This is a genomic window from Streptomyces sp. NPDC015139, assembly GCF_043079785.1.
Lineage (GTDB): Bacteria > Actinomycetota > Actinomycetes > Streptomycetales > Streptomycetaceae > Streptomyces > Streptomyces albidocamelliae.
Window position 1 is genome coordinate 1 of record NZ_JBIBUW010000004.1, and the last position, 57,068, is coordinate 57,068.

Sequence of the window (57,068 nt, forward strand, 5' to 3'; positions counted from 1 at the left end):
GCCAGATATGGAAGCCGGGTAACCGGTGGAGTTGACTGGTACTAATAGGCCGAGGGCTTGTCCATTGATGCTCGCGTTCACTGTGTTGGTTCTGAAACCACGACCACGTCGCCGCCTTGTGCTGGCGTTTCGGTTGAGAGTTTCATAGTGTTTCGGTGGTCATAGCGTGAGGGAAACGCCCGGTTACATTCCGAACCCGGAAGCTAAGCCTCACAGCGCCGATGGTACTGCAGGGGGGACCCTGTGGGAGAGTAGGACGCCGCCGAACAAATTGTGAAAAGGTCGGACCCTGAACTTCGGTTCAGGGTCCAACCTTTTTCTGTTTCGCGTAACGTGTCGTTCACGTTGCGCACCGAGCATCCCAGTCATGGGAACTGCAGCAATGCTCAGGGCCGCCGGCGTCGGAGTCGGTGACGAGGTCGTCGTACCGGCCTTCGGGAACGTCGAGGTCGCCGAGGCCGTGACCCTGGCGGGCGCGCTGCCGGTGTTCGCCGACATAGACCCGCTGACCTACTGCCTCGACCCGCACGCGGTCGAGGCCGCCACAACCGCGCGTACGGCCGCGGTCGTTGTCGTGCACCGCTTCGGACGGCACGCGGACATCGGACAGTTGCACGCCCTCGGGCAGCGGCACGGGCTGCTGATCCTGGAGCAGGGCGAGTCCGAGGCGCCGTACGACGAGATAGCGCAGCGCAGAGAGCGGGCCGCCTACCTCGACGCCAAACTCAAGGGCGTACGGACCCCGGACGGCGGTGACGGGCACACCTACCAGCAGTACGTGGTGCGCGTGCCCGGCAACGGCCGGCCGGACCGGGACGCCTTCGCCCGGGCCGTGCGTGCCAAGGGGGTCGAGTGCCGAGTACCGGTGAAGACGCCCGTGCACCGGCTGCCGGAATTCCGCCGGTACGTGTCGCTGCCGCAGACCGAACTGGCCGCCGACGAAACCCTCGCACTGCCCGTGGACGCCTCCCTCACCAAGCGGGAGATGCAGCGCATCGTCTCCGCCTGCAACGCACTCGGGGGACTGCTCCAGCCCGCCTTCTGAACGGTCACCGAACGAATTTGGGAACCGGGGCCGGTTCGGGGTACAGTTTCTTCGTCGCCGCGAGGGAAACCTCAAAGGCCAGGCCCCTATAGCTCAGTCGGTAGAGCGTCTCCATGGTAAGGAGAAGGTCAACGGTTCGATTCCGTTTGGGGGCTCCAGCAGAAAAGCCCCGCCCTTTCGGGCGGGGCTTTTTCTTATGCCTCCTGGTGGATTCCCGGCACCCGCATCGCCAGAATCGCCATGTCGTCGGACGGTGCGTCCGACGCGAAGCGCTCCACCGCGCGCATGATGCGCGCGGCGACCGCACCGGCCGTCAGTCCCGTGCAGGTGGTGAGGACGTCGGCGAGACCGTCGTCGCCCAGCATCCGCGTGCCCTCACGGCGTTCGGTGACGCCGTCCGTGACACAGAGGAGCACGTCACCGGGGTCGAGGGTGACGTGCTGCTCGTAGAGCTCCAGATCCTCGATGACACCCAGCAGCGGCTGCGGCTCGGCCGCGGCGGCCACCGTGCCGTCCTGGCGCAGACGCAGCGGCAGGGGGTGGCCGGCGCAGACGACCTTCATCTCGGCGCTGCCGTCCTCCTGCGGGCGCAGCTCGCCGTAGAGGAGGGTCAGGAAGCGGCTGCGGTCGCCCTCGTCGAGGATCGCGGAGTTCAGGCGCTCCAGGACGGCCGGGCCGCTGAGGCCCTCGCGGGCCAGCAGGCGCAGCGCGTGCCGGGCGAGACCGGTGACCGCCGCCGCGTTGGGTCCCGTACCGCAGACGTCGCCGATGGCGAAGCCGTACGCGCCCTCGCCGATGGGGAAGACGTCGTAGAAGTCGCCGCCGACCTCGTTGCCCTCGCCGGCCGCGCGGTAGATGACCTCGACCTCGACGCCGTCGATGTGCGGGGTGCCGGGCGGGAGCAGGCTGCGCTGGAGGGCCTGGCTGATGGCCGTACGCTCCGAGTACAGGCGGGCGTTGTCCAGGGCGAGGGCGGCCCGGCGGCTCAGGTCCTCGGCGAGTTCCAGGATCTCCTGGCGGAAGTGCTCGTCGGTGGGCTTGCCGAGGGTCAGCATGCCGATGACGCGGTTGCGGGCCACCAGCGGCAGGACGACCGTCTCGCCGCCGACCGCGCCGGCCGTCGCCAGTGTCGGGCCGATGCCCGAGGCGACCTGGCGCGTGGGGCCGCCGGAGAGGCCGAGGCTGCGCATCGACGTGCGCAGGGCCGCCTGGTGGGCGACCTCGGCGGGCGCGGTCCAGACCCGCGCTCCGGGCGTGGGCACCGGGTCCGGCGGGGAGATCTTCGACAGCAACGACTTGATGCCGTCGATGAGTTCCTCGTCCTCGTGCAGGACGTAGGACAGGTACGGCTCGGAGGCCTGGTCGGCGATGGTGTACACCGCGCACCAGGTGGCAAGCGTCGGGACGGTCATCTGGGCCATGAGGGCCAGCGTCTGGTCCCGGTCCAGGGTGCCGGCCAGCAGGTCGGAGGCCTCGACGAGGAAGCTCAGGGAGCCGCGGCGCAGCCGCTCCAGCTCGCCCAGGCGGGCCGACTCGACGGCCAGGGCGATCCGGTCGGCCGCGAACTGCAGGCGCAGGGCCTCCTCGTTGGAGTACCGGCCGGGGGACTCGGCGGCGACGCCGAGGGATCCGGTGAGACGGCCCTCGACCTTGAGCGGGACCGTGACGACCGAGCGCATCCCGGTACCGGAGAGCAGCGGCACGGCGCCGGGGACCGCGTTGAGGTCGTCGTGGACGGCCGGCATGCGGGCGGAGCCGTAGCGTCCGGGGCCGGCCTCGACGGGGACGCGGGCGAAGCGCTGGCGGGCGGAGGGCAGGCCGGTCGAGGCGCGGACCTCGAGCTCCGTCTCGTCGTCCGTGGCGAGCAGCAGGAACGCGGAGTCGCCGTCGAGCATGTCGCGGGCGCGTTCCACCGTGCGCTGGAGCAGGCCGTCGAGGTCGTCGGGGGCGGGGGAGCCGATGAACACCTCGAACGGGTCGGTGCTCTGCCCGTCCGACGTCTGCGGCTGGTCGCCGACCGGGACACGCGTCGGCGACTGCAGGACGGCGCGCTCGTGATCGCGTACGAGGAGGCAGACGGTGGAGGGCTCGCCGCCGGTGTCGCGGACTCTGAGGTGGGAGGCGTACACCTGGATCACCCGGCCGTCGGCGCCGCGGATGCCGTAGCTGCCCTCCCAGCGCGAGAGCTGGAGCGCCTCGGCGACGCCGGTGCCGGTGCCGGGGGTGTGCGGCCAGGCCGCGAGTTCGGTGAGGGGCCTGCCGATGACCTCGGCGGACGGGTAGCCGAAGACTTCCTCGGCGTCCTCGTTCCAGGCGGAGATCGCGCCCTTGCGGTCGACCTGGAGAACCGCGACGCGGACCCGGCCGTCGGCCAGCGGGAGGAGGCCCACCGGCAGGGCGGGGCCCGCCGTGCGGGTGCCGACCGGGCGTTCGGGCAGATTGAGCTGGAACCAGACGTTCTTGTGGGTGGGGGTGTAGTCGACGCCCCAGCGGGTCGCGAGGGCCGCGCAGAGCTGGAGGCCGCGGCCGCCCTCGCGGTCGGGGTTGCCCATGGGGGTCGCGACGCTCTGGATCGGGACCTCGCGCTCCGGGTAGCGGTCGGAGACCTCGACGCGCACACCGTCCTCGGTGCGCAGGCACAGCACCTCCGCGTGCGTCCCCGCGTGGACGACCGCGTTGGTCACCAGCTCGCTGGTCAGGACGACCGCGTCGTCGACGATGTCGGCGAAGCCCCAGCCCTGGAGGGTGTCGCGGACGAAGGACCGGGCAACCGCGACCGATCGCCCGACGGGCTCGAAGCTGGCGGCCGCGCGCGCGGTGATCACAGAACTCCTCGACCGGTTGTCGACGTGCAGGTCTCCGGGGCCGCCCGGCTCGCGCCGCTGCTGCGGCATCAGCTCGTCCGTCGGCCGTTGCTCCGGGGGCTGTTCCCCGGGGATCAGTCCGGTGGTCATGGTCTGCGGCCGCCCCTCCGATGCCCGCTCGTGCTCGTGCCACCGCCCAGGCCGGTCGGACCGGTGCGGCTGGACAGCCGCATGCAAGGTTACTTACCTTCGCCGTCCGAGCGGATGCCGGTCGCCGGTGTTTACCCCCCAGGGTGTGCGGACGATGTGCGAAGCTGCCGAACTGTTATGGCCTGGTTCGGCCGGGGTGAAACACTGGGCAGGCTTCTGATGAAGGTCCGGTCGGCCTGCGTGCGTTTCGTGTACGGCGGGCAGCAGCCCCTGGTGTGGCCGGATCTCGTCTGGCAGAAATACGCAGCAGTAGTGGGTACGTGGAAGTCACCGGTATGCCGACGACCGGCACGCCGGGCCGAAGCGGCCGAGCACAGCAGTAACGGTCTACCCCTCCGGGAGGGACACAGTGGAGTCTGGCGCGGCGACGCGGGGCACGAAGACGCGCGCGAAAGGCGGACCGTCCCTGGGCAAAAACGGCGGTACCACCGCCGTGGACACGGCTGCCCTGAACCGGCTGCTGGCGGCACTCGTGTCGATGCGTGACGGGAACTTCCGCAAACGGCTCACGGTGTCCGGCGACGGCGTGATGTCGGAGATCGCGGCCGTGTTCAACGAGGTCGCCGACCGGAACCTGCATCTGACGGGTGAGCTGTCCCGGGTGCGGCGCGTGGTCGGTCGTGAGGGAAAGCTCACCGAACGGCTGGAGACGGGGGCCTGCGAGGGCTCCTGGGCGACCGCCATCGACAACTCCAACGCGCTGGTGGACGACCTCGTCTGGCCGGTGTCCGAGGTCGGCCGGGTGCTGACGGCGGTCGCCGACGGTGATCTGTCGCCGCGCATGGAGCTGCGGACGCAGGCGCCGGACGGCGGCACGGGACATCCGCTGCGCGGGGAGTTCCTGAAGGTCGGCAGGACCGTGAACAACCTGGTCGACCAGTTGTCGACGTTCACGGACGAGGTCACCCGCGTGGCCAGCGAGGTGGGCACCGAGGGCAAGCTCGGCGGCCAGGCGCAGGTGCGCGGCATGTCGGGTTCGTGGAAGGACCTGACCGAGTCCGTCAACACCATGGCGTACCGGCTGACCGCGCAGGTGCGGGACATCGCCCTGGTGACCACGGCGGTCGCCAAGGGTGATCTGTCACGCAAGGTGACCGTCCATGTCGCGGGCGAGATGCTGGAGCTGAAGAACACCGTCAACACGATGGTGGACCAGCTGTCCTCGTTCTCCTCCGAGGTCACACGGGTGGCCCGGGAGGTGGGCACGGAGGGCATCCTGGGCGGCCAGGCGCAGGTGCCCGGGGTGGCCGGCGTGTGGAAGGAGCTGACCGACTCCGTCAACACGATGGCCGGCAACCTCACCGCACAGGTGCGTGGGATCTCGCAGGTCACCACGGCCGTCGCCAGCGGTGACCTGTCGCAGAAGGTGACGGTCCCGGCGCGCGGCGAGGTGGCCCAGCTGGCCGAGACGATCAACCAGATGACCGAGACGCTGCGGATCTTCGCGGACGAGGTCACGCGGGTGGCGAACGAGGTCGGCGCCGAGGGGCGGCTCGGCGGGCAGGCGAACGTGCCGGGCGCGGCCGGCACCTGGAAGGACCTGACCGACTCCGTCAACACGGTGTTCCGGAACCTGACCACGCAGGTGCGGGACATCGCCGCCGTGACGACCGCGGTGGCCAGTGGTGATCTGTCGCAGAAGGTCACGGTGGACGTGGCCGGCGAGATGCTGGAGCTGAAGAACACCGTCAACGGCATGGTGGACCAGCTGTCGGCGTTCGGTGCCGAGGTGACACGGGTCGCGCGGGAGATCGGCGTCGAGGGTGAGCTGGGCGGGCAGGCGCAGGTGCCGGGCGCGGCCGGCACCTGGAAGGACCTGACCGACTCCGTCAACACCGCGTTCCGCAACCTCACCGGGCAGGTGCGCAACATCGCCCAGGTGACGACGGCGGTGGCCAACGGCGACCTCTCGCAGAAGGTCACCGTGGACGTGTCCGGTGAGATGCTCCAGCTGAAGAACACCGTGAACACGATGGTGGACCAGCTGTCGTCGTTCGCCGACCAGGTCACGCGGATGGCCCGGGACGTGGGCACGGAGGGCCGCCTCGGCGGGCAGGCCCGGGTGGACGGGGTGTCGGGCACCTGGAAGGAGCTGACGGACTCCGTCAACTTCATGGCCGGGAACCTGACCTCGCAGGTGCGGCAGATCGCCCAGGTGACGACGGCCGTGGCGCGCGGTGACCTCTCGCAGAAGATCGACGTCGACGCGCGCGGGGAGATCCTCGAGCTGAAGAACACCATCAACACGATGGTCGACCAGCTGTCCGCCTTCGCCGACCAGGTGACCCGGGTCGCGCGGGACGTGGGTACGGAGGGCCGCCTCGGCGGGCAGGCGCAGGTGCCGGGCGTCGCCGGTGTGTGGCGGGACCTGACCGACTCCGTGAACGGCATGGCCGGCAACCTCACCGCCCAGGTCCGCAACATCGCCCAGGTCGCCACCGCGGTGGCGCGCGGTGACCTGTCCCAGAAGATCACCGTGGACGCGCGCGGGGAGATCCTGGAGCTGAAGAACACCCTGAACACGATGGTCGACCAGCTGTCGTCGTTCGCCCAGGAGGTCACGCGGGTGGCCCGCGAGGTGGGCACGGAGGGCATGCTCGGCGGGCAGGCCGAGGTGCAGGGTGTCTCCGGCACCTGGAAGGACCTCACCCAGTCCGTGAACTTCATGGCGAACAACCTGACGATCCAGGTGCGCAACATCGCCGAGGTCACGACGGCGGTCGCCAAGGGCGACCTGTCGAAGAAGATCACCGTCGACGCGAAGGGCGAGATCCTCGAACTCGTCACGACGGTCAACACGATGGTCGACCAGCTGTCCAGCTTCGCCGAGCAGGTGACCCGGGTGGCCCGTGAGGTGGGCACCGAGGGCATCCTGGGCGGCCAGGCGCACGTGCCGGGTGTCACCGGCATCTGGAAGGACCTCAGCAACAACGTCAACCTCATGGCCAACAACCTGACCATGCAGGTACGGAACATCTCCCAGGTGGCCGCGGCCGTCGCCAACGGTGACCTGACGCGGCAGGTGACGATCGAGGCGCGCGGTGAGGTCGCGCAGCTCGCCGACACCATCAACATCATGGTGAAGACGCTGAGTTCCTTCGCCGACCAGGTCACCAAGGTGGCCCGTGAGGTGGGCACGGACGGCATCCTGGGCGGCCAGGCGCATGTGCCCGGAGTGGCCGGCACGTGGAAGGACCTCACCGAGTCCGTGAACCAGATGGCGTCCAACCTGACCGGTCAGGTGCGCAACATCGCCATGGTGACGACGGCGATCGCGAAGGGCGATCTGACCAAGAAGATCGACATCGACGCGCGCGGCGAGATCCTCGAGCTGAAGACGACGATCAACACGATGGTCGACCAGCTGTCCAGCTTCGCCGAGGAGGTCACGCGCGTGGCCCGCGAGGTGGGCACCGAGGGGCAGCTCGGCGGTCAGGCACGCGTGCGTGACGTCGACGGGACCTGGCGGGACCTGACCGAGTCGGTGAACGAGATGGCCGGGAACCTGACCCGGCAGGTGCGGGCCATCGCGCGCGTGGCGACCGCGGTGACCCGTGGCGACCTGAACCTGAAGATCGACGTCGACGCGTCCGGCGAGATCCAGGAACTGCAGGACTACATCAACAAGATGATCGCCAACCTGCGTGACACCACGATCGCCAACAAGGAGCAGGACTGGCTCAAGGGCAACCTGGCCCGTATCTCCGCGCTGATGCAGGGCCGCCGGGACCTGGAGGACGTGGCCTCGCTGATCATGAGCGAGCTGACGCCGGTGGTCTCGGCGCAGCACGGCGCGTTCTTCGTGGCGATGCCGCTCATGGAGGGCAAGGACGTCGCCGGCGGCGAGGACGACTACGAGCTGCGGATGCTGGGCTCCTACGGCTACTCGATGGGCTCCATGCCGACGTCGTTCCGGCCCGGTGAGGCGCTGGTGGGCACGGCGGCCGAGGAGAAGCGCGCGATCCTCGTGGAGAACGCGCCCAGCGGCTACCTGAGGATCTCCTCGGGGCTCGGCGAGGCGCCGCCCGCGCAGGTGATCGTGCTGCCGGTGCTGTTCGAGGGCAAGGTCCTCGGTGTGATCGAGCTGGCGTCGTTCACACCGTTCACGCAGATCCAGAAGGACTTCCTCAACCAGATCGCCGAGATGATCGCGACGAGCGTCAACACCATCTCGGTCAACACCAAGACCGAGCAGCTGCTGAAGCAGTCGCAGGAGCTGACCGAGCAGCTCAGGGAGCGCTCGGCCGAGCTGGAGAACCGGCAGAAGGCGCTGCAGGCCTCCAACGCCGAACTGGAGGAGAAGGCCGAGCTGCTGGCCCGGCAGAACCGCGACATCGAGGTGAAGAACACCGAGATCGAGGAGGCCCGGCAGGTCCTGGAGGAGCGTGCCGAGCAGCTCGCGGTGTCGATGCGCTACAAGAGCGAGTTCCTCGCGAACATGTCGCACGAGCTGCGCACGCCGCTCAACTCGCTGCTGATTCTGGCCAAGCTGCTCGCGGACAACGCCGAGGGCAATCTCTCCCCGAAGCAGGTGGAGTTCGCCGAGACCATCCACGGCGCCGGCTCCGACCTGCTGCAGCTGATCAACGACATCCTCGACCTGTCGAAGGTCGAGGCGGGCAAGATGGACGTCTCGCCGACGCGTATCGCGCTCGTCCAGCTCGTGGACTACGTGGAGGCCACCTTCCGGCCGCTGACCGCCGAGAAGGGCCTGGACCTGTCCGTACGGGTGTCCCCGGAACTGCCGGCGACCCTGCACACCGACGAGCAGCGGCTGCTGCAGGTGCTGCGCAACCTGCTGTCCAACGCGGTGAAGTTCACCGATTCCGGGTCGGTGGAGCTGGTGATCCGGCCCGCCGGTTCGAACGTGCCGCAGAGGATCCGGGAGCAGTTGCTGGAGGCCGGTTCGCTGACCGATCCGGACGGCGAGCTGATCGCGTTCTCGGTGACCGACACGGGTATCGGCATCGCGGCCAGCAAGATGCGGGTGATCTTCGAGGCGTTCAAGCAGGCGGACGGCACGACCAGCCGCAAGTACGGCGGCACGGGCCTCGGCCTGTCCATCTCGCGGGAGATCGCGCAGCTGCTGGGCGGCGAGATCCACGCCCAGAGCGAGCCGGGCCGCGGCTCGACGTTCACCCTGTACCTGCCGGTGCACCCGAGCGAGCTGCCGCCGCAGGGCTACCAGCAGTCCGTGGCCCCGCTGGCGGCCGGTGAGCTGGTGGCGTCCCAGGCGGAGCGGTCCTTGGAGCTGTCGGCGCCGGAGGTGGAGACGCCGGCCGAGGTGAAGTCGTACCGGGAGACGCAGAACGGCCCGGCCGCGCTGTTCCGGCGCCGGCGCCGCGGCCTGCCGTCGGGCGAGCCGCGGGCCGAGCAGTGGCTGTCGGCCGGGCCGGAGAGCACTTCGCAGCCGGCGCGAGCGGTACGGTTCGGCGGTGAGAAGGTGCTGATCGTCGACGACGACATCCGGAACGTGTTCGCGCTCACCAGCGTGCTGGAGCAGCACGGGCTGTCGGTGCTGTACGCGGAGAACGGCCGCGAGGGCATCGAGGTGCTGGAGCAGCACGACGACGTGGCCGTCGTCCTGATGGACATCATGATGCCGGAGATGGACGGCTACGCGACGACCACGGCGATCCGCAGGATGCCGCAGTTCGCCGGGCTGCCGATCATCGCGCTGACGGCGAAGGCGATGAAGGGCGACCGGGAGAAGGCGATCGAGTCGGGTGCCTCCGACTACGTGACCAAGCCGGTGGACCCGGACCACCTGCTGGCGGTCATGCAGCAGTGGATGCGCCCGCAGTGACCGGCACGGGCGCGGTGACCGCCCCTCGCGCACCGGACGTGAACGCGGCGGGAACCTTCGGTGTGCACAGGGAGTTGTCGGATGATGTGGGCGGCGAACGTGTGGGAATCCCGGATTCCGGGAACCATCCGGGCTCCTGCCGCGTTTCCGCTATGTGCACAGTGACATCACGGTGACAGGGTGTGGCGACGGGCGGGGTGCGGCTACGATGACCGGCACAAGGACGGGCGGCGAAAGGGAGTCGTCCCCTGGGGCGGCGCCCGGTGTACCGCCGGGGCGAGGAGGGCGGGCCATGGTGCAGAAGGCCAAGATCCTCCTGGTCGATGACCGGCCGGAGAATCTGCTGGCGCTGGAGGCCATCCTCTCTGCGCTCGATCAGACGCTGGTGCGGGCATCGAGCGGGGAGGAAGCGCTCAAAGCACTGCTCACGGACGATTTCGCGGTCATTCTGCTGGACGTCCAGATGCCGGGCATGGACGGGTTCGAGACCGCGGCGCACATCAAGCGGCGCGAGCGGACCCGGGACATCCCGATCATCTTTCTCACGGCGATCAACCACGGCCCGCACCACACGTTCCGCGGGTACGCGGCGGGCGCGGTCGACTACATCTCCAAGCCGTTCGACCCGTGGGTGCTGCGGGCCAAGGTCTCGGTGTTCGTCGAGCTGTACATGAAGAACTGCCAGCTGCGGGAGCAGGCGGCTCTGCTGCGGCTCCAGTTGGAGGGCGGCGGCAAGGGCGGGGTCGGCGGCAAGGAGTCCGCCGGGCTGCTCGCCGAGCTGTCCGCGCGGCTCGCGGCCGTCGAGGAGCAGGCGGAGGCGCTGTCCAAGCAACTGGACGACGACTCGGCGGACGCCGCGGCGGTGGCCACCGCGGCCCATCTGGAGCGCAAACTCACCGGGTTGCGCCGCGCCCTCGACGCGCTGGAGCCGGGAGCGGGTCCCGGTGGTGCGTCCCTGCCGGCCACGAACTGACGTACAGGCGGAGCGCAGTTGCCCATGAGCGTGTGTCAGTTCCGTGCCTCGGCAGGGGCGACACGAACGGGTGAAGCTGTGGGCACACGTGTCCGCTGTCGTCTCCCCCGGTAACCTCACACCCATGGCCTCACGTCCCTCCGCAGCCAAGAAGCCGCCCGCGAAGAAGGCGGCCGCTCCCGCGAAGGCTCCGGCGCGGAAGGCCGCCGCGAAGAAGGCACCGGCCAAGAAGGCGCCCGCCAAGCGGGCGCCGAGGAAGGCCGCGCCGCCGAAGCCGGCCCCCAGTCCCACCGGGGGCGTGTACCGGCTCGCACGCGCCGTCTGGCTCGGGCTGGCGCACGCCGTCGGCGCCGTCTTCCGCGGCATAGGGCAGGGCGCGAAGAACCTCGACCCGGCCCACCGCAAGGACGGCGTGGCGCTGCTGCTGTTCGGTGTCGCCCTGATCGTCGCCGCCGGCACCTGGGCCGACCTGAAGGGTCCGGTCGGAGACCTGGTGGAGATCCTGGTCACCGGCGCCTTCGGCCGGCTCGACCTGCTGGTGCCGATACTGCTCGCGGTGATCGGCGTACGGCTCGTGCGCCACCCCGAGCAACCGGAGGCCAACGGCCGGATCGTGATCGGCCTGTCCGCGCTCGTCGTCGGCGTGCTCGGCCAGGTCCACATCGCCTGCGGCTCGCCCGCGCGCAGCGCCGGTATGCAGGCCATAAGGGACGCCGGTGGCCTCGTCGGCTGGGCGGCGGCGACCCCGCTGACGTACACCATGACCGAGGTCCTCGCCGTACCCCTGCTGGTGCTGCTGACGGTCTTCGGGCTGCTCGTGGTGACCGCCACCCCGGTCAACGCCATCCCGCAGCGCCTGCGCGCGCTCGGCGTCACCCTGGGTGTCCTCCCCGACCGCGAGGACGCGGACTTCACGGAGGACGAGGAGCGCTACGACGAGCAGTGGCGCGAAGCGCTCCCCGCGCGCCCCCGCAAGCGTTCGAGCGCCCCCGGGGTGTACGACCCCGACAGCGCCGAGGCGGCGGCCCTCTCGCAGCGTCGCGGCCGGCCCCGGCGGTCCGCGGTGCCCCAGCCCGATCCGCGGCGCCAGATGGACGCCGTGGACGTCGCCGCGGCGGCTGCCGCCGCGCTCGACGGTGCCGTCCTGCACGGCATGCCGCCCTCCCCGCTCGTCGCCGACCTCACCCAGGGCGTCGGCGTCGGCGACCGCGAGGACACCACACCGGTGCCGACGCCCGCGCCCGCACGGAAGCCGGCGGACGCGTCCGAGCCGGAGACGCCGGCCGCGCCCCCACCGGTCCCCGCCGCACGGCCCCAGCAGGAGAGGCTCGCCTCCGGGCCGGTCCCCGACCTCACCAAGAAGGCCCCGGACGAACCGCGCGACCTGCCCGCGCGCGCGGAGCAGCTCCAGCTGTCCGGCGACATCACCTACGCGCTGCCGTCCCTGGACCTGCTCGCGCGGGGCGGCCCGGGCAAGGCGCGCAGCGCCGCCAACGACGCGGTCGTCGCCTCGCTCACCCAGGTCTTCACCGAGTTCAAGGTCGACGCGGCCGTCACCGGCTTCACCCGCGGCCCGACGGTCACCCGCTACGAGGTCGAGCTCGGCCCCGCGGTGAAGGTCGAGCGGATCACCGCGCTCACCAAGAACATCGCGTACGCCGTCGCCAGCCCCGACGTACGGATCATCAGCCCCATCCCCGGGAAGTCCGCGGTGGGCATCGAGATCCCGAACACCGACCGGGAGATGGTCAACCTCGGCGACGTGCTGCGTCTCGCGGAGTCCGCCGAGGACGACGACCCGATGCTGGTCGCCTTCGGCAAGGACGTCGAGGGCGGGTACGTGATGCACTCGCTCGCGAAGATGCCGCACATGCTGGTCGCCGGTGCGACGGGCTCCGGAAAGTCGTCCTGCATCAACTGTCTGATCACCTCGGTCATGATGCGGGCGACCCCGGAGGACGTCCGGATGATCCTCGTCGACCCCAAGCGGGTCGAGCTGACCGCCTACGAGGGCATCCCGCACCTGATCACGCCGATCATCACCAATCCCAAGCGGGCCGCCGAGGCGCTGCAGTGGGTCGTCCGCGAGATGGACCTGCGCTACGACGACCTCGCCGCGTACGGCTACCGGCACATCGACGACTTCAACCGTGCCGTCCGCGAGGGCAAGGCCAAGCCGCCGGAGGGCAGCGAGCGGGAGCTGCAGCCCTACCCGTACCTGCTGGTGATCGTCGACGAGCTCGCCGACCTGATGATGGTGGCCCCGCGCGACGTCGAGGACGCCATCGTGCGCATCACGCAGCTCGCGCGCGCGGCCGGCATCCACCTGGTGCTCGCCACGCAGCGACCGTCGGTCGACGTGGTCACCGGTCTGATCAAGGCCAACGTGCCCTCCCGGCTGGCCTTCGCCACCTCCTCGCTCGCCGACTCCCGGGTCATCCTCGACCAGCCCGGCGCCGAGAAACTCATCGGCAAGGGCGACGGCCTCTTCCTGCCGATGGGCGCGAACAAGCCCACCCGTATGCAGGGCGCCTTCGTGACCGAGGAAGAGGTCGCGGTCGTCGTCCAGCACTGCAAGGACCAGATGGCGCCGGTCTTCCGGGACGACGTCACCGTGGGCACCAAGCAGAAGAAGGAGATCGACGAGGACATCGGCGACGACCTCGACCTGCTCTGCCAGGCGGCCGAGCTGGTGGTCTCCACCCAGTTCGGGTCGACGTCCATGCTCCAGCGGAAGCTGCGTGTCGGCTTCGCCAAGGCCGGACGGCTCATGGACCTCATGGAGTCCCGCAACATCGTCGGTCCCAGCGAGGGGTCCAAGGCACGTGACGTTCTTGTGAAGCCTGACGAGCTGGACGGCGTGCTCGCGGTGATTCGCGGGGAGTCTGAGGGTTAGGGCGAAGGGCCGTTCGGCCGAGACGGGTCACGCCTACGGGCGGGATCCTCGTACGCCGGGTGGCCGCATCGCCGTGATGCACCTGTTAGAGATCGGCGAGCAACCGTTTCCCTTTGTCATACGTCAAGTTGAGCGAGAGGACCGGTAGGGGTCTCAACCTGGGGTACCTGCCTGTCCAGCCAGCGGAATGTCCGGCCATTCCGATGGCGTACAAAGTCGGACCGCCCGGTTGCCCCACCCTTTCGTACCCCCCCTAGACTGAGCTTCCAGCACAGGTGGCTACACGCTCGAAAGGCGCCCCCGTGTCCCTCGGCAACTCCCCTGAAGACGAGCGTCCCTTCCACGACGAGTCCCGAGAACCCCGAATCTCCGTGGGCCGTGCCCTCCAGCAGGCGCGGATCGCGGCCGGGCTCACCGTGGACGAAGTCAGCAGCGCCACTCGTGTCCGTATCGCCATCGTGCACGCCATCGAAGCGGACGACTTCGCGCCCTGCGGCGGCGACGTGTACGCCCGTGGGCACCTCCGCACGCTGGCCAGGGCCGTCCACCTCGATCCCGAGCCGTTGATCGCCCAGTTCGACGCCGAGCACGGCGGCCGTCCCGCGCCCACCCCGGCCGCACCCCTGTTCGAGGCGGAGCGGATCCGTCCCGAGCGTCGCGGACCGAACTGGACCGCGGCCATGGTCGCCGCGATCGTCGTCGTGATCGGCTTCGTCGGGTTCACCGCGTTCAAGGGCGGTGACGACGGCAGCGACGCGAAGTCGCAGGTCGCCGACGGCACCAAGCCCTCCGTCAGCAAGTCCGCCAAGCCCAGCCCCAAGAAGGAGAAGCCCGCCGCGCCGAGCGGCGAGCCCTCCGACAGCGCCATCGCCGCGGCCCCCCAGGACAAGGTGACCGTCCAGGTCAGCGCGCCGAACGGGCGGAGCTGGATCTCGGCCAAGGACCACAACGGCCGGATGCTCTTCGACGGACTGCTGAAGAAGGGCGAGTCCAAGACCTTCCAGGACAGCACCAAGATCAACCTGATCCTCGGTGACGCCGGCGCCATCCAGCTCTACGTCAACGGCAAGAAGATCGAGGACGACTTCCGGCCGGGCGCCGTGGAGCGCCTCACGTACACCAAGGGCGACCCCGAGGTCGGATAGGGCCTTGGGGGAGCCGGTGTGACGGGGTCGGCCAAGATCGGCCAACCCCGTCGACGTGGGCTGTCCGTGAGACAAAGTAGTCTTGAGCCCATGCCTGAACGCCGTACCGTCGCACTCGTCACTCTCGGCTGCGCTCGTAACGAGGTGGATTCCGAGGAGCTCGCAGGCCGTTTGGAGGCGGACGGCTGGCAGCTCGTCGAGGACGCCGCGGACGCCGACGTCGCCGTGGTCAACACCTGTGGCTTCGTGGAAGCCGCGAAGAAGGACTCCGTCGACGCCCTGCTGGAGGCCAACGACCTCAAGGACCACGGCAGAACCCAGGCCGTCGTGGCGGTGGGCTGCATGGCCGAGCGGTACGGCAAGGAACTGGCCCAGGCGCTGCCCGAGGCCGACGGCGTGCTCGGCTTCGACGACTACGCGGACATCTCCGACCGCCTGCAGACCATCCTGTCCGGCGGCATCCACGCCGCCCACACCCCGCGCGACCGCCGCAAGCTGCTGCCGATCAGCCCCGCCGAGCGGCAGGAATCGGCCGCCGCCGTCGCGCTGCCCGGCCACGGCCCCACCGACCTTCCGGAGGGCGTGGCGCCCGCCTCGGGCCCCCGCGCCCCGCTGCGCCGCCGCCTGGACGGTTCCCCGGTCGCCTCGGTGAAGCTCGCCTCCGGCTGCGACCGGCGCTGCTCCTTCTGCGCCATCCCGTCCTTCCGCGGCTCCTTCATCTCCCGCCGCCCCAGCGACGTGCTGAACGAGACCCGCTGGCTGGCCGAGCAGGGTGTGAAGGAGATCATGCTGGTCTCCGAGAACAACACCTCCTACGGCAAGGACCTGGGCGACATCCGCCTGCTGGAGTCCCTGCTGCCCAACCTGGCGGACGTCGACGGCATCGAGCGGGTGCGGGTCAGCTACCTCCAGCCGGCCGAGATGCGCCCCGGGCTGATCGACGTACTGACCTCGACTCCCAAGGTCGTGCCGTACTTCGACCTGTCCTTCCAGCACTCCGCTCCCGACGTGCTGCGCGCCATGCGCCGCTTCGGCGACACCGACCGCTTCCTGGAGCTGCTCGACACCATCCGGAGCAAGGCCCCCGAGGCCGGTGTGCGCTCCAACTTCATCGTCGGCTTCCCCGGCGAGAGCGAGTCCGACCTCGCCGAGCTGGAGCGCTTCCTGAACGGCGCCCGCCTGGACGCCATCGGTGTCTTCGGGTACTCCGACGAGGACGGCACGGAGGCCGCCACCTACGAGAACAAGCTGGACGAGGACGTCGTCGCCGAGCGCCTGGCGCACATCTCCCGGCTGGCCGAGGAACTCGTCTCGCAGCGCGCCGAGGAGCGCGTCGGCCAGACGGTGCACGTGCTGGTCGAGTCGGTGGACGACGAGGAGGGCGTGTACGGCCGTGCCGAGCACCAGGCCCCCGAGACGGACGGCCAGGTGCTGCTCACGAGCGGCGAAGGCCTGAGCGTCGGACGTATGGTCGAGGCGAAGGTGGTCGGCACGGAAGGTGTCGATCTGGTGGCCGAGCCGCTGACCGGCTCGCTCGCGTGTACCGAGGAGGCGGGCAGATGACCGGAGTCCCGGCATCCGCCGCGGGCGGCTCCTCCGGCGCGCACGGCGCGCGGGGTTCCGCCGCCGACGGCGTCGTCTCCGAGGCCTCCCCTTCTGCCCCTGGTTCCGCCGGCCCGGTCCCCGGGTCCGCCCCCGCATCCGTCACCGGCCCCGACGGCCGTGCCACGGACGCCGGGGGTGCGGGCGCCGGCGCGGAGAGCGGCGGCCGGCCCGCGCGCGGCGCGAAGATCGCGGCAGCGGCCGTCAACCAGGCGAGTGTCTGGAACGTCGCCAATCTGCTGACCATGCTCCGGCTGCTCCTGGTCCCCGGTTTCGTGGCGCTGATGCTGGCCGACGGCGGCTACGACCCGGCCTGGCGCTCGCTGGCCTGGGCGGCCTTCGCCATCGCCATGATCACCGACCTGTTCGACGGGCACCTGGCGCGCACCTACAACCTGGTCACCGACTTCGGGAAGATCGCCGACCCCATCGCCGACAAGGCGATCATGGGGGCGGCGCTCATCTGTCTCTCCGGCCTCGGCGACCTGCCGTGGTGGGTGACTGCCGTGATCCTCGGCCGGGAACTCGGCATCACGCTGCTGCGCTTCCTCGTCATCCGCTACGGCGTGATTCCCGCCAGCCGCGGAGGCAAGCTCAAGACGCTCACCCAGGGCGTGGCCGTCGGGATGTACGTCCTGGCGCTGACGGGCTGGCTGGCCACCCTCAGGTTCTGGGTGATGGCCGCGGCGGTCGTCCTCACCGTCGTCACCGGCCTCGACTACGTAAGACAAGCCATTGTCCTGCGCCGGCAGGGAATCGCCGAGCGCGCGGCGGCGTTGGAGGAGACGGAAGCGTGACCGCACAGGCCACCGAAGTGGTGCGACTACTGACAGTGAGGGGCGAGACCCTCGCCGTCGCCGAGTCGCTCACGGGTGGCCTGGTAGCGGCGGAGATCACGGGCGTGCCCGGGGCCTCCAAGGTCTTCCGGGGCTCGGTCACCGCCTACGCGACCGGGCTCAAGCACGAGCTGCTGGGCGTCGACCCCGTTCTGCTGGCGCAGCGCGGAGCCGTGGATCCGCAGGTCGCGGGCCAGATGGCGGCAGGCGTGCGCAAGGCCCTGGGGGCCGACTGGGGCATCGCGACGACCGGAGTCGCCGGCCCCGATCCGCAGGACGGACAGCCCGTGGGGACGGTCTTCGTGGCCGTCGACGGGCCCCTGACCGCCCGTCCCGGTTGCGCCGGTGGCGGAAAAGTCGAGGCCCTGCGGTTGAACGGCAGCCGTGCGGAAATTCGTATGGAGAGTGTACGGAGCGTACTCGCAGAGCTCCTGGAGCGGCTTGCGGGCGAACAGACCGGGAATGAGCGGGCACAGGATACGGAACGGAACGGGGGGTTTTGATGTTTGCAGCCCTGAGTGAACACGACATCGCTCCCCGCACGGCCGCGGCGCAAGGCGGTACGGTGGGGCGTGAAGGATGCGGCTACGCGGTCCGAGGAGGGAGCCACCGATGATTCTGCTCCGTCGCCTGCTGGGTGACGTGCTGCGTCGGCAGCGCCAACGCCAGGGCCGTACTCTGCGCGAAGTCTCCTCGTCCGCCCGAGTCTCACTCGGCTATCTCTCCGAGGTGGAGCGGGGGCAGAAGGAGGCTTCCTCCGAACTGCTCTCCGCCATCTGCGACGCGCTGGACGTACGGATGTCGGAACTCATGCGGGAAGTGAGCGACGAGCTGGCGCTCGCCGAACTGGCGCAGTCCGCCGCGGCCACCGAGTCCGTGCCCACGTCGGTCCGTCCGATGCTGGGTACCGTGTCGGTGACCGGTGTGAAACCGGAACGGGTGACCATCAAGGCGCCCTCCGAGGCGGTCGACGTCGTCGCCGCGTGAACTTCGCGTGCGCGGCTCAGCAACCCGATACGAGTGAGGCCCCGGCCGGTTTTCCCAGGTGAACCTGGAAAGCCCGCCGGGGCTTTCGCGTTGCCGGTGCCGGGTGCTGCGGTCATCGTGGAGGGACGTGAGCGCGCCCGAGCACCGGAGGAAGTGGCATGTACGTCGTGAAGAGCCCGCTGGCCGACGCGGACCTCAAGACCGTGTCCGAGGCGCTGCAGGGCGCCCTCGTCGACCTGGTGGACCTGGCGCTCGTCGCCAAGCAGATCCACTGGAACGTCGTCGGCCCGCGCTTCCGCTCCATCCACCTCCAGCTCGACGAGGTCGTCGACTCGGCGCGCGTCCATTCCGACACGGTGGCCGAGCGTGCCTCCGCGCTGGGCGTCCCGCCCGACGGCCGTGCCGCCACGGTGGCCTCCGGCAGCGGCATCGGGGCCACGCCGGCCGGCTGGATCAAGGACGTGGACGCGGTCGGGTCGATGGTGGACGCGCTCGGCGCGGTCATCACCCGGATGCGGGAACGGGTGAACGGCACCGGCGAGGCGGACCCGGTGTCGCAGGACATCTTCATCGGGATCACGGCGGACCTCGAGAAGCACCACTGGATGTTCCAGGCGGAGCACGCGTAGGCGAGCGGGCCGGGTCTCGTCGCCCGCTCGCCGAGTCGGCGCCGCGTGCCGACGGCGTGTGGTCCGGCGTTGCACCGATGAGCCCGTGATGCGCCTCCCACCCGGGGCAGGCGGCGGTCTAGCGTCCGGCTGGAGGTGGTGGCGGGCATGGTGGGGCGAGTGCGGGCGGTGCGCTGGGGGGTCGCCCTCGGGCTCGGCGCGGTCTGGTGGTGGGCCGTGCTGCGGCTCGCCCTTGGAGAGGACTCGGGCGTGCTGGAAGGAGCCGTCGTGGCCGGCGGCTGGGGGCTGAGCGTCCTTCCGGTGCACTGCGCGCCCATGGGACGAGCCTCCGGGGCGGTGTCTAAGGGACGCTGGGGTGCGGCCTGGCGGGTGGGTGACGTCACCAGGGCATCGCCACACCCCCGTTCGGGCGAAGTATCTGACCCGTCGTGAAGGCCGACGCGTCCGAGGCCAGGTACAGCACCGCGTGCGCGATGTCGTCCGGTTCGCCGACCCGGCCGAGCGGCGCCCTGCGGGCCATCACGGTCTCGGTGTGCGTCTGCGCCTCGCGGTCGTGGCGGTCGGTCATGGGAGTGCGGACCCAGCCCGGCGCGATCGCGTTGACCCGGATCCCGTGCGGGCCCATCTCGGTGGCCAGCGTCTTCGTCAGCTGTACCACGGCGGCCTTCGCCGCGCCGTAGCAGAGCAGACCGGCACCGCCCGTGTCGACCGCGCCGGACGCCATCGTGACGATGCTTCCCCCGGTGCCGCGGGCGAGCATCAGCCGGGCCGCCTCCTGGCAGGCGTACAGCACGCCCTTGAAGTTGACGTTCAGCACCCGGTCGAGGTCCTCGTCCCGGGTGTCGAGGACCGGGCTGCTGTGCATGATGCCGGCGATCGCCGCCAGCACGTCGAGGCGTCCGCAGGACCGGACGGCCTCGGCGAGCCGGGCCCGGTCGGTGACGTCGAGGACGTGCGGGTGGGCCGTGCCGCCGCGGTCCTTGATCAGCGCCGCCGTGCCGTGCAGGCCGTCCGGGTCGCGGTCGGCGCAGTGCACGGTCGCGCCCGCCTCGGCGAGCAGGACGGCGGAGGCCCGGCCGATACCGCCGGCGGCCCCGGTGACGAACGCGGTGCGCCCGCTGAGGTCGTACGCCGTGAGAGCCATGAGGGGACCGTACGAGCATTTCTGACGGATCGTCAATTGCTGTGCGGGTGGGGGATGAACGCAGGCGGGTCGAGGGGCGCCGAGCGGGAGTGCGCTTGAACGGCCGGGTGATCGCGCGGCGTTGACGGCCGCGAGCCGTCGGCTTCGAGTGTCGGGGCGCCGGGGCCGGGCGGGGTGGGCGGTCAGCCCGTGCGGCGGGGGTAGCGCTCCCGCCAGCGCTGAGGCGCTCCCGGGCCGGGTGCGGGGCCCGCCTGGCAGGTGGGGCACCAGTAGGTGGGGCGGTCCTGGGAGCCGTCGCCCTGGTCGGCCACACGGACGGGAGTGCGGCAGCGCAGGCAGGGGCGGGGTGCGCGGCCGTAGACGAACAGGTCGTACCGGTGCAGGCCCGTGGTCTGCCGGACCGGGCGTTCGCGGTTCATCTCCAGCAACCGCTGGGCGAGGGCGGGCAGCTTCTCGAGGCGGTCCGCCGGAAGCGCTCCGACCGGCAGCCACGGGGTCACCCCGAGCAGGAAACACAGCTCGCTCTTGTACACGTTGCCGATCCCGGCCAGATTGCGCTGGTCCAGCAGAGCCTCGCCGAGCTGGCGGGCCGGGTCCGCGAGGAGGTTGGCCCGGGCCCGCTCGGGGTCCCAGTCCGGACCCAGCAGATCGGGCCCGAGATGGCCGACGACCTGTTCCTCCTCGGTCGTGCGCAGCAGCTCCAGCACCGGCAGGCGGTACCCCACGGCCGTGCGGTCGGCGGTGCCCAGGATCAGCCGGATCTGGTACGCCGGTCCGCCCCGCCAGCGCTCGCCCGCGCCGAACACCTTCCACGCCCCCTCCATGCGCAGGTGGGTGTGCAGGGTCAGGCCGCCCTCGATCCGGGTGAGCAGGTGCTTCCCACGCGGGATCGTGTCGAGCACCCTGCGGCCGGTGAGATCGACCGTCGCGTACTTCGGCACCCGGAAGTCGCTGCGGGTCAGCGCCTGGCCGGCGAGGGCGTCGTGCAGCCGCTTCGCGGCCTGCCAGACCGTGTCACCTTCGGGCATGCGTCAAGGGTGCCACGGTGGGGCGGGCGGGGCGCCCGGTGCCGGTCACGCGCGCAGCCGCAGGCCGCGCGGGGTCGCCACGAACCCGGCGGCCTCCAGCAGGGTGCCCACGGGGGCGGTCAGGGCCTGGGCACCGTTGATCCGCTCGACCGTGACGGTGCCGAGGGAGCCGGCCCGGGCGGCGACGGCCAGGGCCTCGGCGGCCGTGCGCAGGCGGGGGTCGTCCGTGGCGGCGGTGTCCGGATCGGCGGGCCAGGCCAGCAGTGTCTTGCCGCCGCGCTCCATGTACAGCGTCAGCTCACCCTCCACCAGCACGACCAGTGAGCCCGCCTTGCGGCCGGCCTTGTGTCCGGCTCCGGTCGGCGCCTCCGGCCAGGGCAGGGCCGCGCCGTAGGCGTTCGCCGGGTCGGCCGCCGCGAGGACCACGGCCCGGGGGTCGGGCGCGGACGGACGGCCGTTGCCGTGACTCCGGCTCCCGGCCGAGCCGTAGCCGGTGGGGCCGCCGCCTCGGGGACCGCCGTAGCCGGGGGAGGCGAAGGGGTCGGCGAGATCCCGGGGGGACACGTACTCGTCGCGGGCGGTGGGCCGGTCCGCCGGCGGCCAGGAGAAGTCACCGTCGAGACCGGGGTGCGCGAACCCGCCGTCGGCGCCGTCGAAGGCCGCTTCGGACGGGTGACCGTGCGGGGCGCCGTCGGTGTCCGCACCGCTCGCGCCCAGGAACCCGCTCGCGGAGCCCGGACCGGTGAAGCCGTCCGGAAGGCCCGGCACGGCGAAGCCGTTCGCGGTGGCCGGGGCGGGCAGGGCCTCGCCCCTCTCGCGGGCGTTGGACACGGCCCGCAGGCGGTCCACCGCTCCGTCCATGGCGAACTGGGCCGCGCCCAGACCCTCGACCACGTAACCGCGCCGCGCCTGGCCGCTCTCCTCGAAGACGGACAGCACGCGGTACACGGCCGAGAAACCGCCCTCGACGCCCTCCGCGGCGACCGCGCCACGAGTGACCACCCCGTGCCGGTCGAGGAGGAGGCGGGTCAGCGCGTGTGCGCGCACGGTGGCGTCCGGTTCCGCGGCGGGGAGCAGGGACCAGCGGCCGGCGACGGTCGGCGGGCCGGTTCGGGAGGCGGTGCGGGCGGCGGCGGTCAGGGAGCCGTAGCGGCCGCGGGGGACGCTGCGCTTGGCTCGGTGGGCCGTCGAGCCCGCCGTGCGTCCCGAGCCCAGCAGGGAGCGCATCGGCGCCAGCGTGTCGTTGGTGAGCCGTCCCGACCAGGCCAGGTCCCACAGGGCGTCGGCCAGTTGGGGGTCGGTGGCGTCGGGATGGGTGGTGGCGCGTACCTGGTCGGCGATCTGACGGAAGAACAGACCGTAGCCGCCGGACAGGGCGTCGAGGACCGACTGGTGCAGCGCGGTCAGCTCCAGCGGGTGCGCTGGCGGGAGCAGCAGCGGAGCCGCGTCGGCCAGATAGAGGGAGACCCAGCCGTCCTTGCCGGGCAGGGAACCCGCGCCGGCCCAGATCACCTCGCCCGCGGCCGTCAGCTCGTCCAGCATCGCGGGGGTGTAGTTCGCCACACGGGAGGGCAGGACCAGCTTCTCCAGCGCGGAGGCGGGCACGGAGGCGCCCTGCAACTGCTCGATGGCGCGCACCAGTCCGTCGACACCACGCACACCGTGGCCCTTGCCGATGTGCTGCCACTGCGGCAGGAACTGCGCGAGCGCGGCCGGCGGCACCGGCTCCAGTTCGTGCCGCAGCGCCGCCAGGGAACGGCGGCGCAGACGGCGCAACACGGCCGCGTCGCACCATTCCTGGCCGATGCCCGCCGGGTGGAACTCGCCCTGGACGGCCCGGCCGCTCGCCGCGAGCCGCTGCAGAGCGCCCTCGGTGACGGCGACCCCGAGACCGAAGCGGGCGGCCGCGGTGGCCGAGGTGAACGGGCCGTGGGTGCGGGCATAGCGGGCGAGGAGGTCGCCCAGCGGGTCCTTGACCGGCTCGGTGAACGCCTCGGGGACACCGACCGGCAACGCCGTGCCGAGCGCGTCGCGCAGCCTGCCCGCGTCCTCGACCGCCGCCCAGTGGTCGGCACCGGCGATACGGACCTTGATGGCCCGGCGGGCACCGGCCAGCTCCCGCGCCCACTGCGGATCCGCGCCCCGCTCGGCCAGCTCGGCATCGGTCAGCGGGCCGAGCAGCCGCAGCACGTCGGCCACCCCTTCCACGTCCTTGACCCGGCGGTCCTCCGTCAGCCACTGGAGTTCGCGCTCCAGCTCGGTCAGCACCTCCGCGTCGAGCAGCTCGCGCAGTTCGGCCTGGCCCAGCAGCTCGGCCAGCAGCCGGGAGTCCAGCGAGAGCGCGGCGGCACGGCGCTCGGCGAGCGGGGAGTCGCCCTCGTACAGGAACTGGGCGACGTACCCGAAGAGGAGGGAACGGGCGAACGGGGACGGCTCCGGGGTGGTGACCTCGACCAGGCGGACCTTGCGGGACTCGATGTCGCCCATCAGCTCCACGAGCCCGGGGACGTCGAAGACGTCCTGGAGGCATTCGCGAATCGCTTCCAGGACGATCGGGAACGACCCGAACTCGCTCGCCACCTGAAGCAGCTGCGCCGCCCGCTGACGCTGCTGCCACAGCGGGGTGCGCTTGCCCGGATTGCGGCGCGGCAGCAGGAGCGCACGCGCCGCGCACTCACGGAACCGGGAGGCGAACAGGGCCGAGCCGCCGACCTGGTCGGTGACGATCTGGTCGACCTCGCCCTTCTCGAAGAGGACGTCCGCCGCCCCGACGGGCGCCTGCTCGCTGTCGTACTCGGTGCCCGCCTTCACCGGCTCCTGGTCGAGCAGGTCGAGGCCCATCAGATCGGCGTCGGGCAGGCGCAGCACGATGCCGTCGTCGGCGTGCATGACCTGTGCGTCCATGCCGTACCGCTCGGACAGACGGGCGCCCAGGGCGAGCGCCCAGGGGGCGTGGACCTGAGCACCGAAGGGGGAGTGGACCACCACCCGCCAGTCGCCCAGCTCGTCCCGGAAGCGCTCCACGACGATGGTCCGGTCGTCCGGGACATGCCCGCAGGCCTCGCGCTGCTCGTCCAGGTACGACAGCACGTTGTCCGCCGCCCAGGCGTCCAGGCCCGCCGTGAGCAGACGCAGCCGGGCGTCGTCCTTGGAGAGCGAGCCGACCTCGCGCAGGAACGCTCCCACCGCCCGGCCCAGCTCCAGCGGGCGGCCGAGCTGGTCGCCCTTCCAGAACGGCAGCCGGCCCGGCACGCCCGGAGCGGGGGAGACCAGGACCCGGTCGCGGGTGATGTCCTCGATCCGCCAGGAACTCGTGCCCAGCGTGAAGACGTCCCCCACCCGGGACTCGTAGACCATCTCCTCGTCGAGTTCGCCGACCCGGCCGCCGCCCTTCTTCGGGTCGGAACCGGCGAGGAAGACCCCGAACAGGCCGCGGTCGGGAATCGTGCCGCCGGAGGTGACGGCCAGCCGCTGGGCGCCCGGGCGGCCGTTGATCTCGCCGGTCACGCGGTCCCACACCACGCGCGGGCGCAGCTCCGCGAACGCGTCGGACGGATAGCGGCCCGCGAGCATGTCGAGGGTCGCCGTGAACGCCGACTCGGGCAGCGAGGCGAAGGGCGCCGCACGGCGGACCATGGCCAGCAGGTCGTCGAACTGCCAGGTGTCCAGCGCCGTCATCGCGACCAGCTGCTGCGCGAGCACGTCCAGTGGGTTCGCGGGCACCCGGAGGGACTCGATGGAACCGGTCCGCATCCGTTCGGTGACGACGGCGGACTGCACGAGGTCGCCCCGGTACTTGGGGAAGACGACACCCGTGGAGACGGCGCCGACCTGGTGCCCCGCGCGGCCGACGCGCTGCAGACCGGAAGCGACGGAGGGCGGGGACTCCACCTGGACGACGAGGTCCACGGCGCCCATGTCGATGCCCAGCTCGAGGCTGGACGTGGCGACCACGGCGGGCAGCCGGCCCGCCTTCAGGTCCTCCTCCACCAGGGCGCGCTGCTCCTTGGACACCGAGCCGTGGTGCGCCCGGGCGATCACCGGGGGCGCGCCCGCCGCGGCACCGGAGCCGCCCATCAGCTCGGCGGGGGAGTGGTGCTCGTCCAGGGTCTCGCCGGTCGCCCGCTCGTACGCGATCTCGTTCAGCCGGTTGCACAAGCGCTCCGCCAGCCGCCGGGAGTTGGCGAAGACGATCGTGGAGCGATGGGACTGCACCAGGTCGGCGATCCGCTCCTCCACGTGCGGCCAGATCGACGGCCGCTCCCCGCCCTCGGCCGCGTCCGCCGCCGGGGCGCCGCCCAGCTCGCCCATGTCCTCGACCGGGACGACCACGGAGAGGTCGAACTCCTTGCCCGACTCCGGCTGGACGATCTCCACCTTGCGGCGCGGCGACAGGAACCGGGCGATCTCGTCCACCGGGCGGACGGTCGCGGACAGGCCGATCCGGCGGGCGGGCTTCGGCAGCAGCTCGTCCAGCCGCTCCAGGGAGAGCGCGAGGTGGGCGCCGCGCTTGGTGCCCGCGACCGCGTGCACCTCGTCCAGGATCACCGTCTCCACGCCGGTCAGCGCGTCCCGCGCGGCCGAGGTCAGCATCAGGAACAGCGACTCGGGAGTGGTGATGAGGATGTCCGGCGGGCGCGTGGACAGGGCGCGCCGCTCCGCGGCCGGGGTGTCGCCGGAGCGGATGCCGACCCTGATCTCGGGCTCGGGCCGCCCCAGGCGCACGGACTCCTGGCGGATGCCGGTCAGCGGGCTGCGCAGGTTGCGCTCGACGTCGACCGCCAGGGCCTTCAGCGGAGACACGTAGAGCACCCGGCAGCGCTTCTTCGGGTCGGCCGGCGGCGGGCTGGAGGCCAGCTGGTCCAGGGCGGCGAGGAACGCGGCCAGCGTCTTGCCGGAGCCGGTCGGGGCGACCACCAGCACGTCCGAGCCCGCCCCGATGGCCTGCCACGCGCCGGCCTGGGCCGCGGTGGGCGCGGAGAACGCCCCCGTGAACCAGCCGCGGGTCGCGGGCGAGAAGCCGTCGAGGGCTCGGTGTGCGGAGCTGACCATGCCTCCCATCCTGCACCCGGTCACTGACAATCGCGCTGACCTGGGCGGATGTCGTGTGCCGAGGTGGGGGCGGAGGCCGGTCGCGGGTGGTGGGGCGGAGAATGAGTGCATGGAGGGAACAGCTGGACGGGGCGAGGACCGGCCGACCGGGGGCCGGCTCGGTTCGGACCGGTCCGCTTCGGATCGACTGGCGTCGGATCGCCCCGGTTCCGATCGGCCGGTTTCGGATCGGCTCGCTTCGGATCGCTCCGGTCCCCATCGCCCCGACTCTGGTCGGCCCGGCTCGGGGCGGTCGCTGGAACGGGCGCGGCACTGGCGGTACGAGGAGCTGCCCGGTGTCGACCTGCTCCGGGCCCGCTACGTCAGTAAGACCTTCGTCCGCCACACCCACGAGCACTTCGTGATCGCGGCCATCGCCGACGGGGTGGAGGTCTTCCACCACGGCGGCTCCGACGTGTCCGCCGGCGCCGGAGCCCTCGCGCTGGTCAACCCCGACACCCCGCACACCGGCCGGGCCGGCGTCCCGGAGGGCTGGCGGTACGGCGCCCTCTACCCCTCGCCCGAGGTCGTCTCCGCGATAGCCGCCGAGACCAGCACACTGAAGGGCAGCCCGGGTTTCGTCAGCCCCGTCCTCGACGATCCGTACACCGTCCGCCTGGTCCACCAGGTGCTGCGCGCCGCCGACGAGGGCAACGCGCTGGCCGCCGACACCCTGCTGCGGGTCGCCGTGACGCGGCTGCTGCGGCTGAACGGTGGCCCGCTGCCCCAGCGGCGGACACCGAGCGCCGGAGCCGGCATCGCCGCACGCGCGCGTGCCGTGCTGGAGGAGCGGATGGCCCAGCCGCCGACCCTGGAACAACTCGCCGCCGACTTCGGCACGAGCCCGTTCGCGCTGCTGCGGGCGTTCCGCGACGCCTACGGCATGCCCCCGCACACCTGGCTGACCGACGCGCGGGTGCGCCGCGCGCGGCTCCTGCTGGACACGGGGACGGTCCCGGCCGAGGCCGCCGTCGCCGTCGGCTTCACCGACCAGCCCCACCTCAACCGGCACTTCGCGCGGATCGTCGGCGTGCCCCCGGGCGCCTACCAGCGCGAGCGCAAGAACGTACAAGACCCGCGCTGACGTCCGCCCGTAGCGTGCGAGGCGTGGCACAGCGAACAGCAACGGCGGACATGACCGCCGACAACACGGAGAAACCGGACGCGTCCGTCGTCAGGGACGCGCTCGGCGTCGGCGTGGCCGTCGGCCTGTCGGGATTCGCCTTCGGGGTGACCTCGGCGGGAAGCGGACTCGGCCTCCTCCAGACCTGCGCGCTCAGCCTCCTGGTGTTCACCGGCGCCTCGCAGTTCGCCCTGGTCGGAGCACTCGCCGCCGGCGGGAACCCGTTCACGGCCGCCGCCGGCGCCTTCTTCCTGGGGGTGCGCAACGCGTTCTACGGGCTGCGCCTGTCGCAGGTGCTCGCCCTTCCGCGCGCGGTACGGCCGTTCGCCGCCCAGTGGGTGATCGACGAGACCACCGCGGTCACCCTCGCCCAGCCGACGCGGCGGGCCGCCCGGATCGGCTTCACCGTCACCGGGCTCAGCCTGTACGTGCTGTGGAACCTCACCACGCTGCTCGGCGCGCTGGGCGCCAAGGCCATCGGCGACACGCGCGCGTGGGGCCTGGACGCGGCGGGGCCCGCGGTGTTCCTGGCACTGCTCGCGCCGATGCTCAAGACCACCACCGAACGTGCGGTCGCGGGCCTCGCGGTCCTGCTGGGTCTCACCCTGCTGCCCGTCCTGCCGGCCGGCGTGCCCGTCCTGGTGGCGGCGCTGGCGGCGCCGGTCGCGCTGTTCGTCGAGGGGCGCCGCGGCGGGCCGGAGCGACGGGCCGCGGCGGCTGTATCCCCAGGACCCGAAGGACCCGAAGAAGTGGAGGAGAAGCGGTGAACGTCTGGATGGCGATCGGCGTGACCGTTCTCGGCTGCTACGCCGTCAAGCTCGCCGGGCTGCTCGTGCCCGCGGGCGCCATGGAACGGCCCTTCGTACGACGGCTCGCCGCCCTGCTGCCGGTGGCCCTCCTCGCCGCGCTCACGGCCCAGCAGACGTTCGCCGACGGGCACGCGCTCGTCCTGGACGCGCGGGCGGCGGGTCTCGGCGCGGCCGCCGTGGCACTGGTGCTGCGTGCGCCGTTCCTGCTGGTCGTGGCGGCGGCCGTGCTGGTGACGGCCGCCGTGCGAGCCGTCGGCGGCTGAGGCGGGGCGCGGTCGGCGCACGGGGTGGGGCCGGGCGGACCTCCTCGGCCGACGGGCGGGCTCCGGGCCCGACCGGCGCGGGGTCCGTTCAGCCCACGAAGCGGCCGTACGCCCTGAGCGTGCGCAGCGCCTCGATCGTCACCATGGGCCGTGCCTCGAGCGTGGGCGCGGCCGCCCACTGGCGCCAGCGGACGGGCCAGCCGCCGTCCTCCTCCTGCTCGGCGGCCAGGTGGTCCAGCGAGCGGGCCATCTCGCCGTCGGTGAACCACGCGCGCGCGAGCGACGCCGGGCTCTTCGCGAAGTCGTGCGGGAAGTGGTGCTCGCCCGGGGCGTAGCCGGGCGCCACCGGATACGCGCCCAGATCGTCCGGGTCCAGCGCCGCGAGCCGCTGCTCCCGCACCAGGCGGCCCAGCCGGTCGGCGGCCGCCTCCGCGCGTGGGCGGTCGGGCGCGGAGTCCAGGAAGGCCACGGCGGCCTCCACCTCGTAGGGATGGGACTTCTCCAGGGACTCGACGGCCCGCCAGCAGAAGTCGGTGGCCCGGAACAGCCAGGCGTGCCACACCTCGTTGCGGTGCAGCAGCCCGACGACGGGGCCGGTGGCCAGCAGCTCGCCGGGCGGATCGTCGACGACCGGGACGAACGGTGCCGTCGGATATCCGCGCTGGCCGGGGCGGACCGCCGGCAGCGCGCCGTCCGACGTGGAGACGGAGGTCAGATAGCGGCACACCCGCTCGACCCGCTGTCCCGCGCAGCGCCCGATGGCGTCGAGCACGCGCAGCGCGTGGGCGGTGTGCAGGGGCTGGCTCACCGGTCCGCGCAGATCGGGCTCCAGCGCGTGCCCGTAGCCGCCGTCCTCGTCGCGGTAGGCGTCCAGTGCCGCTTCCACCGCGTCCGGGGCGCCGTGCAGGAAGTGGTACGCGAAGAGACGCTGTTCCAGCACGCGCGCGGTGAGCCACACGAACTGCTCGGCGCGGAAGAGCGGGGAACGCGTCGGGGGCGCGGCGGGGGATGGGGTAGGTCCTGATTCGGCCATGCGTCAGACCGTAGGGCGGAAAGCGGTCTCGGCAAGCGGTCCCGGGCGGGGCCCACTCTCAGGGGCGGGATACTGGTGTCATGCGGTTGACGGTCTTCTGGCAGCGGATGGCGGAGCACTTCGGTCCGGGGTACGCCGACACGTTCGCGCGCGATCACGTCATGTCGGACCTGGGTGGACGCACCGTGAACCAGGCGCTCGACGCCGGCTGGGACGCCAAGGACGTATGGCGTGTGGTCTGTACGGTCATGAACGTGCCGGGGGAGAGTCGCTGACGGCCGCACGGCCGAAAGCTGACTGAAATGCCCTGGTCCGGGCCACGGCGGCCGCGACCGAACGGAACTTCTCGGTCACGAAAGGCGCAGGTGGGCGCCGGTTGTCGGTGGAGTCGGCGAGACTGGGCGCGTGGCACCCACTGACGAGGAAATCCAGCCGCCCGCCCGGCAAGCAGATCCGACCGGCGCGACGCCGCCCGACCGGCCCCCGGCCGCCGGCACCGTCGCCCCGGCCGCGCGCATGCCACGCTGGCTGCCACGCGCCATGGTGCTCGCGCTCGCGCTGATCGCGGCGTTCCAGCTGGGCAGCTGGGCCTTCCACCAGCTGACCGCACTGCTGATCAACATCCTGATCGCGTTCTTCCTGGCCCTGGCCATAGAGCCCGCGGTGAGCCGGATGGCCGCCCGCGGCATGCGCCGGGGGCTCGCCACCTTCCTGGTCTTCTTCGGGCTGGCGGTCGTCACCGCCGGGTTCGTCACCCTGCTCGGCTCCATGCTCGCCGGACAGATCATCAAGATGGTCGAGGGCTTTCCGGACTACCTGGACTCGTTGATCAACTGGATCAACCAGTCCTTCCACACCGAGCTCCGACGGGTGGACGTCCAGGAGGGCCTGCTCCACTCCGACTGGCTGCGCAAGTACGCGCAGAACAGCGCGGCGGGCGTGCTCGACGTCTCCGCGCAGGTGCTCGGCGGGCTCTTCCGGCTGCTGACGGTCGCGCTGTTCTCGTTCTACTTCGCGGCCGACGGGCCCCGGCTGCGCCGCGCCCTGTGCTCCGTCCTGCCGCCCGCACGCCAGACGGAGGTGCTGCGCGCCTGGGAGATCGCCGTCGACAAGACCGGTGGCTACCTGTACTCGCGCGGCCTCATGGCGCTCATCTCCGGGGTCGCGCACTACATCCTGCTGGAGGCGCTGGGTGTGCCGTACGCGCCCGTGCTCGGCGTGTGGGTGGGCCTGGTCTCGCAGTTCATCCCGACCATCGGGACGTACCTGGCGGGCGCGCTGCCCATGCTGATCGCGTTCACCGTCAATCCCTGGTACGCGGTGTGGGTGCTGGTCTTCGTCGTGGTCTACCAGCAGTTCGAGAACTACATGCTGCAGCCCAAGCTGACCTCCAAAACGGTCGACATCCACCCGGCGGTCGCCTTCGGCTCGGTCATCGCGGGCACCGCCCTGCTCGGTGCCGTCGGCGCGCTGATCGCCATTCCCGCGGTGGCCACCCTGCAGGCGTTCCTCGGGGCGTACGTGAAGCGGTACGACGTCACGGACGACCCCCGGGTCCTCGGTCACCGCGGCAGCAGGTCGAGCAGCCCCGGTGTATTCGTGCGCGTACGCCGGCTGTGGGCGGGCCGGCCCGGGACGGAGGAGCCGTCGTAGCGGCCGCCCCTTCCGGGGCGCGAAGCCCGGCAGGTACCCGCACGGGTGCGCGCGGCGGCGTCAGTAGGTGACCGCCGCCCACACGCCCGCCGCCGCGACGGCCGTCGCGTAGCAGCCCGTCGCGGCGGTCACGATCCGCCCGCGCGTCCGCTCGTTCCACGGCGTGCGGGACAGCAGCCGGGCCAGCAGGGGGAGGACGAGGACCGCGTGCAGGCTCACGCCGTGCAGCGGCTTGAGCGGAGCCGTCGAGTGGTAGGCGGCCTCCTGATGTCCGGTCCGGGTCAGGACGACACCGCGCGCGATCATCGCGGCGCCCGAGGCCAGCGCCACCAGCAGCAGCGCGAATCCGGAGCGCACCGCGAGCGGCATGCCCGCGGGGCCCGTGGGCCGGTGCCGGAAGGACGCGCCGGCGACGACCGTGAGCAGGACCACCAGGACACCGCCGCCCACCGCGAGCGTCATGGACACGGCCGTGTTCAGGGGCGACTCCATGTTCAGGTGCGAGGGCACCCGGCGCCAGGCCTGGAGCGTGATGCCGCCCACCTCCACCACGCAGTCGGCGGCGAGGACGAGCAGCAGGACCGCCCGCAGCCGCTCACCGATCCGCAGGTACGAGGTGACCCAGGTGATCGCGATCAGCGTCACCCCGAAGGAGAGCCCGAACGTGACGGGCTTGCGCCAGGAGACGGGACCGTCCCAGGGGCCGCCGTCGACGGCGAACACCACCAGGTGCGCCAGGCCGGCCAGGACGAGCAGCAGCCCCGTGACGTGACATACGCGGTCGGCGGTGCGCGGAACCCTCGGAATCCTCATGGGCCAAGGCTCCCGGCGGCGGTCCGCACGGTCGTCGTCCGGTCGAAGACACCCTCGGTACGCCACCGGGAGTAGCGGCGTCCGGCTGCCCGGGAAGGGGTCGGAGGCAGCCCCGGGGGGCCGCGTGGCGCGCTTGACACCAAAATCGAACATCCATTCTTATAGAAGCTCGGGCAAGGCTTCCGGTAGGGGATTTCGACCCGGTATGTCGGGAAAGGTCCCGCGGTTGTCCACAGGCTGGGCCGGCGTCGGGGCGCATTGTCAGTGGCAGGCGTTAGCGTCTTTGACGTGAAGCGATCGACTCAAGCAAACCGGGTGGAACCCATGGCAGGAACCGACCGCGAGAAGGCGCTCGACGCCGCGCTCGCACAGATTGAACGGCAATTCGGCAAGGGCGCGGTCATGCGCATGGGCGAGCGGTCGAGGGAGCCCATCGAGGTCATCCCGACCGGGTCGACCGCACTCGACGTCGCCCTCGGCGTCGGCGGCCTGCCGCGCGGCCGTGTCGTGGAGATCTACGGACCGGAGTCCTCCGGTAAGACGACCCTGACCCTGCACGCCGTGGCGAACGCCCAGAAGGCCGGCGGCCAGGTCGCCTTCGTGGACGCCGAGCACGCCCTCGACCCCGAGTACGCGCGCAAGCTCGGCGTCGACATCGACAACCTGATCCTCTCCCAGCCGGACAACGGCGAGCAGGCTCTGGAGATCGTGGACATGCTGGTCCGCTCCGGCGCCCTCGACCTCATCGTCATCGACTCCGTCGCCGCGCTCGTCCCGCGCGCGGAGATCGAGGGCGAGATGGGCGACAGCCACGTCGGTCTGCAGGCCCGTCTGATGAGCCAGGCGCTGCGGAAGATCACCAGTGCGCTCAACCAGTCCAAGACCACCGCCATCTTCATCAACCAGCTCCGCGAGAAGATCGGTGTGATGTTCGGCTCCCCGGAGACCACGACCGGTGGCCGGGCGCTGAAGTTCTACGCCTCCGTGCGCATCGACATCCGCCGCATCGAGACCCTGAAGGACGGCACGGAGGCGGTCGGCAACCGCACCCGCTGCAAGGTCGTGAAGAACAAGGTCGCCCCGCCCTTCAAGCAGGCCGAGTTCGACATCCTCTACGGCCAGGGCATCAGCCGCGAGGGCGGCCTGATCGACATGGGCGTGGAGCACGGCTTCGTCCGCAAGGCCGGCGCCTGGTACACGTACGAGGGCGACCAGCTCGGCCAGGGCAAGGAGAACGCGCGCAACTTCCTCAAGGACAACCCCGACCTGGCCAACGAGATCGAGAAGAAGATCAAGGAGAAGCTGGGCGTGGGGGTCCGGCCGGAGGAACCCGCCGCCGAGCCGGGTGCCGACGCCGCGGGGACCGCCGCCGCTGCCGCCGACGACGCCAAGACGGTGCCCGCCCCCGCTGCCGCCAAGGCCACCAAGCCCAAGGCCGCCGCAGCCAAGAGCTGACCCGTGACACGACGAACCGACTGGGCCGAGTACGAGTACGCCACCCCCGGTGCCCCACGGGGGAGGGGCACGGGGGGCCACCCGGACTCCGCCCCGACGGGGGACGACGACGGTCACCCGTACGACGGATACCGCGGCCAGGACAGCCATGAGGACGATGGCAGCGGGTACCGGGCCGGCGCGGGCGACGAGCCGCACGGGGGCGGCGCGCCCGGCCGCGGCACCGCCGGAACGCGGGGCGGCCGGGCACGCGGCCGGCGCCGACGCGGCTTCGGGGACGCGCCCGGTGAGGACGAAGGCGCCCCTTCCTCGTCGAGGGCCGAGCGGGGGGAGTCTTCAGGGGACCCGGTTGAGCGGGCACGGGCGATCTGCCTGCGCCTGCTCACCGGGACCCCGCGCACCCGCAAGCAGCTCGCGGACGCCCTGCGCAAGCGGGAGATCTCCGACGAGGTGGCCGACGAGGTGCTGTCGCGGTTCGAAGAGGTCGGGCTGATCGACGACGGCGCGTTCGCGGACGCCTGGGTGGAGTCCCGGCACCACGGACGGGGGCTCGCACGGCGCGCACTCGCCCGGGAACTGCGCACCAAGGGCGTCGACTCGGCACTCATCGACGAGGCCGTCTCCCAACTCGACTCCGAGCAGGAGGAGACGACCGCCCGGGAACTGGTCGCCCGCAAACTGAGCGCCACCCGCGGCCTCGACCGCGACAAGCGGCTCCGCCGCCTCGCCGGCATGCTCGCCCGCAAGGGCTACCCCGAGGGCATGGCCCTCCGCGTCGTCCGCCAGGCCCTGGAGGAAGAGGGCGAGGACACGGACTTCCTCGGGGACGGGGACTTCTGACGGCGCCGGGCGTCCGCCGGAGCCGGCCGGCCGACGCCCCCCAGAGCTGAACGCGCGGGCTCACCCCTTTGCGTCCGCGTCAGCCGGCATCACCGGCCCCGACGGAGGATGGTGGGGTTACCCCCCTCCCGAGACGCCGGGCCACCGCAGTGCTCTCGCACCACCGCACGAGCGAGTCTGTACGCACGCCCCGACCACGGCACGCACCGCCGAGGCCGACCGCGTACGACACAACCGATGCGCACAACAGAACAGAAGAGAGCCCGCCCGATGATGCTGCGCTATGCCCTCAAGACCGTCCGTGCCCGCAAGGCGGGATTCCTCGGCGCCTTCCTCGCCCTGATGTGCGCCGCAGCCCTCATCACCGCCTGCGGCACCCTCCTCGACACCGGGCTGCGCGGCACCATCCGCACCGAGCGCTATGCCGCGGCTCCCGTCGTCGTCTCCGGCGACCAGTACGTTCACCGGACCACCGTCAAACACAAGCACGGCAAGACCAAGATCAAACACAAGGCGAAGCCCATCGCCGAGCGGGCCTGGATCCCCGAGCGACTGCGCGGCAGACTCGCGCACACCCCGGGCGTGGCCCGGGTCGTCCCCGAACTCACCTTCCTCGCCCAGCCGTTGACCTCGGCCGGTACCGACGGCCGTACCGCGTACGGGCATGCCTGGGAGTCCGCCGCGCTCACGCCGTACCGGCTGACTACGGGCAGCGCGCCCCGGACCGCCGGTGACCTGGTCGTCGACAACGACCTCGCCGCCCGGGCTCGTCTGCGCCCCGGTGACCGTCTCACCGTGCAGTCCACGCGGGCCCCGCGCAGCTACCGGATCACCGGTATCGCCACCCCGGCCACCGCCGTACGCCACCAGACGTCCCTCTTCTTCACCACCACCGAGGCCCGTCGGCTGGCCGCACACCCGGGCCGGGTCAGCGCGTTCGGCGTGCTGCCGGAGAAGGGCGCGGACCCGGAGCACGTACGGCAGGCCGTGGAGAAGACGCTGCACGGCACCACCGCCCGGGTCAGCACCGGAGACGCCCGCGGCCCCGTCGAGTTCCTGGACGCGGCAGCCGCCCGCACCCGTCTGGTCAGCATGGGCGGCGCCATGGGCGGCACCTCACTGCTCGTGGCCGTGCTCGTGGTGGTCGGCACCTTCGCACTCACCGTCCAGCAGCGCCGGCGCGAACTCGCCCTGCTCCGCGCCATCGCCGCCACTCCCGGACAGATCCGCAGGCTCCTCGGCCGGGAGGCGCTGATCGTCGGCGCGGCGGCGGGCACCACCGGCGCCCTGCTCGGGCTGCCGCTGGGCGCCTGGCTGCACTCCCGGTTCGTCGCCCTCGGAGCCGTACCCGCCACCCTCGAACACACCGTCAGCGTCTTCCCGCCGTTCGCCGCCCTCGCCGCCACCCTGCTCGGCGCCTGGGCCGCGGCCCGGATCGCCTCCCGCAGGGTCGCCGGAATCCGCCCCGCCGAGGCCCTCGCCGAAGCCAGGGCCGAACGCACCCGCCCCGCCTGGGGCCGCATCGCCGCCGGGCTGCTGCTCCTCGCCGGCGGAGTCGTCCTCGTCGTCCTCCTCACCTCCCTGCGCACCGAACCCGCCTCGACGCCCGTGACCTTCCTCGCCGTCGTCGTCCTGTCCACCTCCGTCGCCCTCCTCGGTCCCCTCCTGGTCCGGGCCGCCGCCCTGCTGCTCGCCGGCCCGCTCCGGCTCACCGGGCACAGCGGCCGCCTCGCCACCGCCAACCTGCGTGGCAACGCCGCCCGTATGGCCTCCGTCGTCACCCCCCTCACCCTGCTCATCGGCATGACCTGCACCGTCCTGTTCGTCCAGTCCACGCTCGGCGACGCCGCCCGCACCCAGGCCCGCGAAGGCGTGCGAGCCGACTGGGTCGTCGCCGCACAGGGCCCCGGCGTCCCCGGCGAGGCCGCACAACGACTGCGCGCGCGGCACGACACCGTCACCGAGGTGGTCCGCACGACCGTCCGCATCGGCCTCGACAAGTACTCCGCACAGGGCGTCACCCCGGCCGGCCTGACCCGCACCTGGGACCCCGACGTCACCGCCGGCTCCCTCGGCCGACTCGCCCCCGACACCGTCGCCGTCAGCGAACTGGCCGCCGATCAGCACCACCTGAAGCCGGGAAGCACCCTGAAACTGACCCTCGGCGACGGCACGCCCGCCACGTTCACCGTCGCCGGCGTCTACGCCCGCGGTCTCGGCTTCGGCGATCTCACCTTCGCCCACGACCTCGTGGCCCGCCACGTCGACAACCCGCTCGCCTCCTCCGTCCTCGTCACCACGACCCGCACACAAAGAGAACTCATGACTACGCTCCGTAAGTTCCCGGGATTGGACATTCTTTCTCCGGCCGCCGCCGACGGTCTCCAGGCCGAACGGCAGCAGGCGAACGCCGAGGTCAACTACTTGGCCATGGGGCTCGTTCTCGCCTTCACCGCCATCGCCGTCGTCAACACACTCGCGATGTCCGTCGCGGAACGTGTCCGCGAGTTCGCCCTGCTGCGCCTCGCCGGAGCCACCCGTCGCCAGGTGCTGCGCATGCTGCGCACCGAGGTGCTGTCCGTCCTGTTCCTCGCCACCTCGCTCGGCAGCGGAATCGCCCTGGCGGTGCTCACCGCGTTCAGTCTCGGCATGACAGGCCGTGCCGCCCCCTCGGTCACGCCCCTGCTCTACGTCACCGTCGTCGGGATCGCCGGCCTCCTGGCCCTCGTGGCGAGCGCGGTGCCGGGCCGGGCGGCGCTGCGGGTGCGGGCGGTCACGGTGGCCACCGCGCAGGAGTAGGCCCGAGGGCGCAGAAGTGAGGAACCCCCGTGCCGTGCACGGGGGTTCCGTATGCCTCGGGCCGCCGTCAGCGGGATGCGGCCTCCACGGGCAGGCCCGCCGACCGCCACGCCTGGAAGCCGCCCACCAGGTCCGTGGCCCGGTGCAGGCCCAACTGCCGGAGGGAGTCCACGGCGAGGCTGGAGGCGTAGCCCTCGTTGCAGATCACCACGACGCGCAGATCGTGCCCGGTGGCCTCGGGCACGCGGTGGCTGCCCTGCGGATCGAGACGCCACTCCAGTTCGTTGCGTTCGACGACGAGCGCGCCGGGGATCAGCCCGTCCCGGTCACGCAGTGCCGCGTAACGGATGTCGATCAGCAGCGCCTCACCGGTGCGCGCCGCCTCGTGCGCCTCTCGCGCCTCGATGCGCTGGTATCCGGCGCGGACACGATCCAGCAATGCGTCGATGCCGACCGGCCGTTGACCGCTCGTACCCGCCGCCGCTCCGGCCGTGCCCGTCGGTCGTGCGTTCGTGGCGTCGCTCACTGCCAGTCCTCCGGGCGTTCGACCTGCTCCAGGCGCAGTACCTGGCCGGTGCGGCTGTAGCGGCGGATGCGCGGCAGCGGCGGGTAGTAGGCGTGCACCGAGACGGCGTGCCGGTCCGTGGACTCGTTGAGCACCTCGTGCACATGGTGGTGGCCGAAGGCACGGCCGTTCCCGGCGGACAGCCGGCGTTCGCGGTCGACGTCCTCGTCGAGTTCCAGGGTCTTCCAGCCGTCGGTGGGCAGCCGGGCGGCGAGCGAGTACTCCTTGAGCTCACCCGACGCGGTGACGAAGGCGCCGATCGAGTCGGCGTGGTCGTGCCACCCGGTGCCGGTGCCGGGCGGCCAGCCGATCAGCCAGGCCTCACTGCCACCGGGCCCCTCCAGCCGTACCCAGGTGCGGCCCTCGGGATCGAGCGGGAGGGAGGAGATCAGCTCGGCGTCGGCCGCCGTGCGCCGTACGAAGTCGAGGAGGTCCGCCTGGCTGGGCGCGGCGCCGACGGCAGCGGACGCGGAAGGAGAGGAGACAGACACGTACACCGTCCTGAGGAAGGTTCGCGGAACGGGCGCGCGACGGCGCCCGGAAGAAGAGGCGAATTCAGCAGGACGAACGACACACGCAGCCCGCGTAGCGGACGAGGTCCATATGGACCCTCCGCCACAGGCGCACACAGGTGTCGGTCACGATCCGGAGTACAGCACGCCGCCGTAGCCCGGTCAACTCACCGTCACCATGTGGACAGAGGGTGACAGCGCTCACGGTCAGCGCGCGCCGGAGGGGGCCTCCGCCGGTTCCTTCACCTCGCCGCCCACCGCGGCCTCGGCCGCCGCGTACAGGTCGGCCGGCCGGACCCCGCTCAGCGCGGTGACCAGGTGGCCGTCGGGGCGTACGAGCAGCACGCTGTGCGCCGGCGCACCCGGGTAGCTCTCCGCCACCAGCAGCTCCGCCGGGTGCGGCAGTGCGGTCACGGCTGCCGCGAGCCGCGGCATGACACCGGCGGAGACCCAGTGCTTGCGCTCCCACACGCCCGTCCCGGGGGCGATCAGGACGACGAGCAGCGCGCCCCGGCCGAGCCGGTCGCGCAGTTGGACGAAGGAGCCGTCCTCCGCGGTGACCCGCACGTCCGTGACCGGCGCGCCGGCCGGGGTGTCGACGGCGATGTCCGCCTCCAGGTGGCGGGGGGCGAGCGGAGAGTCGGCGTACGCCCCCGGCGCACCCAGCGGCCCGCGCCCCAAATGACCGTCGGCGAGCAGGACGTCATGTCCCCGGGCCGTCCCCGGCACGATGTGACGCAGCCCGCTTCCGCCGCGCAGTATCGGGAGCGTCTGGTCGGCTGCGCGCAGCCGGGCGGCGACCGCCGTGCGCCGCTCGGTCTGGTAGCTGTCCAGCAGGGCCTCGCGCGGGCCGCGGTGCCAGGCGACGGCCAGCTTCCAGGCCAGGTTGTCGGCGTCGCGCAGGCCCTCGTCGAGCCCCTGGGTGCCGAACGCGCCCAGCAGATGCGCCGCGTCCCCGGCGAGGAAGACCCGGCCGACCCTCCACCGGCGGGCCAGCCGGTGGTGCACGGTGTGGACCCCGGTGTCCAGCAGCTCGTACACCGGCGTGGAACCGCCGGACCAGCCCGCGAGGGTCTCGCGGACCAGGGCCACCAGGGTCTCGGGCGTCACCAGGTCCTTGCCCGGCGGCAGCAGCCAGTCGAGGCGCCACGCGCCGTCCGGGAGGGGGCGGGCGGTCACCTCCCCGGCCGAGGGCCCGGACTGCCGCCACGGCGGTGTCCGATGGAACAACGCCCGACCCTCCCAGGGAAGTTCCGCACGCAGCGTGGCGACGGCGTGTCGTTCCACCGCCGTACGGCCCGGGAAGCGGATGTCCTGGAGTTTGCGCACGGTCGAACGGGTGCCGTCGCAGCCGACCAGGTAGCTGCCGCGCCACCAGGTGCCGTGGGTGCCGCGGGTGTGCGCGCTGACGCCGGAGCGTTCCTGCTCGATGGCGTCCAGACGGCTGTCCACCGCCACCTTGACCAGCGGTTCCTCGGCGGCGGCGGCACGCAGGGCCTGGGTGAGGACGTGCTGGGCGATGTGCAGCGGGGCGGCGGGGTCGTCCTCGCCGAACTCCACCTCGGTCACCACCTGCTTGCGCCGCAGGGACCGCCATCCGGTCCAGCGCACGCCGTGCTCCCCGAACGGCACCCCGGTCAGCCGCTCCAGCAGGGCGGCCGTGTCCTCGCGCAGTACGACGGTGCGCGCCGGACGGGGTTCGTCCTTGCCGGGCCCCTCGTCCAGGACGACGGTCGGCACCTCCTGACGCGCCAGCGCGAGGGCGAGCGTGAGCCCGACGGGCCCCGCTCCGACGATGATCACCGGGTCCATGACGCGGCGCCCCCTGCCCGTGACGATGCCCTGACGGTCACAAGTGAACAGGAAGGTGGAGCGGGGTGCACGATCACAGAACGTATGCAACCCATTGGCAGAGTTTGCGTCAAGCGAACGGAGGCAGTGGCGATCACGCCACTGCCTCCGGGTGGTGCATTCGGGTCTGAACGGGTGTCAGGCCGCGGTTCCGGTCGAGGCCGTGCCCGCGATGTCCGCCACGTCCTGGGCTCCGAGCACCGCACCGCTCGACTTCTTGCGCCGCCGCAGCCGGCGCTCCAGCCAGCTCGCGAAGGAGGTCAGCGAGAAGTTGATGACCACGAAGATGACGGCGACCACCGTGAAGGAGGCGATGGTGTTGGCGCCGTAGTAGCCGCTCATCGTGTTCGCCGAGGCGAGCAGTTCCGGGAAGGTGAGGACGGCGCCGCCGAGCGCGGTGTCCTTCACGATGACCACCAGCTGGCTGACGATCGCCGGGAGCATCGCGGTGACCGCCTGCGGCAGCAGGATGAGCCGCATCACCTGGTTCTTGCGCAGGCCGATCGCCATGGCTGCCTCGGACTGCCCCTTCGGCAGGGCGAGGATGCCCGCGCGGACGATCTCGGCGAGCACCGACGCGTTGTACAGCACCAGGCCGGTGACGACGGCGTACAGCGGGCGGTCGTCGGAACTGACGTTCGTGTACTGGCTGTACAGCTCGTTCCCGAAGATCATCAGGACCAGCACCGGGATCGCGCGGAAGAACTCGACCACGACCGTGGCCGGGACCCGCACCCACACATGGTCCGAGAGCCTCGCGATGCCGAGGACGGCACCCAGCGGCAAGGCGATGATCATCGCCAGGGCGGCGGCCTTCAAGGTGTTCTGGAGGCCGGGCCAGATGTACGTCGAGTACGCCTCGGAGCTGAAGAACGGCTTCCACAGGACCCAGTCGAGCTGGGACTTCTCGTCGAGGGCCGTGTACACCCACCAGACGACGGCCGCGGCCGCGACGATGAAGGACACCGTGTAGAGGATGTTGCGCCGCTTGGCGCGGGGACCCTGGGCGTCGTACAGGACCGAACTCATCGCTTCACCGCCACCTTCTTGCCCACCCAGCCGAGGATCAGGCCCGTCGGCAGGGTCAGGCAGATGAACCCGAAGGCGATGACCGCGGAGATCAACAGCAGCTGGGCCTCGTTCTCGACCATCTTCTTCATCAGATATGCCGCTTCCACCACGCCGATCGCCGCCGCGACCGTGGTGTTCTTCGTGAGTGCGATCAGCACGTTGGTCAGCGGGCCGATGGCCGCGCGGAAGGCCTGCGGAAGTACGACCAGGAAGAGCACCTGGGTGAAGCTCAGGCCGATGGCCCGGGCCGCCTCGGCCTGGCCGACCGGCACCGTGTTGATGCCGGAGCGGATCGCCTCGCAGACGAAGGCCGACGTGTAGACGATCAGGCCCAGCGCGGCCAGTCGGAAATTGACCGTCTCGAACGCGTCAGCGCCCAGGCTGACACCCAGGGTCTGGTTCAGACCGAGCGAGGCGAACAGGATGAGCACCGTGAGCGGGATGTTCCGCACGATGTTCACGTACGCGGTGCCGAAACCACGCATCAGCGGCACCGGGCCGACCCGCATGGCGGCCAGCAAGGTACCCCAGACCAGGGAGCCCACGGCGGCCAGCAGCGTCAGCTGCACCGTCGTCCAGAAGGCTCCCAGCACGTCGTACTTGTCAAGAAAGTCGAACACGATCTCCCGCGCTTCCGCGTGTAGGAATGCCCGGGCGCGCCGCCGCCGTCAGGAACGGCGGCGCGCCGGTGGGGCGTTGCCTCAGCTCTTGATGTCGCCGATCTTCGGGGCGGGCTCGTTCTTGTAGTTGGCCGGGCCGAAGTTCTTCTTCACGGCCGCTTCCCAGGAACCGTCGGAGACCATCGACTCCAGGGCCTTGTTGATCTTGGCCTTGAGGTCGCTGCCCTTCTTGACGCCGATGCCGTAGTTCTCGTTGGTCATCTTGAAGCCGCCGAGCTTGAACTTGCCCTTGAACTGGGACTGCGCGGCGTAACCGGCGAGGATCGAGTCGTCCGTGGTCAGGGCGTCGATGGCCTTGTTCTGGAGACCGGTCAGGCAGGCGGAGTAGGTCGGGTACTCCTGCAGCTGCGCCTTGGGGGCCAGCTTGTCGTGCACGTTCTGCGCCGAGGTGGACCCGGTGACCGAGCACAGCTTCTTGTTGTTGAGGTCCTTCGGCGACTTGATGGAGTTGTCGTCCGCGCGGACCAGCACGTCCTGGTGGGCCAGCAGGTAGGGGCCGGCGAAGTCGACCTTCTGCTGACGCTCCGGGGTGATCGAGTAGGAGGCGGCGATGAACTGGACGTCACCGCGCTGGAGCATCGTCTCGCGGTCGGCGCTCTTCGACTCCTTCCACTCGATCTGGTCCGCGCCGTAACCGAGCTTCTTGGCGACGTAGGTCGCCACGTCGACGTCGAAGCCCGCGTAGCCCTGCGGGGTCTTCTGGCCGATGCCCGGCTGGTCGAACTTGATGCCGATGGTGATCTTCTTGCCGCCGCCGGAGGAGCTGTTGTCGTCCTTCTTGTCGCCGCCGCACGCGGTGGCTGCCACGGACAGGGAGAGCAGGACGGCCGAGGCGGCGGTGACCTTGCGGAGCTTCATGGTGAACATCCTTTGGGTGGTGAGGAACGAGGTCCCTGTGGCGCGGATGACGCGACCGGGGCGTGCCGTCAGTGGTGCAGGATCTTGGACAGGAAGTCCTTGGCCCGGTCGCTGCGCGGGTTGCTGAAGAACTGGTCGGGCGCAGCCTGTTCGACGATCCGGCCGTCCGCCATGAAGACGACACGATTTGCAGCCGATCGTGCGAAGCCCATCTCGTGGGTGACGACGACCATGGTCATCCCCTCACGGGCGAGCTGCTGCATGACCTCGAGGACCTCGTTGATCATCTCGGGGTCGAGGGCCGAGGTCGGCTCGTCGAAGAGCATGACCTTCGGGCCCATGGCCAGTGCGCGTGCGATGGCCACACGCTGCTGCTGGCCGCCGGACAGCTGGGCGGGGTACTTGTCGGCCTGGGTGCCCACGCCGACCCGGTCGAGCAGGGCCCGCGCCTTCTCCTCGGCCTGCTTCTTGTCCGTCTTGCGGACCTTGAGCTGGCCCAGCATCACGTTCTCGAGCACGGTCTTGTGCGCGAAAAGGTTGAAGGACTGGAAGACCATCCCGACGTCCGCCCGCAGCCGGGCCAGTTCGCGGCCCTCGTGCGGCAGCGGCTTGCCGTCGATCGTGATGGCGCCCGAATCGATCGTCTCCAGACGGTTGATGGTGCGGCACAGGGTCGACTTTCCGGACCCGGAGGGCCCGATGACCACGACGACCTCGCCGCGGGCGATCGTCAGGTCGATGTCCTGGAGCACGTGCAACGCGCCGAAGTGCTTGTTGACGCTCTTCAGGACGACCAGTTCGTCGGATGCGGCCGCGTCCTCCTTGGCCACCGATACATTGGTCATCGCTCTCGGGCTCCGTCCTCCTCGGTTTCCGAGGACAGTAGTGAGCGGCTGTGACCTGCGTCATCACATCTGAGGGAGATCTGAGCATCACGATCCGATAGCAAGCGGACACATGTCGTAGCACTTGTGACCTGTGTGCGTATCGGCCGGATAACGGAAGCGGCGGGCAACCCGAACCCTCTTGACGCCGTCCTTACCAATCGGCGTCACTGCCATGGTGCACGCGCGCGTGCGTCGAGTACACGGCGCAAGAGAACCGAGACCGTACGACCGCTGAACCGGAGGGGGACGGAGTGAGACTGCTCCTCGTCGAGGACGACAACCACGTCGCCGCGGCGCTGTCCGCCGTCCTCGCGCGGCACGGCTTCGACGTCACGCACGCGCGCAGTGGCGAGGAGGCCCTCCAGGCGCTCGTCCCCGAGGGTGCGGGTTTCGGCGTGGTCCTGCTCGACCTCGGCCTGCCCGACCAGGACGGCTACGAGGTCTGCGGCAAGATCCGCAAGCGCACCAGCACCCCGGTGATCATGGTGACCGCGCGGTCCGACGTGCGCTCCCGCATCCACGGGCTCAACCTGGGCGCCGACGACTACGTCGTGAAACCCTACGACACCGGCGAGCTGCTCGCCCGTATCCATGCCGTCAGCCGGCGCACCGTCCACGAGGACGTGGCCGCGGCGGCCGAGAACGCGCTGCTCCTCGGTTCCGTACGCATCGAACTGCCCACCCGCCAGGTGAGCGTGGACGGTTCGGTCGTCCAGCTGACCCGCAAGGAGTTCGACCTCCTCGCGCTGCTCGCCCAGCGGCCCGGAGTGGTCTTCCGGCGGGAGCAGATCATCAGCGAGGTCTGGCGCACCAGTTGGGAGGGCACCGGCCGCACCCTGGAGGTGCACGTCGCCTCCCTGCGCGCCAAGCTGCGCATGCCCGCGCTGATCGAGACCGTGCGCGGCGTCGGCTACCGGCTCGTCGCCCCGGCCGCCTAGCGAGGACGGGTGCGTACACGGCTCCTCCCGCTGCTCATCGTCCTGCTGGCGGCCGTCCTGCTCGCCCTCGGCGTCCCGCTGGCCGTCAGCTGGGCCGCCGGCCAGCAGCAGCGGGTCGTCGTGGACCGGATCGACGACACGGCACGCTTCGCCGCGCTCGCCCAGTTCGTCAGCGACGGGCCCAGCGGCTCCCGCCGCACCACCACCGACGGGCGGTGGGAGACCCTGCGCAGCGAGATGGAGAGCTACTACGGCGTCTACGGCATACGCGCGGGTGTCTTCTACCGCAACGGTTCGGCGATGGCCAACGCACCCGGGGACTGGTTCGTACCGTCCGCGGGGGAGGTGCGCGAGGCGTTCGACGAGGCGCTGCTCAGCCGCCGCAGCCACGACCCGAAGCAGGTGTGGCCCTGGCAGCGCAGCCGGCTGGTCGTCGCCTCCCCCGTGATCCGGGACGGGGACGTCGTCGCGGTGGTGGTCACCGACTCGCCCACCGGGCAGATGCGGTCGCAGATCCTGCGCGGCTGGCTGTTCATCGGAGCCGGCGAGATCGCGGCCATGCTGCTCGCCGTCGGCGCCGCGCTGCGCCTGACCGGCTGGGTACTGCGCCCCGTACGGATCCTGGACGCCACCACCCACGACATCGCCACCGGACGCCTGAAGTCCCGCGTGGCGGTGGGCGGCGGCCCGCCGGAACTCAGACGGCTGGCCCGCTCGTTCAACGAGATGGCGGACAACGTCGAGGACGTGCTGGAGCAGCAGCGCGCCTTCGTCGCCGACGCCTCGCACCAGCTGCGCAACCCGCTCTCGGCGCTGCTGCTGCGCATCGAACTGCTCGCCCTGGAGCTCCCCGAGGGCAACGAGGAGATCGCCTCGGTCCGCACCGAGGGCAAGCGCCTCGCGCAGGTCCTGGACGACCTGCTCGACCTGGCGCTGGCCGAGCACGCCGAGGCGGACCTCAGGCTGACCGACATCGGAGCCCTGGCCGAGGAGCGGGTGGCCGCCTGGTCACCGGCCGCCGCCGCCAAGGACGTCCGGCTCACCGGCGACCGCCCGCCCCTCACCGCCTGGGCCGACCCGATCGCCCTGTCCAGTGCACTGGACGCGGTGATCGACAACGCCGTGAAGTTCACACCCGAAGGAGGCACCGTCGAGGTCAGCGTCTCCGCGGACGGCGACACCTCCACGGTCGTCGTCACCGACACCGGCCCCGGACTCACCGGCGAGGAACTCGAGCGCGTGGGCGACCGCTTCTGGCGCAGCGGCCGGCACCAGAACGTCAAGGGCTCGGGCCTCGGCCTGTCGATCACGCGCGCCCTGCTCGCTGCGGGCGGCGGCTCGATCGACTACAGCCACCACGAGCCGCGCGGGCTGCGGGTGACGGTCTCGGTGCCGCGGAACGCGGACAGCGGGCAGCGGGTCTGACCGGTTCGAGGGCCTGTCGGGTTACTGGGCCTGCCCGGCTCCTGGACCTGCCCGGTTCCTGGGCCTGTCCGGTTCGAGGCCAGTCCGGTGGGGCGATGGCCGGTCGGGGAACCGGCTGCGAGGGGCCGGGGCCTGCCCGCCGGCGCGCGGTGGGCGATGCCCGGAGGCGGACACCCGCGGCGGAACGCCGGCTAGGGCTTCATCGACCGGTAGTAGCGCCGGGCGCCCTCCTGGAGGGGCAGCGGGTCGGTGTAGATCGCGGTACGCAGGTCGACCAGCTGCGCCGAGTGGACGTGGGCGCCGATGCCGTCACGGCTGTCGATCACCGTACGGGTCACCCACTCGGTCAGCCGCGGATCGACGTCCGCGCGGGTGATCAGCACGTTGGACACCGCGATCGTCGGTACCTGAAGGCCCTGCTGCACGGCGGGATAGGCGGATTCGGGGATGTTGGCGGCCCGGTAGTAGCGGGCCTCCTGGCCTTCGTCGTGCAGCCTCGCGATCAGCTCGTCGTCGATCGGCACGAAGGAGAACGCGGACTTCTTCGCGAGCGTGACCAGCCCCTTGGTGGGCAGGCCGCCCGACCAGAAGAAGGCGTCGATCTTCCCCTGCTGTAGCCGTCCCGGCCCGATGTCGATGCCGTCGGCGACCGGCGTGATGTCCTTGCGCGGGTCGATCCCCGACGCCCGCAGCACCCGGTTGGCGATCAACCGGACGCCCGAGTCGGGCAGCCCGGTCGCCACCCGCTTGTGCCGCAGGTCGGCGACGCTCTTGATGGCGGAGCCGCGGCGCACGACGAGCTGCACGTAGTCGTCGTAGAGCCTGGCGACGCCGCGCAGCCGCCCGGCGCCCTCGCCGTGGCGCAGCTCGTACGTCTCCACGGCGTCGGCCGCCGCGATGGTGAAGTCCGCCTTCCCGGTGGCCACCCGCTGGACGTTCTCCTGCGAACCGGCGCTCTTGAGGAGCTTCACCTCCAGGTCCGGCATGTCCTTGGCCATCTCGTTGCGCAGCCGCTCGCCGTACTCCTGGTAGACGCCCCGTGACGTCCCGGTGCTGAACACGATGGTCCCGCTCGGCGGCTTCTCGCCCAGGGGCAGCAGCCACCACAGCAGCAGCCCGAGGGCCACGGCACCGACGGTCGCGCTCTGCAGCGCCCGGCGCCTGCTGATACGGGGGAAAACCTTGGCCATGGCGGCGATCCTGCCAGGCGACGCGCGAGGCTGGCCAGGGCCGAGGTCACTCCGGGGCAGGAAGGCCCCGCCGGGACGGCCCGAGGGCTCTGTCAGTGGCCGCCCTTAGAGTCGGCGTATGACCACTTCGCCCGCCGGCCTCGTCCGTGAGTTCCACCGCGCCTTCGGCCTCGACACCCGCAGCACGCCCGCGGAGGTGTCCCCCGAACTGGCCGCCCACCGCGGGGAACTGCTCGCCGAGGAGGCCGCGGAGGTCGCCGAGGTCGCCGTCGAGGGCCCGCTGGACCGGCTCGCGCACGAGCTGGCGGACGTGGTCTACGTGGCGTACGGCACGGCTCTGGTCCACGGCATCGACCTCGACGAGGTGATCGCCGAGATCCACCGCGCCAACATGAGCAAGCTCGGCCCGGACGGGCAGGTCGCCCGCCGGGCCGACGGCAAGGTCCTCAAGGGGGAGCACTACCGGGCGCCGGACGTGTCGGCCGTGCTGCGCGGCCAGGGCTGGATACCGGGCTGAGCCGTCCGGTACGTCCACGCGCCGCGCACGGTGCCGGAACCGGGCTCGCGTGCCGGAGGCGACTCGGGCGCGAGAACCCGGCTCACGGTGCCGGAGTGACCGCTAGGCCCCCAGCGAGCCGCCCGCCAGTTTCCACTCGCGGTGCAGGGCGCCCAGCGGGATGCTCCGCTGGATGACCGGCGTGCCGAAGATGGACAGCTGCAGCCGCAGGGTGCCGGACAGGTCGACGCCGCCGTACGCGGCCCAGGTGCCCTCGGCCGTCGGCCGGCTGCCGTCGGAGGAGGCGGTGACCGTCCCGGCGGCTTCGCCGCGCAGATAGGGGGCGAGGTCCGCGGTGACGCCGACGGTGCCGTAGAGACCGACGGAGGCCTCGGCGCCGAGCGCTGTCTTCACGCTTCCGGCCGAGCTGAGCGACGCGCGTACCGGGGTGCTCGTCATGTCCGAGGAGCTGACCGGCGTCCATCCCCTGGCCGGGCCGAAGGTGCCGCCCGCCTTGAAGTCGCCCTTGAGGCTCTGCTCGACGTCGACGGTGACATGCCCGTCGCCGCTGATCTGCGCGTAGCAGGTGAGGTCCAGGTTGACGACGACCGGGACGGGACCCACCTGGAGGACGGGGTCGGCGTGCAGCTTGGCGAACGGGATGCGCAGCGGTGTTCCGGTGGCCGCGGCGGCCCGGCCCTTGACCGCCCAGCCGGAGGTCCAGTCACCGGACACACCCAGGTACGCCGACCCGGGTGCGGTGTCGGTCCCGGCGCCGCCGTAGGCGAAGTCGACCTGCGGTGCGACCTGGACGAAGCCGTGCATGGAGGCGGTGGCGGAGACCGGTGCGTCCTTGGCCGTGGGGATCTCGGCGCTCACGTCGAGCCGCAGGCTGCCGAGCGGCACCTTCGCGCCCTTGGGGCCGACGTGCACGTCACCGACCTTGGACCAGGACACCTTCACATCGGGCAGCAGCTTGTCGACGGTGAACGCGGACGGGTCGACCGGCACGTCGCCCTTCGCGGTGTCGTCGCCGAGCAGCGCGTTCAGCGCGGCCGGTTCCGTCTGCACCTCCGTGCCGTGATCGGTCTCGCCGATCACCTTGGTGACCTTGGCGAGCAGCCCGTGCGGCGCGCCCGGCGCGGGCGCGCTGGCGATGACGTCGCCGACGGCGGCCGTGCGGGGAGGGGCGGTCGAGCCGGCGGAGGGGGTGGGTGTCGCGCTCGGTGAACTCCCCTTCCCCTTGGCCTTGTCGGAGATGACGGCACGCCGGGTGCGGCTGTCGTACGAGCTGACCTTGAGGGTGGTCCGGTGCGCCTGCCGGCCGGCGGTGCCCGGACCGGCCGTGGCGGTCGCGGTGGCGGTGGGAGCGGCGGCGACGGTGAGCGAGTGGTCCGAGTGGTCGTCGGCGGGGGCGGTGTCGGTCTTGATCCGCTGCCCGTGCTCGGCCGCCGCCGCCGACCGCTCGGCGTGCGGTGCCGGCGAGGAGCAGGCGGAGGCGAGGAAGAGGGTGGTCACGGCGAAGGCGGGCAGCAGGACACGCCTGTGCCTCATGCGTCTGCGCAAGGTTGTTCCTGAAGGAGGTGGGGGGTGGCGAAGAGGTACTCGACATGCACCGAGGAACGGCCTACTCGCAGGTAGAACCAGTCGGTAACTCGGTGATGGGCCATGAGCATGCCATGGCCGCCCTCACCGGCCCCTCACAAACCGGCCACCTCGCAACGTGACGTGCCACACGGCGAGTTCACGTCAGTGCTGACCGGAAACCGTGACCGGGTCGCCATCCGCGGGAAGTGGCGACCCGCTCCCGTCTCCGGTGCCGGCGACCGGAAGGCCGCTCGGACAGGCGGGCCGAACTCAGCGCCCGGCAAGCCCTGTTCCGCCGAGTCGGGTCAGCAGGCCCGACAGCAGCGCGAGGTCGTCCCCGCCCCACGCCGGGCCGGCGAACAACTCCCCGGCGGTCTCCTCGGCCGTGGCCACCATCTCCCGGAGCCGTTGCCGGCCCGTCCCGGTCAGCGAGGCGTAGGCGACGCGCGCGTCCCGGGCGTCCGGTTCGCGGGTCACCAGTCCGATCCTCTCCAGCGGGGCCAGTCCCCGGGTGACCCCGGAAGCCGTCAGCCCCAGCGCCTCGGCCAGATCGACCCGGCGCATCCGGCCGCCGGGAGCCTCACCCAGCCGTAGCAGCAGCGTGAAGTCGGCCAGGCTGACCCCGTGCAGGCCGCTCAGCCGGGCATCGAACCGTCGTACGAGCGTCGCCTGCGCCCGTACCAGCCGCAGCGCCGCGTCCAGGGCGTCACTCATGGCCGCCGGTTCCTCCGTTCATTGCTGTCTCCTTGAGTGCGCAAGTTTATGAGTCGAGTGAACGGGCCGCTCGACGCTGCCGCTTGCTCAGAGGCGCCTGGGAGAGGTCCTCGGCGGTGGACCGCAGGTTCTTGAAGCCGTAGCCGCGCTCGGTCAGCCAGGTCCTCGCCGCCTCCTCGGCCCGCTCGGCCGCCTCCAGGATGTCCTCCTCTTCCTCCCCCCGTGTCGGAGAAGCGGAAGGTGAAGGCCGGCCGGGCGGCGATGTCGTAGGTGAGGTGTCCCTCGGCGGTGAACGCGGCTTTCAGGACGTCGTGTCGGGCGGCGTCGGCCAGCAGCGAGGCCCGCTGTGCCTCGGTGAGACCGTCGAAGACACCGCGCACGGTGACGCGGAAGGTGCGAGTACTCATTCGGCGACCTTAGACACCGCCGGGCCGGACCCTCCACCGGGTTTCCGGCACCGACGCGCGCACGGGGGTGCTGAAGGAAGGACGACCGGATGCGCATCCACGGGGCGGCCTACCCTTGAAGGAAGGACCAGTGGCGGCGGCTCGGCCGGGGTTCGCGGTCGTTCCGGATCCGGAGAGGACCACTGGGTCGGCGGTGCCTCCCGCGCGGAAGGCGGTGGCGTTCCATGCGGTACGTGGCGGTGAGTGCGCTGAGTCATCCGGGGCTGCTCCGCGAACGCAACGAGGACAGCCTCGTGGTCGGGCCGTGGACGCTGTGCGCCACGGTGACCGAGAGCCCGCAGACCCTCGTCTTCCCGACCGGCACACCCCTGGTCGTCGCCGTCGCCGACGGGCTCGGCGGGCATCCCGGCGGCGATGTGGCGAGCGCGCTGGTCGTGCGCCGGATCGCGATGAACGGGCCCGCCCTGAGCGACGAGGACGCCGTCCGTGACGCGCTCAGCGCCTGCAACCGTGCCGTGTACGAGGCCGCCGGCGGCGACGCGGGAGGTGAGTTCGCCGCCATGGGGACGACGGTCGCCGGCGCCGTCGTACTGCCCGACTCGCTGCTGGTGTTCAACGTCGGCGACAGCCGGGTCCTCGCGGCCTCGGGGGACGGGCTCCGTCAGGTGAGTGTCGACGACAGCCCCCCGCTCGAACCCGGAAGGCGCACCACCTCCATCGTGACCCAGTGCCTGGGCGGCACCCGCGTGTACCGGGCCGTCCGCCCCCACGTCACGATCGAGCCCCTGACGCCCGGCGCCCGCTACCTCATCTGCACCGACGGTCTGACCGATCCGCTGCCGCCGGAGGCGATCGACGAGGTGATGCGCGAGCACGACGACAGCCGGGCGGCCTTCGAGCTGTGGAAGGCCGCCATCGCGGAGGGCGGCCCCGACAACATCACCCTGGCGATCCTGCGTGTGCCGGACGAGTAGCCGGTCGCCCCGGAAGCGGGGCCGTCCCCTCCGGGAAGCGCGGGAAAAGGGGCTCCGGGGAACCGCCTACTCTTGATGCATGACCAGCAGCAGCGACCGGAGCCCGGCAGTGGACGTTCGATCATCCAAGACGTACGAGATCCGCACCTACGGGTGCCAGATGAACGTCCACGACTCCGAGCGATTGTCCGGACTGCTGGAGGAGGCCGGATACGTGCGCGCGCCCGAGGGCTCGGACGGGGACGCGGACGTCGTCGTCTTCAACACCTGCGCCGTACGGGAGAACGCCGACAACCGGCTCTACGGCAACCTCGGCCGGCTCGCGCCGAGGAAGGCCTCGCGGCCCGGTATGCAGATCGCGGTCGGCGGCTGCCTCGCGCAGAAGGACCGCGACACCATCGTGAGCCGGGCACCCTGGGTGGACGTCGTCTTCGGTACCCACAACATCGGCAAGCTGCCCGTGCTGCTGGAGCGCGCCCGCGTCCAGGAGGAGGCGCAGGTCGAGATCGCCGAGTCGCTGGAGGCGTTCCCGTCCACCCTGCCGACCCGGCGGGAGAGCGCCTACGCGGCCTGGGTCTCTATCTCCGTCGGCTGCAACAACACCTGCACCTTCTGCATCGTCCCCGCGCTGCGCGGCAAGGAGAAGGACCGCCGCCCCGGCGACATCCTCGCCGAGGTGGAGGCGCTGGTCGCCGAGGGCGTGTCCGAGATCACGCTGCTCGGTCAGAACGTCAACGCCTACGGCTCGGACATAGGCGACCGCGAGGCCTTCAGCAAGCTGCTGCGCGCGTGCGGACGGATCGAGGGGCTGGAGCGGGTCAGGTTCACCTCCCCGCATCCGCGCGACTTCACGGACGACGTCATCGCCGCCATGGCCGAGACGCCGAACGCGATGCCGCAGCTGCACATGCCGCTGCAGTCCGGCTCGGACACCGTCCTGAAGGCGATGCGCCGCTCCTACCGGCAGGAGCGGTACCTCGGGATCATCGAGAAGGTGCGGGCGGCCATCCCGCACGCCGCGATCACCACCGACATCATCGTGGGCTTCCCCGGCGAGACCGAGGAGGACTTCGAGCAGACGCTGCACGTGGTGCGCGAGGCGCGGTTCGCCCAGGCCTTCACCTTCCAGTACTCCAAGCGCCCCGGCACCCCGGCCGCCACGATGGAGGACCAGATCCCCAAGGAGGTCGTCCAGGCGCGCTACGAGCGTCTCGTCGCCCTTCAGGAGGAGATCTCCTGGGAGGAGAACAAGAGGCAGGTCGGCCGCACCCTGGAGCTGATGGTCGCCGAGGGCGAGGGCCGCAAGGACGGCGCCACCCACCGTCTCTCCGGCCGCGCCGCCGACAACCGCCTGGTCCACTTCACCAAGCCGGAGCAGGAGGTGCGCCCCGGTGACGTGGTCACCGTCGAGGTGACGTACGCCGCCCCGCACCACCTCCTCGCCGAGGGCGCCGTCCTCGACGTGCGCCGCACGCGCGCGGGGGATGCCTGGGAGAAGCGCAACGCCGCCGAGGCCGCCAAGCCGGCCGGCGTCATGCTCGGTCTGCCGAAGATCGGTGTGCCGGCGCCGCTGCCGGTCGCCACGGGCAGCGGCTGCGGCTGCGACTGACCGGACACAGCCGGGCACTGGCTGGCAGTCGGGACGCGGGGAGCGCGGAGTTCGTGCGCCTGGACCGGCCCCGGCACGCGACCTGTGCACCGAGCCGGAGTGGGACTCGGGCCGATCGGGCCCGACTCCCACTCCGGGCTGATCGGTCGCTGACGGCGTACGCTGCCGATCATGCTTGTCGCCGCCGCAGTCTGCCCCTGTCCGCCGCTGCTCGTGCCCGAGGTCGCCGCCGGCGCCGCGCCCGAACTGGACGCGGCGCGCGCCGCGTGCGCGGACGCGCTCGGCGTGCTCGCCGCCGCCCGCCCGGATCTGCTGGTGGTCCTCGGGCCCGCCGAGCAGAGCGGGCGCGGTCCGTTCCCGCAGGGCAGCCCGGGCTCCTTCCGCGGGTTCGGGGTCGACCTGGACGTCCGGCTGGGCGCCGCGCCGGAGACCGTCCCCGAGCGGGAGCTGCCGCCGTCGCTGGCCGTCGGCGCCTGGCTGCTGGAGCGGACCGGCTGGGCGGACGCCCCGATCGAGGGACTCGGCATCGGCGAACCGCTCGCGCCCGAGCGGTGCGTCGACGTGGGACGGGAGATCGGCGCCCGGGCCGGACGGGTTGCGCTGCTGGTGATGGGAGACGCCAGCGCCTGCCGCTCCGTCAAGGCACCGGGGTACCTCGACGAGCGGGCGGCGCCCTTCGACGCCGAGGTCGCGCGGGTGCTGGGCGCGGCGGACGTGGCCGGGGTCCGGGCGCTGGACGCCGAGCTGGCACAGGAGCTGAAGGCCGCCGGCCGCGCCCCCTGGCAGGTGCTGGCGGGAGCCGCCGAGGGCGCGGACCTCGGCGGGAACCTGCTGTACGAGGACGCGCCGTACGGCGTGGGATACCTGGTCGCCACCTGGTCCTAGCGGACATGCCGGACGGCCGGGAGCCGTTCGGCTCCGCGGCCGTCCGTCAGTCGTCCGCTCCGCCGCTTCACGCCGTCGGCGTGCCCGCCGGGGCGATCACCGAGTTGCCGGGGCGGTCACCGTTCCGCCGGGACGATCACTGTGCCGCAGGTTCTCACCGGTCCGTCGGGACGATCGCCCTGTCGTACCGACGGAGACCGGTGAGCGGGCCCGAACCGTCAGGATCAGGAGGTCGGCGGTGGGCCTTCCGGCCGGGTGGGGGTCACCGGGTCGGTGGGGCTCGCCGTCGTGTGCGTGCCCTCCTTGTGCGCGAGGCGGTCCATCGCATCCTTCGCCTTGTCCGTGCCCGCGTGGATCTTCTCGCTGTACTTGCCCTTGGTCCGCTCGTCGACGGCCTTCGCGGCCTTGTCGATACCGTGCTGGACCTTGCCCCCGTGCTGTCGCGCGAGATCCGACACCTTGTCCTTGGCCGGCGCGAGCTTGGCCTTCACGTTGTCCATCAGACCCATGGTCCACCTTCCCTCACGGACCTTCCCTCACGGGACAGTCACCTGCGGGCGCCGTCGCCGGCCTCGTTGTCGGCGGCCTCCTCGGCGGACTGCTGCTTGGGGATGCCGGTGCTCTGGGAAGCGTCGTCCTCCGTACCGGCCTCGATCCGTGCCGGCACGTCCTCGCGCTCCTCCTCGGCCGAGCCCCGCGCCTCCGCCGGTTCGGCTCCCTTCGCCTCCGCCGACTCCGCTGCCGCCTCGGCCTCGTCCGGCTCGCAACCGGCCGGGGCCTCGGCGGCCGACGGCTCCTGCGTCGCCTTCGACCTGCCGAGGAGTCGTGCAAACACGCCCATATCCACTCCATACGGTACTCGTGCGGGCGAATTCCCGCGTCACCCGGTGCGTAGGGTTGCGCCGCCCGGGTCACCGCCTCCGGGAGTCCGGGCAGGCGGCACCTCGCCACGGGCAACGACCCGGTTCACGCGCCGTCACGTAACTCGTTCGAGAGCCCGTCCGGAGGTTTGCGAGACTGGTGCGGTGAGCAGTGCATCCGTCGCCCCGCGCGTCATCGCCGTCGTAGGTCCCACCGCGGCCGGAAAGTCCGATCTCGGCGTCTTTCTGGCCCAGCAGCTCGACGGCGAGGTCGTCAACGCCGACTCGATGCAGCTGTACCGGGGGATGGACATCGGCACCGCCAAGCTGACGCCCGAGGAACGCGGCGGCGTCCCGCACCATCTGCTGGACATCTGGGACGTGACGGTCACCGCCTCGGTCGCCGAGTACCAGAAACTGGCCCGCGCGCGGATCGACGCTCTGCTCGCCGAGGGCCGCTGGCCGATCCTGGTCGGCGGCTCCGGCCTGTACGTCCGCGGGGCGGTCGACAACCTCGAGTTCCCGGGCACCGACCCCGAGGTCCGGGCCCGGCTGGAGGAGGAGCTCGCGCTGCGCGGCCCCGGTGCGCTGCACGCCCGCCTGGCCGCCGCCGACCCCGAGGCCGCCCGTGCGATCCTGCCGAGCAACGGCCGCCGTATCGTCCGGGCGCTCGAGGTGATCGAGATCACCGGTCAGCCGTTCACCGCGAACCTGCCGGGGCACGACTCCGTCTACGACACCGTCCAGATCGGCGTCGACGTGGCTCGTCCGGAACTGGACGACCGTATCGCGCGCAGGGTGGACCGGATGTGGGACGAGGGCCTCGTGGACGAGGTGCGCGCCCTGGAGGCGCAGGGGCTCCGTGAGGGGCGCACGGCGTCGCGTGCGCTCGGTTACCAGCAGGTGCTCGCGGCGCTCGCGGGGGAGTGCACCGAAGCGGAAGCGCGGGCCGAGACCGTCCGTGCCACCAAGCGCTTCGCGCGCCGGCAGGATTCCTGGTTCCGGCGGGACCCCCGCGTGCACTGGCTGAGCGGGGCCTCGGCGGACCGCGGGGAACTGCCGAGGCTGGCCCTGACGTTGGTCGAACGACCGGTCACAGCCTGATCACGTGATGGCATCGGGATGCGCCGCCGGTCATCCCGGCCTTCGGCCTCGTGCCATCATCGAGCTTCGATCGACCAAGTGGAGCCTAGTTGGGAGGGCGCGTGGCGATGGAGGCCGGCCCTCGCGACACCGCGCAAAGCGCCGAGCACGTCACCACTGAGGGTGACGACCGGCAGCACGTCGAGGACCCTCTGACCGGAGATCCTCTGACCGGAGATCCACTGACGGACGACCGTCTGGCAGAGGACCGTCTCTCCGAGGACCGTCTGGCCGACGACGGACCCGACGAGACGCCTGCCGGTGTCACCGCCGACGGGCCGTCGCCGGAGGAGATGTACCCGGGCGGCCCGGAGGTCGAGGTCGAGCTGCGCCCGCAGCGCAGGCTGCGCATCTGGCAGCTCGCGCCCATCGTGGGGCTCTCCGCCGTCGGGTCCCTGATGTTCGCCTTCCCGCTCGCCTTCGACTTCGGCGACAGCGGTGCCGTCATCGCCATGCTCGGCCTGCTGATCTGCTCGTGCGCCGCCGGGTGGGGCATGATGGCCGCCCGCCGGGTGGGCTACACGTGGCCCGGCCTGCCGCCGCGCGGCTCCGGCCGCCGCTCCGACTGGCGGGTCGTCCTCGGCTACGTCCTGCTGGTCGCGGTGGTCGTGGTCCTCGCCGTCTGGCGCGTGGCGAGACTCCGCTAGGACGGTTCCCACCGCCCCCGCCTCATCGGCTCCCCGGCGGAGCGCTCCCGTACGATCGAGGAATGAGCACGCGGATCGCCTTCCTCAAGGGTCACGGCACCGAGAACGACTTCGTGATCGTCCCGGACCCCGAGAACGCCCTCGACCTGACCCCGGCCGCCGTCGCCGCCCTGTGCGACCGCCGGGCCGGCATCGGCGGCGACGGGGTGCTGCACGTCGTACGGTCCGCCGCGCACCCGGAGGCCCGGGCCATGGCCGCCGAGGCCGAGTGGTTCATGGACTACCGCAACAGCGACGGCTCCATCGCGGAGATGTGCGGCAACGGCGTCCGTGTGTTCGCGCGCTACCTCCAGCACGCCGGTCAGGTGGCCGAAGGAGACCTCACGATCGCCACGCGCGCGGGCGTGAAGTCCGTCCACATCGCGAAGGACGGTGACGTCACCGTCGGCATGGGCAGCGCCCGCCTCCCCGAGGGGGACGTCACGGTGAGCGTCGGCGAGCACAGCTGGCCCGCCCGCAACGTGAACCTGGGCAACCCCCACGCGGTCGCCTTCGTGACCGACCTCGAAGAGGCCGGGCGTCTGCTCGACCCGCCGCCGGTGAGTCCCGCGGGCACCTACCCGGACGGGGTGAACGTCGAGTTCGTCGTCGACCGCGCCCCCCGCCACGTCGCCATGCGCGTGCACGAGCGCGGTTCTGGCGAGACCCGCTCCTGCGGCACCGGCGCGTGCGCCGTCGCCGTGGCCACCGCGCGGCGCGACGGGGCCGACCCGGCCGTCACCGGC

46 protein-coding genes, 1 tRNA gene, 1 rRNA gene and 1 pseudogene (1 of these 49 running past the window's edge) are annotated in these 57,068 nt (G+C 71.7%); 29 read left to right on the plus strand and 20 right to left on the minus strand.

The window, feature by feature from the left end; translation table 11 throughout:
* The first annotated feature begins 151 nt into the window (after positions 1-151).
* The 3 genes from rrf (at position 152) to ACF08B_RS12465 (ending at position 1,203) form a co-directional block, all read left to right on the plus strand.
* Positions 152-268, plus strand: a 5S ribosomal RNA gene (gene rrf, locus ACF08B_RS12455).
* A 114-nt stretch (positions 269-382) separates the two neighbouring features.
* Positions 383-1,045 (plus strand): DegT/DnrJ/EryC1/StrS family aminotransferase, encoded by a 663-nt coding sequence (locus ACF08B_RS12460; protein ID WP_392317712.1) that lies wholly within the window; start codon positions 383-385, stop codon positions 1,043-1,045.
* Between the two features lie 82 nt (positions 1,046-1,127).
* Positions 1,128-1,203, plus strand: a tRNA-Thr gene (locus ACF08B_RS12465).
* 36 nt (positions 1,204-1,239) lie between these two features.
* Here ACF08B_RS12465 and ACF08B_RS12470 read toward each other — a convergent pair.
* Positions 1,240-3,999: a SpoIIE family protein phosphatase gene (locus ACF08B_RS12470; RefSeq protein ID WP_392317305.1), complete on the minus strand. Its 2,760-nt coding sequence runs from the start codon at positions 3,997-3,999 to the stop codon at positions 1,240-1,242.
* A 409-nt stretch (positions 4,000-4,408) separates the two neighbouring features.
* Between ACF08B_RS12470 and ACF08B_RS12475 the strand changes: the two genes are divergently transcribed.
* The 9 genes from ACF08B_RS12475 (at position 4,409) to ACF08B_RS12515 (ending at position 18,933) form a co-directional block, all read left to right on the plus strand.
* The gene (locus tag ACF08B_RS12475) at positions 4,409-9,865 is read left to right on the plus strand and encodes a HAMP domain-containing protein (RefSeq protein ID WP_392317306.1); all 5,457 of its coding nucleotides are present in this window, start codon (positions 4,409-4,411) and stop codon (positions 9,863-9,865) included.
* Between the two features lie 292 nt (positions 9,866-10,157).
* A complete protein-coding gene (locus ACF08B_RS12480; protein WP_392317307.1) occupies positions 10,158-10,838 on the plus strand; it encodes a two-component system response regulator in 681 nt (226 codons plus the stop codon).
* Between the two features lie 124 nt (positions 10,839-10,962).
* A complete protein-coding gene (locus ACF08B_RS12485) occupies positions 10,963-13,734 on the plus strand; it encodes a DNA translocase FtsK (protein ID WP_392317308.1) in 2,772 nt (923 codons plus the stop codon).
* Positions 13,735-14,036: 302 nt separating this feature from the next.
* Positions 14,037-14,879 carry a helix-turn-helix domain-containing protein gene (locus ACF08B_RS12490; RefSeq protein WP_392317309.1) on the plus strand — a complete coding sequence of 281 codons (843 nt, stop codon included), beginning with the start codon at positions 14,037-14,039 and terminating at the stop codon, positions 14,877-14,879.
* A gap of 90 nt (positions 14,880-14,969) precedes the next feature.
* Positions 14,970-16,442 carry a 30S ribosomal protein S12 methylthiotransferase RimO gene (gene rimO / locus ACF08B_RS12495; protein ID WP_392317310.1) on the plus strand — a complete coding sequence of 491 codons (1,473 nt, stop codon included), beginning with the start codon at positions 14,970-14,972 and terminating at the stop codon, positions 16,440-16,442.
* Entirely contained in the window at positions 16,439-17,278 is an 840-nt protein-coding gene (pgsA, locus tag ACF08B_RS12500; protein ID WP_392317311.1) for a CDP-diacylglycerol--glycerol-3-phosphate 3-phosphatidyltransferase, read from the plus strand. The genes rimO and pgsA overlap by 4 nt, the downstream gene beginning before the upstream one ends.
* A complete protein-coding gene (locus ACF08B_RS12505; RefSeq protein ID WP_392317312.1) occupies positions 17,275-17,820 on the plus strand; it encodes a CinA family protein in 546 nt (181 codons plus the stop codon). The genes pgsA and ACF08B_RS12505 overlap by 4 nt, the downstream gene beginning before the upstream one ends.
* Before the next feature lie 109 nt (positions 17,821-17,929).
* Positions 17,930-18,304 (plus strand): helix-turn-helix domain-containing protein, encoded by a 375-nt coding sequence (locus ACF08B_RS12510; protein ID WP_392317313.1) that lies wholly within the window; start codon positions 17,930-17,932, stop codon positions 18,302-18,304.
* A gap of 158 nt (positions 18,305-18,462) precedes the next feature.
* Positions 18,463-18,933 carry a Dps family protein gene (locus ACF08B_RS12515; protein ID WP_392317314.1) on the plus strand — a complete coding sequence of 157 codons (471 nt, stop codon included), beginning with the start codon at positions 18,463-18,465 and terminating at the stop codon, positions 18,931-18,933.
* A gap of 379 nt (positions 18,934-19,312) precedes the next feature.
* On the opposite strand, the gene ACF08B_RS12520 is transcribed toward ACF08B_RS12515, so the two are convergent.
* The 3 genes from ACF08B_RS12520 to ACF08B_RS12530 form a co-directional block, all read right to left on the minus strand.
* Entirely contained in the window at positions 19,313-20,077 is a 765-nt protein-coding gene (locus tag ACF08B_RS12520; RefSeq protein WP_392317315.1) for an SDR family NAD(P)-dependent oxidoreductase, read from the minus strand.
* A 182-nt stretch (positions 20,078-20,259) separates the two neighbouring features.
* Positions 20,260-21,105: an Fpg/Nei family DNA glycosylase gene (locus ACF08B_RS12525; RefSeq protein ID WP_392317316.1), complete on the minus strand. Its 846-nt coding sequence runs from the start codon at positions 21,103-21,105 to the stop codon at positions 20,260-20,262.
* Positions 21,106-21,150: 45 nt separating this feature from the next.
* Positions 21,151-26,157, minus strand: coding sequence for an ATP-dependent helicase (locus ACF08B_RS12530; RefSeq protein WP_392317317.1), 5,007 nt, complete (start codon positions 26,155-26,157; stop codon positions 21,151-21,153).
* Positions 26,158-26,452: 295 nt separating this feature from the next.
* On the opposite strand from ACF08B_RS12530, the gene ACF08B_RS12535 reads away from it, so the two are divergent.
* The 3 genes from ACF08B_RS12535 to ACF08B_RS12545 are packed head-to-tail and all read left to right on the plus strand — an operon-like array spanning position 26,453 to position 28,391.
* Positions 26,453-27,280: an AraC family transcriptional regulator gene (locus ACF08B_RS12535; RefSeq protein ID WP_392317713.1), complete on the plus strand. Its 828-nt coding sequence runs from the start codon at positions 26,453-26,455 to the stop codon at positions 27,278-27,280.
* Between the two features lie 50 nt (positions 27,281-27,330).
* Positions 27,331-28,086: an AzlC family ABC transporter permease gene (locus ACF08B_RS12540; RefSeq protein WP_392317714.1), complete on the plus strand. Its 756-nt coding sequence runs from the start codon at positions 27,331-27,333 to the stop codon at positions 28,084-28,086.
* Entirely contained in the window at positions 28,083-28,391 is a 309-nt protein-coding gene (locus ACF08B_RS12545) for an AzlD domain-containing protein (RefSeq protein WP_093474187.1), read from the plus strand. The genes ACF08B_RS12540 and ACF08B_RS12545 overlap by 4 nt, the downstream gene beginning before the upstream one ends.
* Positions 28,392-28,479: 88 nt before the next feature.
* Here ACF08B_RS12545 and ACF08B_RS12550 read toward each other — a convergent pair whose 3' ends face one another.
* Entirely contained in the window at positions 28,480-29,424 is a 945-nt protein-coding gene (locus ACF08B_RS12550; RefSeq protein ID WP_392317318.1) for a hypothetical protein, read from the minus strand.
* A gap of 80 nt (positions 29,425-29,504) precedes the next feature.
* Between ACF08B_RS12550 and ACF08B_RS12555 the strand changes: the two genes are divergently transcribed.
* The gene (locus tag ACF08B_RS12555; protein WP_093697710.1) at positions 29,505-29,699 is read left to right on the plus strand and encodes a DUF3046 domain-containing protein; all 195 of its coding nucleotides are present in this window, start codon (positions 29,505-29,507) and stop codon (positions 29,697-29,699) included.
* A 130-nt stretch (positions 29,700-29,829) separates the two neighbouring features.
* Positions 29,830-31,077 (plus strand): AI-2E family transporter, encoded by a 1,248-nt coding sequence (locus ACF08B_RS12560; protein ID WP_392317319.1) that lies wholly within the window; start codon positions 29,830-29,832, stop codon positions 31,075-31,077.
* Positions 31,078-31,137: 60 nt separating this feature from the next.
* Here ACF08B_RS12560 and ACF08B_RS12565 read toward each other — a convergent pair whose 3' ends face one another.
* Complete coding sequence (locus ACF08B_RS12565) at positions 31,138-31,890, minus strand: hypothetical protein (RefSeq protein ID WP_392317320.1); 753 nt, start codon at positions 31,888-31,890, stop codon at positions 31,138-31,140.
* Between the two features lie 324 nt (positions 31,891-32,214).
* On the opposite strand from ACF08B_RS12565, the gene recA reads away from it, so the two are divergent.
* From recA to ACF08B_RS12580, 3 genes are all read left to right on the plus strand, one after another.
* Entirely contained in the window at positions 32,215-33,345 is a 1,131-nt protein-coding gene (gene recA / locus ACF08B_RS12570; protein ID WP_392317321.1) for a recombinase RecA, read from the plus strand.
* Between the two features lie 3 nt (positions 33,346-33,348).
* Positions 33,349-34,185 (plus strand): recombination regulator RecX, encoded by an 837-nt coding sequence (recX, locus tag ACF08B_RS12575; protein ID WP_392317322.1) that lies wholly within the window; start codon positions 33,349-33,351, stop codon positions 34,183-34,185.
* Positions 34,186-34,455: 270 nt separating this feature from the next.
* Positions 34,456-36,984: an ABC transporter permease gene (locus tag ACF08B_RS12580; protein WP_392317715.1), complete on the plus strand. Its 2,529-nt coding sequence runs from the start codon at positions 34,456-34,458 to the stop codon at positions 36,982-36,984.
* Between the two features lie 67 nt (positions 36,985-37,051).
* On the opposite strand, the gene ACF08B_RS12585 is transcribed toward ACF08B_RS12580, so the two are convergent.
* The 8 genes from ACF08B_RS12585 to ACF08B_RS12620 all read right to left on the minus strand — a co-directional run bounded on the left by ACF08B_RS12585 (position 37,052) and on the right by ACF08B_RS12620 (position 43,366).
* Positions 37,052-37,432 carry a rhodanese-like domain-containing protein gene (locus tag ACF08B_RS12585; protein WP_392317716.1) on the minus strand — a complete coding sequence of 127 codons (381 nt, stop codon included), beginning with the start codon at positions 37,430-37,432 and terminating at the stop codon, positions 37,052-37,054.
* Positions 37,433-37,506: 74 nt separating this feature from the next.
* Positions 37,507-38,040, minus strand: coding sequence for a cysteine dioxygenase (locus ACF08B_RS12590; protein WP_392317323.1), 534 nt, complete (start codon positions 38,038-38,040; stop codon positions 37,507-37,509).
* A gap of 64 nt (positions 38,041-38,104) precedes the next feature.
* Positions 38,105-38,152, minus strand: coding sequence for a hypothetical protein (locus ACF08B_RS12595; RefSeq protein WP_331454204.1), 48 nt, complete (start codon positions 38,150-38,152; stop codon positions 38,105-38,107).
* 116 nt (positions 38,153-38,268) lie between these two features.
* Positions 38,269-39,873, minus strand: a complete 1,605-nt coding sequence (locus ACF08B_RS12600; RefSeq protein WP_392317324.1) for an FAD-dependent monooxygenase — start codon at positions 39,871-39,873, stop codon at positions 38,269-38,271.
* 177 nt (positions 39,874-40,050) lie between these two features.
* Positions 40,051-40,941: an amino acid ABC transporter permease gene (locus ACF08B_RS12605; RefSeq protein ID WP_392317325.1), complete on the minus strand. Its 891-nt coding sequence runs from the start codon at positions 40,939-40,941 to the stop codon at positions 40,051-40,053.
* Positions 40,938-41,603, minus strand: coding sequence for an amino acid ABC transporter permease (locus tag ACF08B_RS12610; RefSeq protein ID WP_392317326.1), 666 nt, complete (start codon positions 41,601-41,603; stop codon positions 40,938-40,940). The genes ACF08B_RS12605 and ACF08B_RS12610 overlap by 4 nt, the downstream gene beginning before the upstream one ends.
* An 81-nt stretch (positions 41,604-41,684) precedes the next feature.
* Positions 41,685-42,521, minus strand: coding sequence for a glutamate ABC transporter substrate-binding protein (locus tag ACF08B_RS12615; protein WP_392317327.1), 837 nt, complete (start codon positions 42,519-42,521; stop codon positions 41,685-41,687).
* Between the two features lie 68 nt (positions 42,522-42,589).
* Entirely contained in the window at positions 42,590-43,366 is a 777-nt protein-coding gene (locus ACF08B_RS12620) for an amino acid ABC transporter ATP-binding protein (RefSeq protein WP_073897771.1), read from the minus strand.
* A 293-nt stretch (positions 43,367-43,659) separates the two neighbouring features.
* Between ACF08B_RS12620 and ACF08B_RS12625 the strand changes: the two genes are divergently transcribed.
* Together ACF08B_RS12625 and ACF08B_RS12630 are read left to right on the plus strand one after the other, a co-directional pair.
* Positions 43,660-44,346 carry a response regulator transcription factor gene (locus ACF08B_RS12625; RefSeq protein ID WP_073897769.1) on the plus strand — a complete coding sequence of 229 codons (687 nt, stop codon included), beginning with the start codon at positions 43,660-43,662 and terminating at the stop codon, positions 44,344-44,346.
* A 9-nt stretch (positions 44,347-44,355) separates the two neighbouring features.
* Positions 44,356-45,771: a sensor histidine kinase gene (locus ACF08B_RS12630; RefSeq protein WP_392317328.1), complete on the plus strand. Its 1,416-nt coding sequence runs from the start codon at positions 44,356-44,358 to the stop codon at positions 45,769-45,771.
* A 191-nt stretch (positions 45,772-45,962) separates the two neighbouring features.
* Here the strand turns inward: ACF08B_RS12630 and ACF08B_RS12635 are convergent, their stop codons facing one another.
* Entirely contained in the window at positions 45,963-46,961 is a 999-nt protein-coding gene (locus tag ACF08B_RS12635) for a TAXI family TRAP transporter solute-binding subunit (RefSeq protein ID WP_392317329.1), read from the minus strand.
* Between the two features lie 118 nt (positions 46,962-47,079).
* Here ACF08B_RS12635 and ACF08B_RS12640 point away from each other — a divergent pair, with 118 nt between their 5' ends.
* The gene (locus ACF08B_RS12640) at positions 47,080-47,478 is read left to right on the plus strand and encodes a MazG nucleotide pyrophosphohydrolase domain-containing protein (RefSeq protein ID WP_093474162.1); all 399 of its coding nucleotides are present in this window, start codon (positions 47,080-47,082) and stop codon (positions 47,476-47,478) included.
* A gap of 102 nt (positions 47,479-47,580) precedes the next feature.
* Here the strand turns inward: ACF08B_RS12640 and ACF08B_RS12645 are convergent, their stop codons facing one another.
* The 3 genes and pseudogenes from ACF08B_RS12645 to ACF08B_RS12655 all read right to left on the minus strand — a co-directional run bounded on the left by ACF08B_RS12645 (position 47,581) and on the right by ACF08B_RS12655 (position 50,165).
* The gene (locus ACF08B_RS12645; protein WP_392317330.1) at positions 47,581-49,011 is read right to left on the minus strand and encodes a hypothetical protein; all 1,431 of its coding nucleotides are present in this window, start codon (positions 49,009-49,011) and stop codon (positions 47,581-47,583) included.
* A 303-nt stretch (positions 49,012-49,314) separates the two neighbouring features.
* Positions 49,315-49,758 (minus strand): MarR family winged helix-turn-helix transcriptional regulator, encoded by a 444-nt coding sequence (locus ACF08B_RS12650; protein WP_392317331.1) that lies wholly within the window; start codon positions 49,756-49,758, stop codon positions 49,315-49,317.
* A gap of 46 nt (positions 49,759-49,804) precedes the next feature.
* Positions 49,805-50,165, minus strand: a pseudogene (locus ACF08B_RS12655) (DUF6204 family protein).
* 224 nt (positions 50,166-50,389) lie between these two features.
* Here ACF08B_RS12655 and ACF08B_RS12660 point away from each other — a divergent pair.
* The 3 genes from ACF08B_RS12660 (at position 50,390) to ACF08B_RS12670 (ending at position 53,633) form a co-directional block, all read left to right on the plus strand.
* Positions 50,390-51,139, plus strand: coding sequence for a PP2C family protein-serine/threonine phosphatase (locus ACF08B_RS12660; protein WP_392317332.1), 750 nt, complete (start codon positions 50,390-50,392; stop codon positions 51,137-51,139).
* Between the two features lie 79 nt (positions 51,140-51,218).
* The gene (gene miaB, locus ACF08B_RS12665; RefSeq protein WP_392317333.1) at positions 51,219-52,748 is read left to right on the plus strand and encodes a tRNA (N6-isopentenyl adenosine(37)-C2)-methylthiotransferase MiaB; all 1,530 of its coding nucleotides are present in this window, start codon (positions 51,219-51,221) and stop codon (positions 52,746-52,748) included.
* A 171-nt stretch (positions 52,749-52,919) separates the two neighbouring features.
* Positions 52,920-53,633 carry a class III extradiol dioxygenase subunit B-like domain-containing protein gene (locus tag ACF08B_RS12670; RefSeq protein ID WP_392317334.1) on the plus strand — a complete coding sequence of 238 codons (714 nt, stop codon included), beginning with the start codon at positions 52,920-52,922 and terminating at the stop codon, positions 53,631-53,633.
* Positions 53,634-53,857: 224 nt separating this feature from the next.
* Here the strand turns inward: ACF08B_RS12670 and ACF08B_RS12675 are convergent, their stop codons facing one another.
* Both ACF08B_RS12675 and ACF08B_RS12680 read right to left on the minus strand, forming a co-directional pair.
* Complete coding sequence (locus tag ACF08B_RS12675) at positions 53,858-54,142, minus strand: antitoxin (protein WP_392317335.1); 285 nt, start codon at positions 54,140-54,142, stop codon at positions 53,858-53,860.
* A gap of 38 nt (positions 54,143-54,180) precedes the next feature.
* On the minus strand, positions 54,181-54,474 hold the full coding sequence (locus tag ACF08B_RS12680; protein ID WP_392317336.1) for a hypothetical protein: 294 nt from the start codon (positions 54,472-54,474) through the stop codon (positions 54,181-54,183).
* 184 nt (positions 54,475-54,658) lie between these two features.
* Between ACF08B_RS12680 and miaA the strand changes: the two genes are divergently transcribed.
* The 3 genes from miaA to dapF form a co-directional block, all read left to right on the plus strand.
* Complete coding sequence (gene miaA, locus ACF08B_RS12685; RefSeq protein WP_093474149.1) at positions 54,659-55,597, plus strand: tRNA (adenosine(37)-N6)-dimethylallyltransferase MiaA; 939 nt, start codon at positions 54,659-54,661, stop codon at positions 55,595-55,597.
* A 107-nt stretch (positions 55,598-55,704) separates the two neighbouring features.
* Positions 55,705-56,283 (plus strand): hypothetical protein, encoded by a 579-nt coding sequence (locus tag ACF08B_RS12690; RefSeq protein ID WP_392317717.1) that lies wholly within the window; start codon positions 55,705-55,707, stop codon positions 56,281-56,283.
* 62 nt (positions 56,284-56,345) lie between these two features.
* On the plus strand, positions 56,346-57,068 hold the 5' portion of the coding sequence (gene dapF, locus ACF08B_RS12695) for a diaminopimelate epimerase (RefSeq protein WP_392317337.1). The gene runs 147 nt beyond the window's last position; the window shows 723 of its 870 coding nt (coding positions 1-723); the start codon lies at positions 56,346-56,348; its stop codon lies beyond the right edge, outside the window.

Excerpts from the sequence above, each read along its gene's own strand:
- ACF08B_RS12460 (WP_392317712.1), top strand. The coding sequence starts at position 383 with ATGCTCAGGGCCGCCGGCGTCGGAGTCGGTGACGAGGTCGTCGTACCG.
- ACF08B_RS12470 (WP_392317305.1), bottom strand. The coding sequence starts at position 3,999 with ATGACCACCGGACTGATCCCCGGGGAACAGCCCCCGGAGCAACGGCCG.
- ACF08B_RS12480 (WP_392317307.1), top strand. The coding sequence starts at position 10,158 with ATGGTGCAGAAGGCCAAGATCCTCCTGGTCGATGACCGGCCGGAGAAT.
- ACF08B_RS12485 (WP_392317308.1), top strand. The coding sequence starts at position 10,963 with ATGGCCTCACGTCCCTCCGCAGCCAAGAAGCCGCCCGCGAAGAAGGCG.
- rimO (WP_392317310.1), top strand. The coding sequence starts at position 14,970 with ATGCCTGAACGCCGTACCGTCGCACTCGTCACTCTCGGCTGCGCTCGT.
- pgsA (WP_392317311.1), top strand. The coding sequence starts at position 16,439 with ATGACCGGAGTCCCGGCATCCGCCGCGGGCGGCTCCTCCGGCGCGCAC.
- ACF08B_RS12510 (WP_392317313.1), top strand. The coding sequence starts at position 17,930 with ATGATTCTGCTCCGTCGCCTGCTGGGTGACGTGCTGCGTCGGCAGCGC.
- ACF08B_RS12515 (WP_392317314.1), top strand. The coding sequence starts at position 18,463 with ATGTACGTCGTGAAGAGCCCGCTGGCCGACGCGGACCTCAAGACCGTG.
- ACF08B_RS12520 (WP_392317315.1), bottom strand. The coding sequence starts at position 20,077 with ATGGCTCTCACGGCGTACGACCTCAGCGGGCGCACCGCGTTCGTCACC.
- ACF08B_RS12525 (WP_392317316.1), bottom strand. The coding sequence starts at position 21,105 with ATGCCCGAAGGTGACACGGTCTGGCAGGCCGCGAAGCGGCTGCACGAC.
- ACF08B_RS12530 (WP_392317317.1), bottom strand. The coding sequence starts at position 26,157 with ATGGTCAGCTCCGCACACCGAGCCCTCGACGGCTTCTCGCCCGCGACC.
- ACF08B_RS12540 (WP_392317714.1), top strand. The coding sequence starts at position 27,331 with ATGACCGCCGACAACACGGAGAAACCGGACGCGTCCGTCGTCAGGGAC.
- ACF08B_RS12550 (WP_392317318.1), bottom strand. The coding sequence starts at position 29,424 with ATGGCCGAATCAGGACCTACCCCATCCCCCGCCGCGCCCCCGACGCGT.
- ACF08B_RS12555 (WP_093697710.1), top strand. The coding sequence starts at position 29,505 with ATGCGGTTGACGGTCTTCTGGCAGCGGATGGCGGAGCACTTCGGTCCG.
- ACF08B_RS12565 (WP_392317320.1), bottom strand. The coding sequence starts at position 31,890 with ATGAGGATTCCGAGGGTTCCGCGCACCGCCGACCGCGTATGTCACGTC.
- recA (WP_392317321.1), top strand. The coding sequence starts at position 32,215 with ATGGCAGGAACCGACCGCGAGAAGGCGCTCGACGCCGCGCTCGCACAG.
- ACF08B_RS12580 (WP_392317715.1), top strand. The coding sequence starts at position 34,456 with ATGATGCTGCGCTATGCCCTCAAGACCGTCCGTGCCCGCAAGGCGGGA.
- ACF08B_RS12600 (WP_392317324.1), bottom strand. The coding sequence starts at position 39,873 with ATGGACCCGGTGATCATCGTCGGAGCGGGGCCCGTCGGGCTCACGCTC.
- ACF08B_RS12605 (WP_392317325.1), bottom strand. The coding sequence starts at position 40,941 with ATGAGTTCGGTCCTGTACGACGCCCAGGGTCCCCGCGCCAAGCGGCGC.
- ACF08B_RS12615 (WP_392317327.1), bottom strand. The coding sequence starts at position 42,521 with ATGAAGCTCCGCAAGGTCACCGCCGCCTCGGCCGTCCTGCTCTCCCTG.
- ACF08B_RS12620 (WP_073897771.1), bottom strand. The coding sequence starts at position 43,366 with ATGACCAATGTATCGGTGGCCAAGGAGGACGCGGCCGCATCCGACGAA.
- ACF08B_RS12635 (WP_392317329.1), bottom strand. The coding sequence starts at position 46,961 with ATGGCCAAGGTTTTCCCCCGTATCAGCAGGCGCCGGGCGCTGCAGAGC.
- ACF08B_RS12640 (WP_093474162.1), top strand. The coding sequence starts at position 47,080 with ATGACCACTTCGCCCGCCGGCCTCGTCCGTGAGTTCCACCGCGCCTTC.
- ACF08B_RS12645 (WP_392317330.1), bottom strand. The coding sequence starts at position 49,011 with ATGAGGCACAGGCGTGTCCTGCTGCCCGCCTTCGCCGTGACCACCCTC.
- ACF08B_RS12650 (WP_392317331.1), bottom strand. The coding sequence starts at position 49,758 with ATGAGTGACGCCCTGGACGCGGCGCTGCGGCTGGTACGGGCGCAGGCG.
- ACF08B_RS12660 (WP_392317332.1), top strand. The coding sequence starts at position 50,390 with ATGCGGTACGTGGCGGTGAGTGCGCTGAGTCATCCGGGGCTGCTCCGC.
- miaB (WP_392317333.1), top strand. The coding sequence starts at position 51,219 with ATGACCAGCAGCAGCGACCGGAGCCCGGCAGTGGACGTTCGATCATCC.
- ACF08B_RS12670 (WP_392317334.1), top strand. The coding sequence starts at position 52,920 with ATGCTTGTCGCCGCCGCAGTCTGCCCCTGTCCGCCGCTGCTCGTGCCC.
- ACF08B_RS12675 (WP_392317335.1), bottom strand. The coding sequence starts at position 54,142 with ATGGGTCTGATGGACAACGTGAAGGCCAAGCTCGCGCCGGCCAAGGAC.
- ACF08B_RS12680 (WP_392317336.1), bottom strand. The coding sequence starts at position 54,474 with ATGGGCGTGTTTGCACGACTCCTCGGCAGGTCGAAGGCGACGCAGGAG.
- ACF08B_RS12690 (WP_392317717.1), top strand. The coding sequence starts at position 55,705 with ATGGAGGCCGGCCCTCGCGACACCGCGCAAAGCGCCGAGCACGTCACC.